This is a genomic window from Fodinibius salsisoli (assembly GCF_026229185.1).
Classification (GTDB): Bacteria; Bacteroidota; Rhodothermia; order Balneolales; family Balneolaceae; genus Fodinibius; species Fodinibius salsisoli.
This window is the reverse complement of the sequence record NZ_JAGGJA010000013.1, coordinates 1-57671: the sequence shown is the minus strand read 5'-3', so window position 1 is coordinate 57671 and position 57671 is coordinate 1. Positions and strand designations below refer to the sequence as shown.

At 45.4% G+C, this 57671-nt stretch carries 51 protein-coding genes (1 of these 51 running past the window's edge); 39 read left to right on the top strand and 12 right to left on the bottom strand.

Features of this window, described 5'->3' with window-relative positions:
• Positions 1-197: the 5' end (the start) of a peptide MFS transporter gene (locus J6I44_RS16430; protein ID WP_265767246.1), read on the bottom strand. The gene continues 1498 nt to the left of window position 1, outside the view; the window shows 197 of its 1695 coding nt (coding positions 1-197); the start codon lies at positions 195-197; its stop codon lies off the left edge, out of view.
• 225 nt (positions 198-422) lie between these two features.
• Between J6I44_RS16430 and hutU the strand changes: the two genes are divergently transcribed.
• The 6 genes from hutU (at position 423) to J6I44_RS16400 (ending at position 5659) form a co-directional block, all read left to right on the top strand.
• On the top strand, positions 423-2093 hold the full coding sequence (gene hutU, locus J6I44_RS16425) for a urocanate hydratase (RefSeq protein ID WP_265767245.1): 1671 nt from the start codon (positions 423-425) through the stop codon (positions 2091-2093).
• Between the two features lie 96 nt (positions 2094-2189).
• Positions 2190-2837, top strand: coding sequence for a transposase (locus J6I44_RS16420; protein ID WP_265767244.1), 648 nt, complete (start codon positions 2190-2192; stop codon positions 2835-2837).
• A gap of 637 nt (positions 2838-3474) precedes the next feature.
• Positions 3475-3888, top strand: coding sequence for a DUF1841 family protein (locus tag J6I44_RS16415; protein WP_265767243.1), 414 nt, complete (start codon positions 3475-3477; stop codon positions 3886-3888).
• A gap of 283 nt (positions 3889-4171) precedes the next feature.
• Positions 4172-4663, top strand: coding sequence for a nuclear transport factor 2 family protein (locus J6I44_RS16410; RefSeq protein ID WP_265767242.1), 492 nt, complete (start codon positions 4172-4174; stop codon positions 4661-4663).
• 8 nt (positions 4664-4671) lie between these two features.
• Positions 4672-5142: a DUF456 domain-containing protein gene (locus J6I44_RS16405; RefSeq protein WP_265767241.1), complete on the top strand. Its 471-nt coding sequence runs from the start codon at positions 4672-4674 to the stop codon at positions 5140-5142.
• A gap of 25 nt (positions 5143-5167) precedes the next feature.
• Positions 5168-5659 (top strand): VOC family protein, encoded by a 492-nt coding sequence (locus J6I44_RS16400; RefSeq protein WP_265767240.1) that lies wholly within the window; start codon positions 5168-5170, stop codon positions 5657-5659.
• 21 nt (positions 5660-5680) lie between these two features.
• On the opposite strand, the gene J6I44_RS16395 is transcribed toward J6I44_RS16400, so the two are convergent.
• The 3 genes from J6I44_RS16395 to J6I44_RS16385 form a co-directional block, all read right to left on the bottom strand.
• Entirely contained in the window at positions 5681-6346 is a 666-nt protein-coding gene (locus tag J6I44_RS16395; RefSeq protein ID WP_265767239.1) for a class I SAM-dependent methyltransferase, read from the bottom strand.
• Between the two features lie 141 nt (positions 6347-6487).
• Positions 6488-7153, bottom strand: coding sequence for an HAD-IB family phosphatase (locus tag J6I44_RS16390; protein ID WP_265767238.1), 666 nt, complete (start codon positions 7151-7153; stop codon positions 6488-6490).
• A gap of 115 nt (positions 7154-7268) precedes the next feature.
• Positions 7269-8207, bottom strand: coding sequence for an NADP-dependent oxidoreductase (locus tag J6I44_RS16385; RefSeq protein ID WP_265767237.1), 939 nt, complete (start codon positions 8205-8207; stop codon positions 7269-7271).
• Positions 8208-8347: 140 nt separating this feature from the next.
• Here J6I44_RS16385 and hutH point away from each other — a divergent pair, with 140 nt between their 5' ends.
• The 6 genes from hutH to J6I44_RS16355 all read left to right on the top strand — a co-directional run bounded on the left by hutH (position 8348) and on the right by J6I44_RS16355 (position 13523).
• Positions 8348-9844: a histidine ammonia-lyase gene (gene hutH / locus J6I44_RS16380; RefSeq protein ID WP_265767236.1), complete on the top strand. Its 1497-nt coding sequence runs from the start codon at positions 8348-8350 to the stop codon at positions 9842-9844.
• 81 nt (positions 9845-9925) lie between these two features.
• Positions 9926-10357, top strand: coding sequence for a VOC family protein (locus J6I44_RS16375; protein WP_265767235.1), 432 nt, complete (start codon positions 9926-9928; stop codon positions 10355-10357).
• 57 nt (positions 10358-10414) lie between these two features.
• Positions 10415-10780 carry an endonuclease domain-containing protein gene (locus J6I44_RS16370; protein WP_265767234.1) on the top strand — a complete coding sequence of 122 codons (366 nt, stop codon included), beginning with the start codon at positions 10415-10417 and terminating at the stop codon, positions 10778-10780.
• A gap of 44 nt (positions 10781-10824) precedes the next feature.
• Positions 10825-12039: an imidazolonepropionase gene (gene hutI / locus J6I44_RS16365; RefSeq protein WP_265767233.1), complete on the top strand. Its 1215-nt coding sequence runs from the start codon at positions 10825-10827 to the stop codon at positions 12037-12039.
• Positions 12040-12103: 64 nt separating this feature from the next.
• Positions 12104-12499: a VOC family protein gene (locus tag J6I44_RS16360; protein ID WP_265767232.1), complete on the top strand. Its 396-nt coding sequence runs from the start codon at positions 12104-12106 to the stop codon at positions 12497-12499.
• Between the two features lie 103 nt (positions 12500-12602).
• A complete protein-coding gene (locus tag J6I44_RS16355) occupies positions 12603-13523 on the top strand; it encodes a formimidoylglutamase (protein WP_265767231.1) in 921 nt (306 codons plus the stop codon).
• Positions 13524-13608: 85 nt separating this feature from the next.
• Here J6I44_RS16355 and J6I44_RS16350 read toward each other — a convergent pair whose 3' ends face one another.
• Complete coding sequence (locus tag J6I44_RS16350) at positions 13609-14772, bottom strand: Mrp/NBP35 family ATP-binding protein (RefSeq protein ID WP_265767230.1); 1164 nt, start codon at positions 14770-14772, stop codon at positions 13609-13611.
• A gap of 276 nt (positions 14773-15048) precedes the next feature.
• Here J6I44_RS16350 and gcvT point away from each other — a divergent pair, with 276 nt between their 5' ends.
• The 15 genes from gcvT to J6I44_RS16275 all read left to right on the top strand — a co-directional run bounded on the left by gcvT (position 15049) and on the right by J6I44_RS16275 (position 32847).
• Positions 15049-16146 (top strand): glycine cleavage system aminomethyltransferase GcvT, encoded by a 1098-nt coding sequence (gcvT, locus tag J6I44_RS16345; protein WP_434084237.1) that lies wholly within the window; start codon positions 15049-15051, stop codon positions 16144-16146.
• 45 nt (positions 16147-16191) lie between these two features.
• Positions 16192-16932, top strand: coding sequence for a 2-phosphosulfolactate phosphatase (locus J6I44_RS16340; protein ID WP_265767228.1), 741 nt, complete (start codon positions 16192-16194; stop codon positions 16930-16932).
• Positions 16916-19465 carry a DNA translocase FtsK 4TM domain-containing protein gene (locus J6I44_RS16335; RefSeq protein WP_265767227.1) on the top strand — a complete coding sequence of 850 codons (2550 nt, stop codon included), beginning with the start codon at positions 16916-16918 and terminating at the stop codon, positions 19463-19465. The genes J6I44_RS16340 and J6I44_RS16335 overlap by 17 nt, the downstream gene beginning before the upstream one ends.
• Positions 19440-20075 (top strand): LolA family protein, encoded by a 636-nt coding sequence (locus tag J6I44_RS16330; RefSeq protein ID WP_265767226.1) that lies wholly within the window; start codon positions 19440-19442, stop codon positions 20073-20075. The genes J6I44_RS16335 and J6I44_RS16330 overlap by 26 nt, the downstream gene beginning before the upstream one ends.
• A 55-nt stretch (positions 20076-20130) precedes the next feature.
• Positions 20131-21162 (top strand): lysylphosphatidylglycerol synthase transmembrane domain-containing protein, encoded by a 1032-nt coding sequence (locus J6I44_RS16325; RefSeq protein ID WP_265767225.1) that lies wholly within the window; start codon positions 20131-20133, stop codon positions 21160-21162.
• A gap of 148 nt (positions 21163-21310) precedes the next feature.
• Positions 21311-23014 carry a TonB-dependent receptor gene (locus tag J6I44_RS16320; RefSeq protein ID WP_265767224.1) on the top strand — a complete coding sequence of 568 codons (1704 nt, stop codon included), beginning with the start codon at positions 21311-21313 and terminating at the stop codon, positions 23012-23014.
• 12 nt (positions 23015-23026) lie between these two features.
• Positions 23027-23218, top strand: a complete 192-nt coding sequence (locus tag J6I44_RS16315) for an HU family DNA-binding protein (RefSeq protein ID WP_265767223.1) — start codon at positions 23027-23029, stop codon at positions 23216-23218.
• A gap of 6 nt (positions 23219-23224) precedes the next feature.
• Positions 23225-24349, top strand: a complete 1125-nt coding sequence (locus J6I44_RS16310; RefSeq protein WP_265767222.1) for an SPOR domain-containing protein — start codon at positions 23225-23227, stop codon at positions 24347-24349.
• A gap of 30 nt (positions 24350-24379) precedes the next feature.
• Entirely contained in the window at positions 24380-25129 is a 750-nt protein-coding gene (locus J6I44_RS16305) for a MotA/TolQ/ExbB proton channel family protein (RefSeq protein WP_265767221.1), read from the top strand.
• Between the two features lie 2 nt (positions 25130-25131).
• Positions 25132-25542, top strand: coding sequence for an ExbD/TolR family protein (locus J6I44_RS16300; RefSeq protein WP_265767220.1), 411 nt, complete (start codon positions 25132-25134; stop codon positions 25540-25542).
• 7 nt (positions 25543-25549) lie between these two features.
• Complete coding sequence (locus J6I44_RS16295) at positions 25550-26371, top strand: TonB family protein (RefSeq protein WP_265767219.1); 822 nt, start codon at positions 25550-25552, stop codon at positions 26369-26371.
• A 172-nt stretch (positions 26372-26543) separates the two neighbouring features.
• Complete coding sequence (locus J6I44_RS16290) at positions 26544-29258, top strand: TonB-dependent receptor (protein ID WP_265767218.1); 2715 nt, start codon at positions 26544-26546, stop codon at positions 29256-29258.
• A gap of 244 nt (positions 29259-29502) precedes the next feature.
• Entirely contained in the window at positions 29503-30576 is a 1074-nt protein-coding gene (locus J6I44_RS16285; RefSeq protein WP_265767217.1) for an NHL repeat-containing protein, read from the top strand.
• A 680-nt stretch (positions 30577-31256) separates the two neighbouring features.
• Entirely contained in the window at positions 31257-31679 is a 423-nt protein-coding gene (locus J6I44_RS16280; protein WP_265767216.1) for a hypothetical protein, read from the top strand.
• Positions 31680-31836: 157 nt separating this feature from the next.
• Entirely contained in the window at positions 31837-32847 is a 1011-nt protein-coding gene (locus tag J6I44_RS16275) for a hypothetical protein (protein WP_265767215.1), read from the top strand.
• A gap of 135 nt (positions 32848-32982) precedes the next feature.
• Here the strand turns inward: J6I44_RS16275 and J6I44_RS16270 are convergent, their stop codons facing one another.
• Positions 32983-34149, bottom strand: coding sequence for a Gfo/Idh/MocA family protein (locus J6I44_RS16270; RefSeq protein WP_265767214.1), 1167 nt, complete (start codon positions 34147-34149; stop codon positions 32983-32985).
• 303 nt (positions 34150-34452) lie between these two features.
• On the opposite strand from J6I44_RS16270, the gene J6I44_RS16265 reads away from it, so the two are divergent.
• On the top strand, positions 34453-36444 hold the full coding sequence (locus tag J6I44_RS16265; protein ID WP_265767213.1) for a heavy metal translocating P-type ATPase: 1992 nt from the start codon (positions 34453-34455) through the stop codon (positions 36442-36444).
• Positions 36445-36586: 142 nt separating this feature from the next.
• The gene (locus J6I44_RS16260) at positions 36587-37375 is read left to right on the top strand and encodes a hypothetical protein (RefSeq protein WP_265767212.1); all 789 of its coding nucleotides are present in this window, start codon (positions 36587-36589) and stop codon (positions 37373-37375) included.
• 20 nt (positions 37376-37395) lie between these two features.
• On the opposite strand, the gene J6I44_RS16255 is transcribed toward J6I44_RS16260, so the two are convergent.
• Positions 37396-37878: an OsmC family protein gene (locus tag J6I44_RS16255; protein WP_265767211.1), complete on the bottom strand. Its 483-nt coding sequence runs from the start codon at positions 37876-37878 to the stop codon at positions 37396-37398.
• Between the two features lie 228 nt (positions 37879-38106).
• Here J6I44_RS16255 and cfa point away from each other — a divergent pair, with 228 nt between their 5' ends.
• Together cfa and ppdK are read left to right on the top strand one after the other, a co-directional pair.
• On the top strand, positions 38107-39195 hold the full coding sequence (cfa, locus tag J6I44_RS16250; protein ID WP_265767210.1) for a cyclopropane fatty acyl phospholipid synthase: 1089 nt from the start codon (positions 38107-38109) through the stop codon (positions 39193-39195).
• Between the two features lie 141 nt (positions 39196-39336).
• On the top strand, positions 39337-41994 hold the full coding sequence (gene ppdK, locus J6I44_RS16245) for a pyruvate, phosphate dikinase (RefSeq protein WP_265767209.1): 2658 nt from the start codon (positions 39337-39339) through the stop codon (positions 41992-41994).
• Between the two features lie 81 nt (positions 41995-42075).
• Here the strand turns inward: ppdK and J6I44_RS16240 are convergent, their stop codons facing one another.
• Together J6I44_RS16240 and J6I44_RS16235 are read right to left on the bottom strand one after the other, a co-directional pair.
• A complete protein-coding gene (locus J6I44_RS16240) occupies positions 42076-42642 on the bottom strand; it encodes an AraC family transcriptional regulator (RefSeq protein ID WP_265767208.1) in 567 nt (188 codons plus the stop codon).
• A gap of 66 nt (positions 42643-42708) precedes the next feature.
• Positions 42709-43560 carry a sterol desaturase family protein gene (locus J6I44_RS16235; RefSeq protein WP_265767207.1) on the bottom strand — a complete coding sequence of 284 codons (852 nt, stop codon included), beginning with the start codon at positions 43558-43560 and terminating at the stop codon, positions 42709-42711.
• A 465-nt stretch (positions 43561-44025) separates the two neighbouring features.
• Here J6I44_RS16235 and J6I44_RS16230 point away from each other — a divergent pair, with 465 nt between their 5' ends.
• On the top strand, positions 44026-46056 hold the full coding sequence (locus tag J6I44_RS16230) for an alpha/beta hydrolase family protein (RefSeq protein ID WP_265767206.1): 2031 nt from the start codon (positions 44026-44028) through the stop codon (positions 46054-46056).
• Between the two features lie 147 nt (positions 46057-46203).
• Positions 46204-46770, top strand: a complete 567-nt coding sequence (locus J6I44_RS16225) for a hypothetical protein (RefSeq protein WP_265767205.1) — start codon at positions 46204-46206, stop codon at positions 46768-46770.
• 56 nt (positions 46771-46826) lie between these two features.
• Here J6I44_RS16225 and J6I44_RS16220 read toward each other — a convergent pair whose 3' ends face one another.
• Entirely contained in the window at positions 46827-47387 is a 561-nt protein-coding gene (locus tag J6I44_RS16220; protein WP_265767204.1) for a plastocyanin/azurin family copper-binding protein, read from the bottom strand.
• Positions 47388-47600: 213 nt separating this feature from the next.
• A complete protein-coding gene (locus J6I44_RS16215; RefSeq protein ID WP_265767203.1) occupies positions 47601-48575 on the bottom strand; it encodes a DUF4097 family beta strand repeat-containing protein in 975 nt (324 codons plus the stop codon).
• Between the two features lie 161 nt (positions 48576-48736).
• Here J6I44_RS16215 and J6I44_RS16210 point away from each other — a divergent pair, with 161 nt between their 5' ends.
• Positions 48737-49588 (top strand): proline dehydrogenase family protein, encoded by an 852-nt coding sequence (locus J6I44_RS16210; protein WP_265767202.1) that lies wholly within the window; start codon positions 48737-48739, stop codon positions 49586-49588.
• Positions 49589-49676: 88 nt separating this feature from the next.
• Here the strand turns inward: J6I44_RS16210 and J6I44_RS16205 are convergent, their stop codons facing one another.
• Positions 49677-51149, bottom strand: a complete 1473-nt coding sequence (locus J6I44_RS16205; RefSeq protein ID WP_265767201.1) for a hypothetical protein — start codon at positions 51147-51149, stop codon at positions 49677-49679.
• A 308-nt stretch (positions 51150-51457) separates the two neighbouring features.
• On the opposite strand from J6I44_RS16205, the gene J6I44_RS16200 reads away from it, so the two are divergent.
• From J6I44_RS16200 to J6I44_RS16180, 5 genes are all read left to right on the top strand, one after another.
• Positions 51458-51847: a DoxX family protein gene (locus J6I44_RS16200; protein ID WP_265767200.1), complete on the top strand. Its 390-nt coding sequence runs from the start codon at positions 51458-51460 to the stop codon at positions 51845-51847.
• Between the two features lie 66 nt (positions 51848-51913).
• A complete protein-coding gene (locus J6I44_RS16195) occupies positions 51914-54064 on the top strand; it encodes a hypothetical protein (RefSeq protein WP_265767199.1) in 2151 nt (716 codons plus the stop codon).
• Between the two features lie 58 nt (positions 54065-54122).
• Entirely contained in the window at positions 54123-54551 is a 429-nt protein-coding gene (locus J6I44_RS16190) for a YciI family protein (protein WP_265767198.1), read from the top strand.
• A gap of 21 nt (positions 54552-54572) precedes the next feature.
• On the top strand, positions 54573-55241 hold the full coding sequence (locus J6I44_RS16185; RefSeq protein ID WP_265767197.1) for a nitroreductase family protein: 669 nt from the start codon (positions 54573-54575) through the stop codon (positions 55239-55241).
• A 504-nt stretch (positions 55242-55745) separates the two neighbouring features.
• On the top strand, positions 55746-57206 hold the full coding sequence (locus J6I44_RS16180) for an OmpA family protein (RefSeq protein ID WP_265767196.1): 1461 nt from the start codon (positions 55746-55748) through the stop codon (positions 57204-57206).
• Positions 57207-57671: the final 465 nt, after the last annotated feature.

Here is a 57671-nt window from a genome sequence, read left to right as displayed (position 1 = left end):
TTACCCACATCGAGACCTAAGCCTGGGTTACCTCCAGTGGCTTCAGCTGTCATAAAAAGCACCAGCAAGGCACGCATGCCGTAATAGCTGAAACGTTCCCAGAATTCCGTAAAAAATAAGGTAGATAATCCCCGGGGATGTCCAAAAAAGTCGCGTTTTTGAGAATCATCCATTACACCAGACTGTCCCTTTGCCATATATATTCTTCGATTAGTTAGAGGTGTGATTCGGCAAAATATAGCTAATTATGCCTGTCTATGATAATGAAACGCCTGTAGGGAAGCAACTTTCCGTACTGTGTAGAGCGTATGGGGTACCTGTTCAACCGCTGATTTTGCGGTCAGATGGCTTGACAAAGTTAATACGCAATAAAGATTTAATTTTTTACCTTATTTAAGAACCAGAAATAAAGGCTATGGATTATGAGTACAGCAAAGGGCGTCGTTAAGAACATTAAGGCACCAACCGGAACGCAAATAAGCTGCAGGGGCTGGCATCAGGAGGCCGCCCTGCGCATGCTGATGAATAACCTCGATCCCGATGTGGCTGAAAAGCCCGACGAGCTCATTGTGTATGGCGGTGGAGGTAAGGCTGCGCGCAATTGGGAGAGCTATCACAAAATTGTGGAGACGCTGCAACGCCTGGAAAATGACGAAACCCTGCTGGTGCAGAGCGGTAAGCCGGTAGGGGTATTTCGGACCCATGAAGAAGCCCCGCGTGTACTTATTGCCAATGCGCACCTGGTGCCGAAGTGGGCCAATTGGGAAGAATTTCGTCGCCTCGATAAAATGGGGCTCACCATGTACGGACAGATGACCGCTGGTTCGTGGATCTACATCGGCACGCAGGGCATTCTGCAGGGCACCTATGAGACTTTTGCCGAATGTGCCCGGCAGAAATTTGAGGGCACGCTGAAAGGTCAGCTGGTCGTAACGGCCGGACTTGGAGGGATGGGGGGGGCGCAACCGTTGGCTGCCACTATGAACGGGGCGGCGTTTATCGGCATCGAAGTGGACGAAAGCCGCATCGACCGGCGCGTGGAAACGGGCTATTGTGATATTAAATGTACGAACCTGGATGAAGCCCTCGACAAAGCACTGGATGCTAAAGAGAAAGGTAAGCCGTTATCGATTGGCTTGCTGGGGAATGTAGCTGAGCTGCTGCCAAAGATGCTCGACAGGGGCGTGATCCCGGATGTGTTGACGGATCAGACCTCTGCCCACGATCTGCAGTTGGGATATATTCCGGCGGGTTACACGCTGGATGAAGCTAAGCAGAAAAGAGAATCGGAACCTGAAGGATATCAGTCTGATGTGCTCGATTCAATGGTCATCCACGTAGAAACTATGCTGAAGATGCAGGAGGAAGGCGCTGTCACCTTCGATTATGGCAATAACCTGCGGGGACAAGTAGCCGATCATCGGGGGATGGAAGAGGCGTTTAATTTTCCCGGATTTGTGCCCGCCTTTATTCGTCCACTCTTTTGCCGCGGATCGGGTCCGTTTCGATGGGCCGCCCTCTCCGGCAATCCAGAGGACATCTATACCACCGACCAGGCTGTACTGGAGGCCTTTCCCGAGAAAGAATCGCTGCACCGGTGGATCCACAAAGCGCAAGAACAAGTGCAGTTCCAGGGTCTGCCGTCGCGTATCTGCTGGCTGGAGTACGGGGAGCGCGCCGAGATGGGTGCTAAATTCAACTGGCTGGTCAAAGAGGGAAAAGTAGATGCTCCGCTGGTTATCGGTCGCGATCACATGGATACGGGCTCGGTGGCTTCGCCCAACCGGGAGACGGAAGGCATGAAAGACGGCTCCGATGCCATTGCCGACTGGCCATTGCTTAACGCGATGTTGAATACGGCCAGTGGGGCCAGCTGGGTTTCCCTGCATCACGGCGGAGGGGTCGGGATCGGCTATTCCATTCATGCAGGTATGGTCTGTGTAGCGGATGGCACGGAGATGGCCGATGAGCGACTGGAGCGCGTATTGACGAATGATCCCGGCAGCGGTGTAATGCGTCACGCGGATGCTGGCTATGACGAAGCGATCAAAACAGCCCAAGAGCGCGGTGTAGATCTGCCAATGGTAGAATAATGGAGTTAAATGGTGTCGTGTAAGCCGGGCATCCTGCCCGGCACTGAGCTTAAGTTTAATAAAGAAAACGACGGGCAAGATGTCCGTCCTGCATTTATGTCTTTTTATAAACGAAAACTACCGCACTGGCAGCCAGAAGGAGGAGAGCATTTTATAACTATTAGATTAAAAGGATCATTGCCAGGGAGTGCTATCAATAGATTGAAAAACCTCCGAAGACAATTAAATAATGCTGATGATGAAATTAATGAAGGATTAGAAGTTCTTATCCAGCGAAAGATATTTAAAAAGTACGAAGAGTTTTTAGATGAGGGGGTAACAGGACCAACTTGGCTTAGGAGAAAAAATATAGCTGCTATTGTTCGAGACAGCCTGCATTTTTATGATAGTCAAGCGTATGATCTTTATGCATATTGTCTTATGCCGAATCATGTCCACGTTGCATTTAAACATCTTGATATACAGAAAGAACCGGATGAATCAAGAAATGATTACCCCATCACAAAAATAATGCAGAGTATAAAGTCATATTCGGCGTTAAAGTGCAATAAAATTTTAAACAGGAAGGGAACCTTCTGGCAGCCGGAAAGCTACGACCGGGTAATCAGAGATTATGAAGAGCTTGAAAATACCATTCGTTATATTTTGAATAATCCCGTTAAAGCAGGTTTAGTACAAAAATGGGAACGGTGGCCACATAACTATTGTAAATCTGAATTCATAAAAATGTTTAAAACGACGTAGGCCGGACATCCTGTCCGACCTACAAAAACGACGGAGGGGGTTGGTATGAAGACCTTTTCGATAGCGCTAAAATAGGTTTAACATGGTTTAAAGCCGATGATATAGTTCAAGAAGCCCTTCATCATGCAGTAGTGATAAGAAAGAGTATGATTTATATGCGAATTGCATAATGCCTAATCATGTGCATTTAATTTTTAAGCATCTAATAAATGATGAAAAAAGGAAAAGCCTATTACGGATGTCATGCGTAACTTAAACGATATACGGCTCGCAAATGCAATAAACTCTTGGGTCGGTCAGGGGCTTTCTGGCAGTCGGAAAGTTATGGTCATATCATCCAAGATTCGGATGAGCTGGGGAATACTATTCGCTATACGCTGAGTAATCCGGTGAAAGCTAAATTAGTAGATTATTGGGAGGAATGGTTATATACTTACTGTAGATCAGAATTTAGAGAAAGCCTAATGTAGGTTAGACATCTTGTCCGACCACAGTTCCAACAGACGGGCAGGATGCCTGTCTTACTTTAAGGAGGGTGCTAATGAGTAATTCAAATAACAGCAACGATGACCAAAGGCGATCTCGGATACTGGAATATTGTGAAGTTTGATATGGCGGGATTCGTCCTGTAAAAAATGTGAGCAACGTTAATCCTAATATAGCCATCATGATTACCTCCTATAATCCCCTTCAACCTCCTGATCCTGAGGAATGGATCGCTCTTGATGAGTCCGAACGAATTGAGCTGGTGCTGGCGTATCATACCCAGTCCGAAAGCGATATACCCAACGTTTACCTCCACTCTACCATACATGCAGTGGTCGAATATCAGATAGCCGAGGGAGAAAAGTATCCCGTTAAAGAAACGCTGGAACGGCTAATGCAAGAAGGATTAGATCGGCATGAGGCAATACATGCTATAGGCAGCATATTGATAAAATACCTTTGGGAAGTGGGATCTGAAACGAACGATGCTGGAGATTTCACCAATGATTATTTTGAAGAAGTGAGTCAACTTACGGCTCAAAAATGGTTTGATGAATTTGGCTGAGAGGCATAGCTGAAGGCAAGTTTAAGGAGGGAAAATCCTGTGAAAGCAGGCTTTGTATCTAAATGGGAAGGTTGGTCGTATAGTTAATGCAAGACTGAATTCCTGAAAAATTTGTAACTACGTAAAAGGGCAGCTTGCTCGTCCACCGAAAGGATAATTTGTAATGCTCATCCGTCCGACCGCTGATTTTGTGGTCAGACGGATTAAGATACCCATCGGACGGCAAAACCAGCCGTCTGAGGGGTTTCATGAAGCCCTATGAAACTAAAAATTTATCAAAAATATGACAGCAAAATTTTACCCAACAGCATTTATTATTCTGTTGCTTACTGCAGTAGCAATCCCTGTACATGGACAAGAAACCAATCCGGAAGAGGCCGTTCTAAATGTGGTCCAGACCCTCTTTGATGCGATGGACGGGGCCGATTCGGCGAAAGCAGCCTCAGTTTTTGCCCATGGAGGTCATACGTTCCGCGTGAGTGAGAGTGGAGATATTTCGCTAAGCGACAATGAGGCTTTTGTGCAGGCCATCGGTAATTTTAAGCAAGAAGTAGTGGAGCGCATGTGGGATACAGAGGTTTTGGTAGACCAAAATATTGCCATGGCCTGGATGTCTTACGATCTACACGCCAATGGAAAATTCTCTCACTGCGGAACGAACCTCGTTTCGCTTATCAAAACCGCGGAAGGGTGGAAAATTTCAGATATTACCTATAATGTAAAGCGAGAAGAGTGCGAGGAAAGTCCGCTCGGCCCGTTAACCGATAATCAATAGAACCTGTTATGGAAACACTGCTCATTATTATAAGTGGTTTATGTATTGTTGCCGGTTTTTTGGGCTCCTTTATCCCCATACTGCCGGGTACGCCCATTACTTACTGTGGACTGTTGGTACTTCAGTTGGCTTCTCAGCCTTTTACGACCACCTTTCTTGTCGTTTGGGCACTGATAGTCGCTGCAATCATGGTGCTGGACAATATAATCCCCGCTTATGGAACCAAAAAGCTAGGGGGCTCGGCTTATGGTGTTTGGGGAAGTATCATCGGAATGATTATCGGTATCTTCTTTTTCCCGCCTTTCGGGATGATTGTCGGTCCACTGGTTGGTGCTTTTGTAGGCGAACTTATTGGCGGACAATCATCAGACCGGGCCTTTAAATCAGCTTTGGGTTCCTTTGCCGGGCTGTTGACAAATACCGTAATCAAAGTCATTGCCAGTGGTATTATGGCCTATTACTTTATAATAAGTTTGTAAACAAACAGATTTAGTAGGGATATCTATGAATAGTAATTATACCACTCCCGCAGAAACGCGTATAGGGCATGTCCACTTGAAGGTAGCTGATTTGGATCGGGCACTGGCTTTTTATTGTGATTTGTTGGGTTTTGAGCTGACCACCACTTACGGTGAAAATGCGGCCTTTATCTCGGCGGGCGGTTACCATCATCATATTGGGCTAAATACCTGGCACAGTAAAGGCGGGACGCCTCCGCCTCACAACAGCACAGGATTATACCATACAGCCATTTTGTATCCCACACGAAAAGATTTGGCTAAGATACTGCAGCGGCTGAAGGATGAAAATTATCCAATAACAGGAGCCAGCGATCACGGGGTATCCGAAGCTATTTACCTGGATGACCCCGATGGCAACGGGGTAGAGCTTTATCGCGACCGTCCCAGGGAGGAGTGGGATTATAGTGAAGATGGATCCATTAAGATGGTGACGCAGCCGCTGGATCTTCAGGATTTACTGAGTGAGCTGAAGTAAAACCGCGAACTTGGTTAAAGACTACTGAGTGTCTTCTTTTTGGAAAATGACCACCCGGTCAGCGGTATAGATGATCGAGGCCTCCCAATGATTGGCAATCCAACGGAAGGTCTGTTGAGTATAGAACGTAACGTGTGTTTCATCCAGGCGGTAATGCCAATCAGCAAAGAAAGCTTCATCATCCTTTGCTCGTTTAGTCATAATGCCCAAATAGCCCCCCGGACGCAGGCAAGACCATAGCTGTTGGAACTCTTTGCCCGGCTCATGCAAATGTTCAACTACTTCCGTAGCGGTGATAAAATCATAGGTTTCTTCAAAAACTTCGGGATGATCCGCATAAAAGGGATCATAAATATTCATCTGGTGGCCCTGTTCTTCAAACATAATATTGAGAGTTGGGCCAGGACCCGATCCGAAATCGAGCCCTTTGCTTTGGGGTTCCAGAAGCTCAGAAAGAGGATTGCTCAACTGGCTCAAAAAGTTTCGATAGCCTTCATCTTTCGGATCATTTTCGTGCGTTTCGTAGCGCTCAAATTCTTCCTTGGGGCTGGGTCGGTCTTTGGGGAGAACGAAGATTAATCGACATCGCCGGCACTGAAAGTATTTGCTGGCATAATGTTCAGAAGTATCTTCGTAAAAGAGTTGAACGTTGGGATAGTTACATAAAATGCAGGATGATATGGACATGCCTATTGAAACGAATATTCCGGTTACGTTATATCAAAGATACAAATTACGGTTTAAGGTATAGATATAATAACCGTTTCCTCCGTAGGTGTAGTGTTGTAATATTTTTGAATCAGCTATTTCATCCACCGAAAAGGTTTTTTATGTCTGTTTAGCAAACAGCACTTCATCTAAAGAAGGAACAACAAATGTTGCTTCTTCCACAACGTTGTCGCGGCTTACATTTTCGGTAAAAGCAAAAAACTTTTCAGCAAGACCGGCTTGCTTTATTTCGAAGTCGGTATAACCGTCGCCAATGACAAGAATATCTCCGGTAAGGCCCAGCTCTTCAACGACTTTTATTTTCCCTCCATCACCTGCGAGAGGATTTTGTTGGTCCGCACCGGTAATGTTTCCATCCCCATCAAATTCAAAGGTGTTGGCCAAGACATGATCTTCAGCAATACCAAAATCAGCGACAACCGGCACGATGAATTCTTTAAATCCACTTGAAATGATATAAATGGAGTCGGAATGCTCTTGAATAAAGTCTCGATTCCGTTCAAAGGAAGGTGAAATGTTGGATTTTAGAAGAGGGATAAGTGCTTGCAGATGCGATCTATTTGCTTCTAATACCGCTAATCTTCTCTTGAGAGAATCGGTGAATGAAATATCTCCATTCATACCCAAATCCGTGATATCAGCTATTTGTTGTACTTTCTCTTCTTTATCAGCTCGGCCATCTAAGGATAGGGTTGCCAATAAATCTAATGATTCAACACTTACAAAGGTACTGTCAAAGTCGATTATAAATTTTTGATTATTCATCAAACTGTGTGTTAGAGCAACGATGCTTCGATGATACTGCTCCGAGGGTCGGGATTGTAATTAAGAATGGAGAAGTAAAGGTTTATTTCAGGTATTTGCAAAACCCATTTGGGGGCTATGGGATGATGATTGTTTTTCCTTTAGTATGTCGTTGCTCGATATTTTGAAGCGCCTGGGGCGTTTCATCCAGCGAATAGGTCTTGCTGATATGAATATCCAGCTTATCGGCATCGACCAGGTCGGCCAACGTATCCAGTTGGGAGCTGTTAGGCTCTACAAACACATATTCAAAGTCGATATCCGGATCGAGGTTTTCGCCGGTATTGAGGATGGAAACCAATTTACCATCGTTTTTCAGGGCTGAGAGGCTTTGCTGCATCGATTCGCCACTGCTGCAGTCGAAAATGAGGTCCACACCTTCAGGAGCTATATCCAGAGTGGCTTCTCCGATATGTTCGCTATGATAATCAATGGTGGCATCGGCTCCCAGCTGTTTCATGTAGTCATGGTTGGATTGGCTGGCAACTCCAATAACTTCAGCACCCTCTGTTTTGGCCAGCTGGATGGCAAAGCTGCCGACCCCTCCCGATGCACCCAAAATGAGAATAGTTTCTTCAGCTTCAAGGCGCCCGGCATCGAAGATAGACTGGTAGGCTGTAAGTCCGGTTAAGGGGATAGCCCCGGCTTCGGTTGCGGGTATAGATTGTGGTTGTTTGGCCAGATAGCTTTCGGGGATAACCACATATTCCGCAAAGGTGCCCCACTGCACGACCGGCCGGCGGGCATATCCAAAAACGGCGTCTCCGACCTCGAACCGGCGGGCTGAAAAACCACGTTCTTCAATGACACCGGCCATATCCCAGCCCGGAATGATGGGGAATGTATGTGGAAGTCTGCCCTGCAGGTGTCCGCGTTGCACGGCTGCATCCACGGGATTCACCCCGGCTGCTTCTATGCGTACCAAGACTTCACCCTCTCCGACTTCAGGCGGATCTATATCGCCCACTTTGACTTGCTCGGGATCTCCAAAACTATCGTACAATGCTGCTTTCATAATAAGAATCGATTTATTTTTAGAGTAGATTGTTTAACGGTGGAGCGAAAGATTGCGTTCCGCCTTTGGGTAACAGAAAGCGTGAGGTTGGGCAACTGGATCTATTCCCCTATCTTTCTTAAAAAGAAAAGACCGATTCCATGATTCATCTTTCCAGTCTGTATCCTGATCTTAAACAGAGTATTGCCTCATTGAAAGAGGATAAATCTCCGATTAAAAAAGCCCGGGCAATCGTTGAGGAGGCTCTTGGTAGCGATGAGCCCATGTACGGCATCAATACGGGTTTTGGCGCGTTGGCCAATAAGCGGGTGAAGGGAGAGCAGCTTAAGCAGCTCCAGCGAAACCTGATTCTTTCGCATTCCGTAGGCGTAGGCGAGCTGATCCCCAAAGATATTTCTCGGCTTATGTTGCAGCTCAAAATTCACTCCCTGGGATTGGGAAATTCAGGAATTTCCGAGGAAACCTTTGACCGGCTGATCTACTTCTCTGATCACGATCTTATCCCCGCGATGCCGGAAAAGGGAAGTGTGGGTGCATCCGGAGACCTGGCTCCACTGGCGCACATGGCTCTGCCGCTGTTGGGTTACGGTTTGTTCTGGAATAACGAGGGTACGGATACCATTCCTGCTCAAAAAGTGTTGGATCAGCATGATTTGGATCCTATTGACCTGCAGGCAAAGGATGGATTGTCTCTCATTAATGGTACGCAGCTGATGAGCGCCTACGGAGCATATGTGCTGGAGAAAGCACTGAGCCTGATGAAAGCAGCGGATCTGATTGCAGCCATGAGCCTGGAAGCACTGCAGGGCAGTATCAAACCATTTGATCGGCGGATTCATGAAATACGTCCCCACATGGGCCAGCAGGAAGTGGCAAGAAATGTACGTGAATTACTGGTGGAGAGCGAAATTTTAGAGTCTCATCGCCACTGCGGGAAGGTGCAAGACCCCTACTGCCTGCGATGCGTGCCGCAAGTGCATGGAGCCAGTCGCGATGGCCTGCGCTACAGCCGACAAGTTATAGAAACCGAGCTGAATTCCGTCACGGATAATCCATTAGTTTTTGAAAATGGGGATATTATAAGCGGAGGTAATTTTCATGGTCAGCCGTTGGCCCTGGCCTTGGATCACGCCAAAATTGCCCTGGCCGAATTTGCCAGTATCTCCGAACGACGCACCTACCTGTTACTGGAAGGGCACGATGGACTGCCCGAACTGTTGATGGAAGAGACGGGTATCAATTCAGGTTTTATGATCCCGCAATACACCTCGGCCTCACTGGTTTCCGAAAACAAAGTGCTGTGTCATCCTTCTTCCGTTGATTCCATTCCAACCAGCCTGGGGCAAGAAGATCATGTGAGTATGGGAAGCATCAGCGCCTTGAAGTTACTGGAGGTCTATCAGAACGTGGAGCAGGTGCTGGCCATTGAATTATTTTCGGCGGCCCAGGCACTGGACTTCCGTAAGCCGCTAAAGCCGGGCAAAGGTGTGGATGTAGCTCACAATTTTGTACGGGATGCCATTCCACATGCCACGACCGATCATTATTTTAAGGATGAGATCAATAAAGCAGTGGAGTTATTACAGGATCGAAGTATGGTGGCCGCAGTAGAAAATAAGCTGGTTGAGATGGTGTAGGCTATCAAAATATATGTAGAGACGCATCGCATGCGTCCCTTTTGGGTGAATGCCGATATTTAATTTATAACTAGCATAAGGATGAAGAGAATGGAACAGCGACTGACACTGATAACAATAGGAGTAAGTAATATTAAAAAGATGCGACAGTTTTACGAGAATGTTTTTGGCTGGCAAGCTACTGAAAACAGCAATGATAACATTACCTTCTTCCAGCTTAATGGCATCCAGTTGGCATTATTTGGAAAAGAAGACCTTGCTGAAGATGCACAGGTAAGGGCAGATGGTACGGTCTTTAAGCCTTTCACCCTGGCTCATAACCTGCAATCCGAAGAGGAGGTGGATACTCTTTTTGAAAACCTGGTACAAAAGGGGGCGTCTGTTGCCAAAAAACCTGAAAAAACGCCGTGGGGCGGGTATAGCGGCTATATTGCGGACCCGGAAGAGAATCTGTGGGAAATTGCCTACAATCCTTATATGGAGTATGATGAGAAGGGAAATGTGATAGGGTAAATTATACCCACCCCATCCCCTCCCTATAAACAGGGAGGGGCTAATTAAGAGTCTGTTATGACAAAGTGGAGCAAAATTCGAGATCTCGCACGTCGGCTGAGAAAACATCAGACTGATGCTGAGAAGAAGCTATGGCAACAACTTCGGAGGAAGCAACTATATGGATATAAATTTTTAAGACAACATCCAATAGTATACAATAAAAAGAAGGGGCAACGATTTTTCTTTATCGCTGATTTTTATTGTGCAGAAGCGGAATTGGTTATTGAATTGGACGGGCAAATTCATGATTACCAAAAGGAGTATGATTATAATCGGGATCTTGTTTTACAGGAATTAGGATTAGAAGTTTTGCGATTACGCAATGAAGAGCTGCAGAATATGGATGATGTAAAGCAGAAAATTTTAAATAGTTTAAAATAAGAGATCCCTCCCTATGCATAGGGAGGGAAACAGGGAGGGTAAATATGCCTGTTCTAAAAAACATTGGATATTTGGCAACGTGCAAAGATGAAGGGAGGCAGGAAGATATCTATCCCATAACAGATGCAGCCATAGCCTGGAAGGATGGTACGATCGAATGGGTCGGCCAAGAAATCGATTTGCCAGAAAAATATAATAATGAGTCCGCCCATGATGCTGGTGGTAAGATGGTCATCCCGGGACTGGTAGATTGCCACACCCACCTGGCGTTTGGGGGGGGGCGCTCCGATGAGTTTGCAATGCGGGTTAGTGGTAAGAGCTACCTGGAAATTGCAAAAGCCGGGGGTGGAATTCTTTCAACCGTCAAGGCCACCAGAGAAGCTTCCGAAGATGCGCTTTATGAGAGAGCATCAGGCTTTTTAGAAGAAATGATTCGGCTGGGAGTTACAACCGTTGAATGTAAAAGCGGCTACGGACTGTCGCTCCAAGAGGAGTTGAAGCTACTGCGTGTATATAAGCGGCTGGATCAACACTATACGGTCAATGTTATCCCGACTTTTTTAGGCGCCCATACCATTCCACCGGAATTTAAGGACGACCGGAAGGGATATATTGATCTGGTGATTGAAGAGATGATTCCCGCTGTTGCCGAAGAAAAGCTTGCCAATTTTTGTGATGTATTTACCGAAGAATCAGCCTTTTCAATTGAGGAGTCGCGCCGCATCCTGGTAGCAGCCCAGACTTATGGGCTTCATTCAAAGCTGCATGCCGATCAGTTGACTTCTTGCGGAGGAGCTGAACTTGCTGCTGAACTGGAAGCCGCCAGTGCCGATCATTTAGAAAAAATTTCGGATGCAGGAATTGAAGCTATGGCAGCAGCGGGTGTGGTTGGCGTTACATTGCCATTAGCTTCGCTATATACGCAAGAGCAGCCGCTGGACTGCCGGCGTTTAATTGGAGGAGGGGTAGAAGTAGCAGTAGCGACTGATTTCAACCCTGGTTCGGCCCCAAGCTATAGTTTGCCACTGGCCATGATGTTAAGCTGTAACCAGGGACGGATGACGCCGGCGCAGGTGCTAAAAGGGGCTACGCTGATTGCCGCTAAAGCCATCCACCGACATCGCGCAGTGGGTTCCATCGAAGAGGGTAAGTCAGCTGATTTTGCCGTGATTGATGCGCCAGACCCGGACTTCTGGATGTATCACTACAAGGGGAATGCCTGTACTGATATTTTTATTAAGGGAGAAAAAAGAAAATAGCAGCTTATTACTTTTTACCGTACTATTCTTATTCAACCTTAACAAATAAAAGGGAGGGTTCGTTATGGAAACAACCGTAAAAGAAAGAAAAAATGCAGTAGCTTGGTTTGAAATTCCTGTTAAAAAGTTAAAGAGGGCCAAGAAATTTTATCAGCGCATATTAGATATCGAAATGGCTGATATGGATATGGGTGATGAACTGAAAATGAGCATGTTTCCTACCGCTGAGATGGGCGTCAGTGGTGCACTCTGTGAACATAAAGAGTTCTACAAGCCGAGCAAAAAAGGTGCGCTTATTTATTTGAATGCAAACCCGGATCTCCAGTCGGCCTTAGATGAAGTAAAGGATGCTGGCGGAGAGATATTTCAGCCTAAAACCAAAATTACCGATGAATACGGCTTTATGGCCATCATTGAGGATACGGAAGGAAATCGTGTAGCATTGCATTCGGAACACTAAGAATTAATGAAGTCTTAAAGATGTCATGAGGGGAGAAAGGGTTGAGAAATCAATCCTTTTTCCATTTTTTTAAGCGGTTTAATGATAATTAACTACCTGTTTTATGTTGAATCCGCCGACTATTGCTGCCCCAAAAACCGATAAAGACGATCCAAGGCTTGGAGGGTGGTTGCGTTCGGAGGTTGAAAATCCCAAAGTCGTAATCATTGGGTTTCCTTCTGATGAAGGGGTTAGGCGTAATGGCGGTAGAGTGGGAGCAGCCCAGGCTCCGGATGAAATCCGTAAAGCACTTTACCACATGACGCCTGATGCCGAAGAGACGAAGCTTTTTACCCAGTTACTTGAGCATGCAATGGATATTGGTAATGTGCAGGTGAAGGGTGAACTCGCTGACGATCAAGAGGCTTTGGCAGATATTACAGCTTCTTACGTGGAACAGGGAACGATACCGATTATACTGGGTGGTGGACACGAAACAGCCTACGGACATTTCCTTGGGTATGCCAAAGCAGAATTAGAAACCGCAATTTTTAACCTGGATGCCCACACCGATGTGCGTCCACTGAAGGATGGCAAACCTCACTCTGGCTCTCCTTTCCGCCAGGCGTTGAAGTATCCGGATGGCTGGGCGGAGAGCTACCTGGTGGCCGGCTTGCAACCGCATGTCGTGGCCAAGGCCCATGTCGAGTTTATTCAGAAAGAGGGAGGGAGTGTCTTGTTTCGGGATGAAACCAATATCACCTCAATTTCGGGTTTCTTTCACCAGCACAGTAGCGATCGGCTAATGGTCACCTTTGATATGGATGTGGTTGATCAGTCACAGGCACCCGGAGTAAGTGCGCCCTGTACCAATGGGTTGCCCGTCGACCTTTGGCTTACAGCCGCCTACCTGGCGGGGAGAAATGAGCAGGTCACCTCTTTTGACCTCTCAGAGTTTAATCCCAAATACGATCGCGATGGCCAGACCGCTAAGCTGGCTGCACTCACCATATGGCACTTTTTACTTGGGCTAAGCCAAAGATAATAGAATGCAGATTACACTGTTTTAGCGGGTTTTTGCAGATATAATATCGGTGAATATCTGCTCGACCTGCTTCATCCGTGTTGTATCATGGCTTAATCTTAATGTCAATTTTTTCCGTAGGATCCTGTTGTTGATTTCTGATAGCCATCTGCTGCATCACATTATTGGATATCTCAACAAAGGCCTGGGCCGATTTTGATTCCAGTCCTTCTTGCAATACGATGGGCTTGCCTTCATCACCACTTTCACGGACGGCCTGTTCCAGGGGAACTTCTCCAAGGAAGTTGGTACCCATCCGTTCAGCAAGCTTGCGAACCCCATGCTTGCCAAAAATATGGTACTTTTTATCCGGCATATCTTCCGGCACAAAATAGGCCATATTTTCAATCATACCCAGCACCGGCACATTTACCTTCTTAAACATGGCAACGCCTTTTCGGGCGTCATCGAGAGCCACGGTTTGAGGCGTAGAGACAATGACGGCCCCGGTAAGAGGTACGGTTTGTACCAGCGTCAGCTGTATATCGCCGGTCCCGGGAGGAAGATCGAGCACCAAGTAATCCAGCTCGCCCCATTCCACTTCTTCCATAAATTGCTTAACGGCACTGGTGACCATCGGTCCACGCCAGATCATCGCTTGGTCGGGATCAACGAGCAGGCCCATGGAGAGGAAGCGGATACCGTGTTTCTTTAGAGGTACGAGTTGCTTTTGGGTCGTAATATTAGGCCGCTCGTGAGCATCCATCATGGTAGGAATGCTTGGCCCGTAAATATCCGTATCCAGCAGGCCTACTTTGGCACCACTGCGGGCCAATCCACAGGCCAGGTTGACTGCTACCGTAGATTTTCCCACGCCGCCTTTTCCAGAAGCGACGGCAATAATGTTTTTAACGCCGGAAAGCAGTTCGCCATCCTCCTCTTTATCACGCTCCTGTTCCTTCTTGTTGCGATGACCTTGTCCGGGAAACTCCCCTTTATCTTCCTTATTTCGGAATTTGGATATGTTTACCGCAGTATTGATATCGAGTATCGCATCTTTATCCACAAAATTACGTATCGCTTCTTCGCACTTTTCTTTGAGGGCGGTTTCCAGCGACACATTTTTTTCAGGTAAATCAATGGTGAATGTAATGAACGAATCCTGTACAATCAGGTCTTCAATCATATCCAGCGTAACGAGATCTTTGCCCATCTCGGGGTGCATTACGTGGGTCAGGGCCGTACGGACTTGCTGCTTGTTAATCGGCATTGGAAAATAAATCTTCAGTTAATGCTAAAAACATTTAGTCTGGGAAGATAAGGATTTAATTCCAGATGCTAAACGTCTATTAGTTAAAGAAATCATTCTTCATTCTATTCAGAAATACGTATTTTGGCAACTTGATTCAAAGATACAGGGTTCAGATCTTTAAACAGCTTTGTAGAGGTTCTTATTTCCTGTATCCCGCATTGAGATGGCGCAGAAGCAGTATCATCAGAAGATCAAATCTCAAATAATCATCGATTAAACAAAAAGTAACGAATGTTGAAGCGAACCCCTTTTTATAATCTCCACGAACAGGCCGGAGCAAAACTGATTGATTTCGGGGGCTTTGAAATGCCCGTACAGTACGATAGTATTCGTAAAGAGCATAAAGCTGTGCGCAATGGAGTGGGCATGTTTGATGTTTCCCATATGGGCGAATTTTATGTGACGGGAGATGAGGCACTGGACTTGGTTCAACATGTGACGATCAATGATGCATCGAAACTGAAGCCAGGCAAGGCTCAGTATTCGGCTATGTGTTATGAAGACGGTGGTATCGTTGACGATCTGCTGGTGTACATGCTGGATGAAAACGAATATATCCTGGTCGTAAATGCTTCCAATATTGGTAAAGATTTTGAATGGATTGATCAAAACAATTCGTTTGATGCGGAGCTTACGGACCTTTCTGGCGATACTTGTCTGCTTGCCGTGCAGGGACCTAAGGCGGTAGAAACCCTTCAAAAATTGACGGATACGGATTTATCCACCATTAAATTCTATACTTTTGAACTGGGATCACTGGCCGGCTTTGACGATATTACGATTTCAGCTACCGGCTATACCGGAGAAAAAGGATTTGAGCTCTATTTCAATAAAGATCATGTAGACCCGGAAGCAATTTGGAAGGCCATCATGGAAGCAGGTGCGGAATTTGGTATTGAACCCTGTGGACTGGGTGCCCGTGATACGCTGCGCCTGGAAATGGGCTTTGCCTTGTATGGCAACGATATTACAAAAGAAACCCATCCACTGGAAGCACGTATGGGCTGGCTCACCAAGCTGGATAAAGGAGCCTTTATTGGACGCGATGCGCTCATGGAAGCCAAAGACGAGGGCATAAGTCGACAGTTGGTTGGATTTACTATTGAAGAAAAACGTTCGATTCCTCGCTCCGGATACACTATTTTTGATAGTGAAGATAATGAAATTGGTTTTGTAACCAGTGGATCTCGTTCTATTACATTGGGTGACAACATTGGGATGGGATATGTGAGCAAAGAGTTTACCAAAGATGGCAGCAAAATTTTCGTGGAAATCCGAAACAAAAAGGCTGAAGCCACTGTTCACAAACCTCCATTTGTAGAAAAAAAGTAGATAAATCGCCCAAAAGCAGATAAATTTTTTAACTGAAGACGATTGATGAATAACAAGTTAGACGTATTTATTTCCTCGCAATCCTTTCAAGAGGAAGATCTTAGAGATAGGACCGTAGTGGTGCTTGATGTACTGCGCGCCAGCTCGACCATAGTTACGGCATTGCATAATGGGGCCAAAGGAGTGATCCCGGTAGGAGATATGGGCGATGCCAGCAAGATATCACAGAATCTCGACTCCCCTCACTACCTGTTAAGCGGTGAAAAGGATGGAGTTAAGATTGAAGGCTACGACCTTGGTAATTCTCCACTTGACTATACCACTGAAAAGGTTGAAAGCAAGACCATCATTTTTAATACCACCAACGGTACCAAAGCTATCAAACGATCGGGGTTAGCGACCGAAGTGGTTATTGGTTCTTTTCTGAATTTAAACACCATTGTAGAGTACCTGCAGTCTATCGAAAATGATATTACTCTGGTGTGCGCCGGCTGGAGAGGCAGGCTGGCCCTTGAGGATCTACTTTGTGCTGGCAATATTATTGCTGAGCTTGTAAATGGTACATTGCCGGAATATGTGCAAGATGGAGCCAAAGTAGCTTTTGGTCTTTATGAAAAAATTGGTGATGATATAGAAGATGCAATAAGAAACTCAAATTATGCTATCCGTTTAAAGGATATTGTGAGTGAAGATGATTTGAGGTATTGTTGTAAGCGTAATGAGCTAAAAGTTCTTCCTGTAATGAAAGAAGGAATTATTTCAGATTTCCATGGCGAAAAAGAATAGCTCGGGAAATTTTTTGGGAGGTCTCACGGAATCCCGAAAAATGGAAATAATCGGTATTTTAATTATGGCCGTTGGTGGTCTGATTGGGCTAAGTATACTGAGTTACCACGCTTCCGATTATAACCTTATTCAATCCCTTTCTGCTGAAAGTTTGCTTAGCATTGACAGAGGCCCCGCCTTGCGCATCCAGAATGGGCTGGGCGTTGTAGGTGCGTACCTGTCACATTTTTTCGTTTACAGGTTATTCGGATATATAAGTCTCCTCATTCCGATAGTTATACTATTTTACGGATGGTTTATTTTTCGCAATAGAGAAACAGGGCAGCTGCTTTGGCCTACTGCTTATGCCATCTGGAGCATGGTCTTGATTTCTTCTATCCTGGGGTGGTTTAATAATGAATATGATTGGTATTCATCCGTATGGAGTGGTTCAGCAGGTATTGCCACGGCGCGTGTGCTTCAAAATATTACGGGTATCGGATCCATTATTATTTTGGGTGTGCTGTTGGTTACTACGGTCCTGGCCCTGCTGGATCGAGATCTGCAAACAACGGTGGATACCATTAAGGGTTGGATGGCCGATATCAAAACGTCATTTGCTGAATGGCAGGAAGAGCGGCGCGATAAGAAAGCGGCCCGCCAGCAGCAGAGAGAGGCTGAAGCTGAACAGAAAGAAGCCGAAGCCCAACAGAAAAAAGTAGCGCAGCGACAGAAGGCCGAGCAACAGATGCGCAGCCAATCCTCAGTGGAAAAGAAGAAGCCCCGCACTCAGAATAATCAGCCACAGGAGCCTGAACCTAAAGAACGAACCATAGATGAAATTGTAGAACAGTCGCAGGAGCAGGATCGTGAGCGATTGCGTAAACAAAAAGAGGAAGTACAGTCGCTGGACCAGCGTCCACGTGCGGATGTTGAAAAGAAAAAGATTGCCGAAGAGGAAGACGATGTCGACATTTCTGTTTATGTGGGAGAAGGCGATGAAGAGGCCGACGCCAAAGAGCTTGACCGGCAAAATAAGGACAAAGCGAAAGAGGTTCCCAAAGTAAAATATAAGTTCCCTACGATAGATCTGCTCGACTCTCCACCCAATGAGGGTAATGAGGTTGACCTTGAAGAAATTAAGGAGAATAAGCGCATTATTCTCGATAAGCTTAAGCGGCACAAGATTGAGATTCGAAGCATTAATGCCATTGTGGGGCCTACGGTAACACTTTATGAATTGGATCCTGCTCCTGACGTCAAGATTAGTAAGATTGAGAGCTATGCCAATGACTTAAAGATGGCAACAGCTGCAAAAGGATTGCGTATTATGGCTCCCATCCCCGGCCGTTCAGCGGTAGGTATTGAAGTGCCTAACGGGGCTCGCGAAACCGTGTTTATCAAGTCGGTGCTCAATACCAAGAAATTTGTAGAAAGCGACTTCGAGCTGCCGCTGGCCTTTGGAAAAACCATTGAGAATGAAGTCTTCATGGTCGACCTCACCAAGATGCCGCACTTGCTGATCGCTGGGGCAACGGGATCCGGTAAAACGGTAGGTATGAATACCATCATTACCTGTCTGCTGTATAAATGTCATCCGGATGATCTTAAGTTTGTGATGATTGATCCCAAGAAAATTGAGCTCTCGTTGTATCAAAAAATTGAAGAGCACTTTTTGGCCACCCTTCCCAATGCGGAAGAGCCGATCATAACGGATACCACCGAGGCGCAAGAAACACTGGAAAGCCTGACGATGGAGATGGACGAACGGTACGATCTCCTTAAAGACGGCATGGTCCGCGATATACGAGCTTATAACGAAAAATTTGACAATGGAGAGCTGGATGAAGAAGAGGGGCATAGACATTTGCCCTATATCGTGGTGCTTATTGATGAGCTGGCTGACCTGATGATGACGGCCGGGAAGCAGATTGAAGAGCCTATCGCCCGGCTGGCGCAGTTGGCACGGGCCGTTGGGATCCACTTGGTAGTAGCTACGCAGCGCCCCTCTGTAAACGTTATTACCGGTACTATTAAGGCTAACTTTCCCGGAAGAATTGCGTATCAGGTGGCATCAAAAGTGGACTCGCGAACCATCCTGGATACCGGTGGAGCCGACCAGCTTATTGGTCGTGGTGACATGCTGTTTACCAACGGCGGGGGTATGACACGTATCCAAAACGCCTTCGTCTCGACCAAAGAGGTCGAAGAGATTACAGAATTTATTGGTCATCAGCGCGGATATAATAAAAAGTACGAGTTACCAGTTAATGAAGATGAATCCGCAAGTAGCGGCATTCCCGATCCACTGGATGATATTGACGAGCTTTTTGAAGCTGCAGCCAAAGTAATTGTACTGCACCAGCAAGGGTCGGTGTCTCTGCTTCAGCGTAAGCTGAAAATAGGCTATAACCGGGCCGGTCGTATTATTGACCAACTATTTAATGCCGGGGTTGTTGGGCCTTATCAGGGCAGCACGGCGCGTGATGTGCTGGTAGATGATGAAGAAGAATTAGAGCAACTATTAGATGAATTGGACGAATTTAGTCGCTAAGGTCGCACAAATTTTTATAGGAGGAGTGCTTTTTGTGGGACTTTCAACCCCCCTTTATGCACAGGAGAATCCATTTGAAGAACTAAAAGAGCGATTTGAATCCGGAGAGGTTTTTTCGGCCGATTTTCGTCATCAATCCATAGATTCCTATACCCGGGATACAGTGGCCAGCAACGGCTGGATTTGGGTCGGGGAGACACAATATAAGGTTCGAACCGATCAGCAATCCGTGGTGGTCAATGGCAAAACTTCCATGGTATATGATAATAATCGCAATCGAGTGATTATCAGCAAGTATGAGCCTTCGGAAGACGATTTTGCACCTTCCAGGATCTTGAATGGCATCGATTCAACCTATACGGTGACTACCGAAGAGTGGCGCGATGATCAATATTATATTCGATTGGCCTCAGAAGACCCTTTTGCCATTTATAAAGAAGTAGAAATCTATCTTTCGAAGCAGTTAACACCTCAGAAAATAAGGGCCGTAGATCCCGTGGATAATGTAATTACGACCCGGTTTTCCGACGGAGAATTTATGGCCACCGAAGCTAAAACCTTTCTATTGGATTACCCCGATGGTGCCAAAGTCGTTGATATGCGGAATTAAAAGCCTGATGGTATGAAAAATTTGAAAGTAGGAACAGATTGGCTAACCCTCTGTTATGTTTAAACGGTTTTTGAAAATTAGTCTTGCCTTATTATTGGGAGGGGTGTTTCTCTGGTTGGCCTTTCGCAATGTGCGCCTGCAAGAAGTGTGGGAATATGCTCAGGATATTCAGTTTGGGTGGATCCTTCCCTTTGCTATATCCGCATTTTGCAGCCATATTTTTAGAGCTTTACGCTGGCGTTTACTCATTGAACATGACAAGAAGAATCTCGACAGGGTTACCCTTTTTTCAGGAGTATTGGTGGGGTATTTGATGAATCTCGTAGGGCCGCGTTTGGGCGAGGTTTCCAGACCGATGTATGTAGCCAAAAAGGAAGACTTAAGTACCTCTAAGCTGATGGGGACCATTGTGCTGGAACGTATATTCGATATCCTGGTTATGGTTTTTCTGATGGGTGTGGTATCCGTCTACCTGATTTCGGATTTAAGCTTGTTAAAGCAAATATTTGGGGATGAGACCATTGCCTTCTTGACCAATGAATCCAGCCTCCTAACCTACGGTTGGGCGCTTTTATTTTTATTGTTGATCGTAGCTATAGGTTACCTGTTATTTCGTTTTGTTCTGTACCTGGGCACAAAGTTCGAGGTACTGCAAGGCTGGATAGATCGGGCAAAAGGAGCCTTGGTGATGTTTAAAGACGGTGTTTTATCGGCGCGGAAGGTAGAGCGCTGGTGGTTGTTCCTCTTTTACACTCTCATGATATGGTTCTGCTACACGCTTATGACCTATATTCCGTTCTGGATGTTTGACATGCAGGCAACCTATGACCTGGATATGCTGGATGCGCTGGTCATTACTGTAATTTCAGCTATTGGAATTGCCATTCCTTCACCGGGCGGACTGGGTACCTATCACTATTTTGTAAAGCAATCGCTTCTGGTATTATATGCTGTACCGGGTGTTACCGGTATTGCTTATGCTACCGTTACCCATGCCAGTATGGTTATATTCGTAGCAAGTATTACTCCTTTTGTACTATTTATTGATAAAATGCGTTCAACTAAAGCAGGCAAGCCCGTTGTGTGATACAATCAGAAATCAGATAAATGTGTATTTCTCGAAACAGAACTCCCTAAAGCAGGTATAAGAAAAGGGCAATTAAGCATTAATCGTTGCTAAAAAATTATTACATTAAAATGATTTTCACTGGCACATAGTCTTTACCAAACGATCCATGAAACGTATTTTAACTATTGTTTTTTTGTCGGTAATAACAGCATTGGTTGCATCTCCATTGGCTGCGCAAAATCAGCAAGGAGATGATGATTCTATGCTGCCGGAAATAGATCCACAGGATATTGAAATACGCAGCCAGTTTAAGGCTCGGTTTCCGGGGTTGCGCCGTCAGCCCATTTTAGGGTTTGAACCGGCTTCTCGTATCTATAAAGTTGATCCCGATCGTAAACCTTATATTGAGAGTCAGGAAGAGGCCGTAGCCAATTTATCGGTTAGTGAACTCTCGCGGCCCAACCCGCCACAATACAACCCATTATATTATTCGGAAGAGATTAATGCCTTTGCTCGTGCGGGAGTCGGAAGTTTTATAAGTCCGGAGGTCCAATTTTGGGGTGTGACAAGGCCCAGCGATAAAAGCTATATCGGGGGTGATCTCGATTTCTCCTCATCAGATGGACATCTGGAAAACCAAGCCAGCAGTTTTCGTTTTTTAACGGCCAACGGAGAATTCGCAGCCAAAGTAGATGATCAGACACGTCTTGGCTTTAACCTGGGCCTGCAGAATAGCTTTAACAGTATGTATGGCCTAAATAGTTCGTTGGATGTTCCCGATAATCCTCGCAAAGAGTACGGTGGATTTAATTTGGGAGTAGAAGTAGAAAGGCTTAAAAACGGCGTTGAAGGCTGGAAGGTACAGGCCAGTGCTCGTTATTATCAGGCTGAGCTGATGGGGGGAGAACTTTCAGGTAAAACCGAAGAAGCAGTGTACAGTGGTTTGTTGGTAAAACAGTGGGCCGGTTCTAATCCTCAGGAGACCTTTAGCGCCAAGTTAGGGGGAACGTTTGGAGATTACAGCACCAGCCTTGTCGCTGATCAGTGGATGACAGGCCATGCGGGGGTCGTTTATGATCGTTTAATTGGATATGAAACAGACCTGCTGGTGGATGCCAGCGTCTACTACGGCTCCGATGCATTCGAGGATAAGGTTTACTTTGCCCCCAAAGTGCGAATAAAGCAACCGTTGGCTGAAGCCTTCATTTTAACGGCCCGGGCCGGCGCTAAGCCCTATGTAAAAACGGAAGAAGAGCTGCATACAGCTAACCGATTTTTAACCACGTTTATGAATGCCTCCCGGCATACCTACCAGATGTATGGGGCAGCAGATGTAGAAATTAAGATAACGGATGTAGGATCTTTAAACGGGGGAATCCGTTATGAAGACATTTCTAATCATCCGATTTTTGAACGCCGAGAGCTATCTCCGGGATCCGATGATCGTCTGTACTATTCGGTACGCTATGCAGATATCACCAAGGCGGAGATATACGCAGGGGCCTCTCATCAGATTGTTCCTGAAAGATTTTGGTTGAACGGCAAGATTTATGCCCAATCGGTGGAAGATAAAGATGGAGATCGGATTCCTTTTACTGAGCAATATGGGTTGAAATCTGGTTTTGGTCTGCGTTTGTTCAGTCATGCAACCGTTGAAGGTTGGGCAGACTATACGGGCAACAGAAAAAATGACCAGGGACAGAATATGGAAGATTATTTGCTCGTAGGGGGAAAGTTGGATGTTTCCATAACGGATAACATCGGCGTATATGGAAAAGTGGTAAACTTGCTGGATCAAGAGTACCAGGACTGGGAGGGGTACACGGAGCGGCCTCTCCAAATCTTCGGTGGAATAACTCTTAAATTATAATACATTGGGACGATGGACGAGGAGTTTCTGAAAGCCTTTGCAGAAGTTGTGCGAGAACAGGTAGTGTGTAAAAATAAAATAGAGATTGATGGAATAGGATCATTCTATGTGGAGCATCAAAAGCAGTTCCAGAAACAATATGATAACGGGCGGGTTGTAATGATGCCCCCCAAAGATGAAATTCGGTTTATCCCTGAAGAATAAACAAACATGACCATCGACAACGAACAATTAATCTCTTTGCTCGCTGAGCGTACCGGTTTCGATCAGGGGCGTATCGATGAACAGTTTGCAGAACTGATCGATCGAATCCAGCAGGCCGAAACGGAAGAGGACTCACTGCACCTTAAGGGTTTCGGGACGTTCGAATTTATCAATGACCGGTTAGAGTTTAAGCCTGCTGATGTTCTGCAGGTTGAGGTTAATAATAAATATACCGGCATGAAGCCTATTGAGTTGATCGGTGCCTTCAAAGAGCCCGGTGGCGGAGATGTTCCAATTGCTGATTTCCGGAATGAGGAAGAAGTGCTGGATTATAAAGATCTGCCCGAAGAACAGCAGATAGAAAAAACAGAACCGGAGGTTGAAGAGGAAAAACAGCCGGAGGTAACGGCAGAGGTTCAAACAGAGGCCAGCGTTCCGGAAGCAGAACAATCGAAAGAAGGCCATGCAGAGCAGGAGCAACAGGCGCCGGCTTTAGCAGGCGAAGCATCCACAGACGCAGATGAAACGGATGAGTCGCTGCAAAAAGATCCATTAGGTAAAGCAATTTTAATATTAGCGGTTATCGTCGCTTTAGCAGTAGCCGGGTGGATGGCCTATGATCTGGGACTTTTTGGAAGTAGTACTGAAAATGATACGCCCCAGGAGCCAGTGGAGGAACAAACGGAAGCACTGGATCCGTCGGCGCCGCCCCAATCCACCGAACAAGATCAATCCCCTGCTGATAACCCGGAAGCGGAGCAGGAGCAAGGTCAGGGAAGTGCCCTGGACGCCTCAGCAAATCCGACTACTTCCGGAGCAGTAAACAATGAATCCCCACCGTCCACCGTTGAAGATACGCCTTATGGCTTATACGGCGAGTTCAATCAGAATATAAACACGGGTTATTTTACTATTGTGGTTCATTCGTTGCAGACTATGGATCTGGCTGAAGAGAAAAAACAAGGATTGGCAAGTGAAGGCTTTAGAACAAAAATCAATGAAGCATCGGTGGATGGCCAAACCTATTTTAGGGTGGGGATTGGACAGTTTCTCCGGGTTCAGGATGCCGCAGAGGCCGTACAAGAATTACCCGAACCGTATAAAAGCAATAACTTTATCAACCGCTTTTAACAATATACACCAACATAGATAATCAATTTTATGCAAGCTTTACTTTTATTTTGGATACAGATGCAACCCGATACTACGGGAATGGATACGTCTGCCGTAGCTGATAGCCTGAGCTTGGCGGCACAGCAAGAGAATATGTCAATGTTTGAGCTCTTGGCTGAAGGTGGAGTATTGATGATTCCCCTGTTTATCCTGTCTATCGTGGCCATCTTTGTGATCGCCGAACGCTGGCGCTCTCTGAATAACTCGCGCATCGAAGTTGATGGCTTTTTGCGCACGGTAGAAGGCATGCTTAAGGATGGAGACCGCCAACGGGCCTTAACTTACTGCGACGGAATCGACAAGCCATTGGCGCGCATTCTTAAGGCGGGTATTCGTAGACTTGGACGGTCGATCCGTGATATTGAAGATGCCATCAGCAACGCCGGTAAGAAAGAAATTTATCACCTTGAAAAGCGAATGAATTGGCTGGCTACCATCGCCGGTGTGGCCCCGCTGATCGGTTTTACCGGTACGGTTACGGGTATGATTGAAGCCTTTATGGATATTCAGTCGCTGCAGGGTAATGTAAATCCAAGTGTATTGGCCGGCGGTATTTGGGAAGCATTGATTACTACGGCTACCGGCCTGATTGTAGGTATTATTGCCTATGGGTTTTATAACTTCCTGTTGGGTAAAATAAATCGAACGGTTCATGAGTTAGAAAATGCTTCGGCCGATTTTATCGACCTGTTGCAGTCGCCATCCCGTAAAAAGGAAAAAGAAGCACAGAAGGTGTAAGCATGAATTTTAGAAAAGATGAAGATAAAATGGAGCCGTTGACGCTGTTTTCACAGTCGTCATTGACGGATATTGTACTACTGCTGTTAATTTTCTTTCTTCTGACGTCTTCTTTCGTCACTAACTTCGGAATTAAAGTGAATATTCCGAATGCAGAAACAGGAGCTCAGACGGACTCTCAATTTATCAATGTAGCAGTTACTAAAGAAGGTGAGTTCTACGTGAATGGCGAAATGACACAGATGGGGCAATTGACCACCGCTTTACGGGATGCAAAAACTGAAAACCCTGATGGCACCCTGGTATTACGAGCCGATAAAGATGCTATTGTAGATAATGCTGTACGGGTCATGAATGTGGCCAAAGCCCTGGAGCTAAATATTGTCATGGCCACCGAACAAAACTCACAATAAGTTACCCATGGAATTACCAAAATTACATGAAGAAGATCGCTTCGCCCTGATAGTTACGGGAGGGGTGCATGTAGTGCTGGTGATTGTTTTCCTTTTATATACTTTTACCATTCAAACCAAAGCGCGGCCTTCTTTCATTAATGTCCAGTTTGGAGAGCTCCAGTCGGGGAGTCCCGCCGAGTTTGCCGAGCAAAAAAATGAAGAAGTAGCCACACAGCCTGATCCTTCAGACGTGGAGCCTGAGAATCCGGATCCCGAACAACCCGAGCCGGTGGAAGAGCAGCAGGAGACAACCGATGAGGTAGCCAAACAGGTAGATTTGGCGGACCAGAAAGAGCAGGTTAAGGAAGAGGCAGTCAAAACCCCCGAGACGGACAAAGTAGATCCGGAGAAAAAAGAAGCGGCTGAAGAACAAACAGAAGTGACTGTTCCGCCTAAGACCGAGCAGGATGAAGTACAGCAGGAAGGCGCCGAAACCAGCGGAGACGTGCAAGGAAATACGGGCTCGCTGGAAGCCGACCAGGGTACGGGCAATGAGCAGGAGAAGTCAGCGCCCTATGAACTGCAGTGGGAGGGCGACATTGAGCGATCTCCTATGGTTCAACCTCTTCCCGATAATACCACTGATTCTGAGGCGACCATTACTATTCGGTTTGAAGTGAAGCCCAATGGCACTCTTGGGCGCGTTATCCCGCTCAAGAAAATGAATCCGGAATTAGAGCGCGAAGTGATGCAAACCCTACGCAGCTGGCGCTTTTCCCGATTACCCTCTGGTGTGCCCCAAGAGTCTCAGTGGGGGACCATCACCTTTCGATTCGTACTGGAATAGTGCAGAAAACCCTTTCTTAACAATTTCCTTACATAGTAGTGATAGAAGCATAACCTTTTCCCAATATTTAGGACAAGTCCATCATGTAATATCCGCCAGTTAAACAATAAGTAAAACTGGATATAATTAGATGGTAAAAAGGATACGACTACTGGGACTTGTATGTATATTCATGGGAATTACAACCATTGCTTTTGGCCAGGGACACTCTCTGATGGGTGAGGTTGAAAGTGAACGCACGGGCGAAAAATTGCCGGGCGCAAACATAAAAATAAAAGGCACATCGCTGGGCACGGTTACGGACAACAGCGGTGCATTCTTCTTCGACAACTTATCTGAAGGAGATTATGTACTTGTCGTTAGTTATTTAGGCTTTGAGACCCAAGAAGTAGAAGTTGAGATAGCCGATGACGGCACCGAGGAAGTTGAAGTTGAGCTGGAAGATAACTTCCTGGAAATGGAAGGAATTATGGTTCAGGGCGTTCGGCAGGGACAGGCCCGGGCGCTTAATGAGCAGAGGGAAGCCCTCAACATTAAAAATGTGATTGACGCTGAGCTTATCTCGACCTTCCCTGATCCGAATGTAGGCGAATCGCTTAAACGGATTCCGGGCATCAACATCCAGAGCGACCAGGGAGAGGCCCGGTACATCCAGATTAGGGGGACCAGTCCGAATCTTAGCAATATCAGTATCAACGGCGAAAAGATAGCGGCCCCGGAAGGCGACGGGCGATCCATCGCACTGGATATGATTCCCTCCGACGTGCTCGCCAGTATCGAGGTGTCCAAAGCTATTACTCCGGATATGGATGGCGATGCCATTGGCGGTACCGTCAACCTGGAAACAAAGTCAGCGGTCACCAAAGACCGGGTGTTGAACCTTACGCTCAACGGAGGTTATCACAATAACGTGAGTGACCTCTCGCCCGTGGGCGGACGTGCTTCATTGAACTACGGCCAGCGCCTGGGCGAAGAAGGGAAATTCGGGTATATGATCGGAGCTAATTACAACAAGTTTTCGCTTGGTTCCGACAATAACGAGATGGCCTACGATGAAGGTACCCTCGAAGAGATGGAGTTGCGCGACTATGAGCTGACGCGCGAGCGGTTTGGGACTACTGCCAATTTTGATTACCAGTTTAACCGAAAGTCGCAACTCTATCTGAATACCAGTTTCAACTATTTTGCTGATCAGGAATACCGCCGGCTGTTGGGCCTCGCAACGGATGAGGCCGTACGGGAATTCAAGGATCGACTGGAGAAACAGAAAATATTTAGTACTTCTTTGGGAGGCGAACATGGACTTTCCAATGGGTTTAGGGTCGACTACAGCGCTTCTTACTCCTACTCTGATCAACACACACCGGAGGATCGCGAAATTATTTATGCCCAAGCCTATGAAGATGCAGCGGGAGAAGACCTCGAATTCGTTGGTTTTGATCGCAGTAACGTAGATTATCCGCAGTTTTCTTTAACACCCGATGCGCCTTCTGGGGCCGGAATCTACAACTACGGTACTTATGAATTTGATGAATTTGTCGACGGGGCAGAACTCACCAAAGATCGCCATGTTACAGCACGGCTGAACCTCAGTAAAGAAATTGCTTGGTCGGATAACTTTTCGGGGATCTTCAAAGTGGGTGGACTTGGTCGTTTTAAAAGTAAAGACCGGGCGCTGACCGAAGATGTGTATGGATACAATGGAGATACCACTTATGAAGGGTTAATTAGTGACTTTCGGGATGATGACTATCTATCCGGCCATTATGCCAATGGTGTGGGGCTTTTCCCGGGAACCGATAGCATGCGGGATCTTTTTGAGAATAATTCCGCTGATTTTGAAAGAGATGAGCAGGAATCCACAGAGGCATCCAATGCAGAGGACTATGATGCAACCGAAGATACCTATGCCGGCTATGTGATGACGGACCTGCAATGGGGAAATTTGGGAACCATTCTGGGCGTCCGCTATGAGCATTTACGAACGGAATATGAAGGCAATACCGTAGAGTATGATCAGAACGAAGAGCTGGTGCAGCCCATCCCTACAGTCTCCGATATAAATACCTTCGATTTTATTCTTCCGATGGTGCACTTGAAGTATAACGTCCGTGATAATGCTAATCTGCGGTTAGCCTGGACCAATACATATGCCAAACCCAATTATTTTGACTTGGTTCCGTATAGTATCATCTCACGTCCGGATGAAGAGATCGAGCTGGGTAATCCCGGTCTGGAGCCCGCCCGATCGATGAACCTGGATTTAATGGCAGAATATTACTTTAGTAGCATCGGGGTGATCTCTGCAGGTGTTTTCTACAAGAACATCCAGGACTTTATTTACACAGCTAACTTTGAATATGATGATGCACCGTATTCAGGTTATGAAGCTACGCAGCCTATCAATGGTGATGAAGCAGACTTGGCTGGTTTTGAGGTGGCACTGCAGCGGCAACTGACTTTTCTGCCCGGCTTTGCCAGTGGATTCGGCATTTACGCCAACTACACCTACACCTGGTCGGATGCTCAGTTGACCACCGAAGGAGAGACCGCCCGATCGGTATCACTGCCCGGACAAGCCGCTGATGTAGCAAATGTTGCCTTGTCCTATCAGAAGTATGGCTTTAGCGGTCGCATATCGCTGAACTACAGTGGTGAATTTGTGGAAGAAATCCGGGAGAACAGCGCTGATGATCGTTACTACGACAAGCATACCCAGATCGACATTTCACTCAGTCAGCAGGTAACCCCGGGTATCAGGATTTTTGCTGATATGGTAAACCTGACCAACGAGCCTCTCCGTTACTACAATGGCACTCCTACTCGTCCAGAACAGCAAGAGTTCTATTCCTTCCAGGTTAAGGGAGGCGTAAAGCTCAGCTTGTAGAAGCGTAATTTTATTAATGAGTGTTCAAATTCTGTCTCAGACAGGAGTCTTGTTTATGGCAACAAGTACGAGCGGTCACTGGCGCTATGGCGGAATTCATTTATAATAAAACATGACTTCGACTTCACTCCACTACGTTTCGTTGCGCTCAATCTGACGTCAGTCTGAGCGCAATGAGTCCCCGAGTATTCGGGGTGAATGTAGTCGAAGAGTGAATCATCGATTTTTCAAAAGTCTCAATAAAATGACTATAATTTTACAAAAACCCTTTTTAGCAGTAATTGTAGCTATCTTATTAATAGGATCTGGAAAAATTTTAAAAGCCCAGGAACCGGCTGTGCTGGAAGAAGCCTTTCATACCGAAAGGGATGAGGGCCAGAATGTAGATAGTCCTGCAGTATGGCATGGACCGGATGGCCAGCACTGGCTGCTGGCAACGGCGAAGGAAGGCGATACCATCATCGCTTTTGATGCTACCGACGGCTCGCTTATTAAACAGTTTGGAGGCAGTGGAAGCGATGCCGGTGAGTTTGAACGACCGAATGGAATTGCAGTCGTCGATGACTTGCTATTGGTCGTTGAGCGTGATAACCAGCGCATCCAGGTGCTGAAGTTGCCTCAATTTCAAGCGGTGGGATTTTTAACGCACGAAGACCTCCGCCTACCATATGGATTGACGGTGGATCGAACCGGGGAGGAAACCTATGAGCTATTTGTGACTGACAACTATAACCCTGCGCTGGAAGGATATCCACCCGAAGACGAACTGGACGAGCGTATCCATCATTTTCGATTTTCGTTAACCGCGGATACACTTCAGAGTGAGCATCTCAACCTGTTTGGAGATATTTCCGGAGAAGGGGTTCTGCGAAAAGTAGAATCTATATGGTCAGACCGTACTCATAATCGATTGATGATAGCCGACGAAGCCTACTCCGAACGATCGATAAAAATTTATGATCTCAAGGGAAACTTCACGGGTCAAACGATACCTAAAATATATTTCGAAAGCGAACCGGAAGGTATCGCTCTATACAGCTGCAACGATGGATCCGGTTACTGGATTATCACCGATCAGCACGAAAGTGAAGCAAATAAATTCCAAGTATTTAATCGCGAGACCCTGCAGCATATTGGAACCTTTAAAGGAGCTATCACCCGAAATACTGATGGTATCTGGCTCACTCAGCAGTCTTTGGGTCCCTTTGAGGAAGGCGCTTTTTATCCCGTCCATGACGATGGAAGTGTTACCGCCATTGGATGGTCAAAGATAGCAGATGCACTGGATTTGTCTTTGAGGTGTACTACGGAGAAGTAATAAAAAGCACGTTTACCGGTTGGAGGATTATTGGAGGCAGTCAATCTCCCTAAATCCCTCTTCTCCAAGAGGGACTTTTGATGACAGCTCCTCAAGAAATGTACAGTTCCTATCTTCAGTAACGGGTTCCTCCTTGGAGAAGGAGGTCAGGAGGATTGAATAGTTAAGAGCTATGTCTTAGAATTTGTTTTCCCTAGACCACCGGTCTGTTGATAGCAGGCCGGTGGTATTTTTATGAGCTTTTCATTGGATTAAGAGAAGTCGCCTCTTCTGGTTATAGCGTTTTTTACCCTATCTTTTTTTAAATCTGATCAATTGTTTTTTATCTCAGCCTAAAAACTGAAAAGAACCCACCTTAAGTGTTGAAGGAAAATGCCAGGAGTTGGTGTTCTCTATTAAGTGGAGTCTATTGACTAATCAGAATTTATTCCACATGATTTCTTCTTCATGATAAAGCTAAGGTTTTGATACGAAAAATGGAGGTTGAAAAACCATTGGACAGTCTATTATAGAATATATCATTGTCTATGATGGAATTTTAAAGATTTATGAATCAATATATAAGATTGAGGTATTTATTTTGGATACGTCATGCCATCAAACTAAATGGCAGGCAGGTACACTTTAAGGTGTATTATATTAATTAAACCTTAAATAAATCATTCAAAATTAGAGGAGCTATGAATATTTCTGAAGAACAGATCAAAAAGTTCAAGTCTAACACACAAATCGATGAGCCTATTGAATCGTTGCTTGAAGATAGTTTAGTAGTGGGGCAACCCCATGAAGATCACAATATTGCACCTTTAGCAAATACAAAGGATTGCCAACAATTTGGCTTTGACATTAAAGTACTTAAAATTAGTGGTACCATTTGTAAGAGCGGAATGCTGGAGGTTAAGGGATCGGTCTTTGGTGTGCAATTCGGTGATACCAAAGTAGACCTTTCGAAAGGTGAATTTTGTCAAAATCCAAGTGTAGGTAGTATTGTCAGTTTGAAATATTGCTTTTCCCTGAAGGGTGGTTGTCTTCACACACGAGGCGAGCTTGACGGATGGGGAATCGGAGATAATAAATGGAACAAAACCCTCCTTTGCTTCTGAGAAACTATTGCCAATCGATTTGAACAGTTGCAGAACCATATACCACGCTCAATTGGTAAGCAGATACATCAAAGAGGTGCAAAGCTCGAGGTTTGACTTTTTGGGGTTTCTGAGTGTTGGGAAAATTTTAATTCGTTAACAAAGTAAATAGAAAAGTATGTCATCTAAAAACAATTTAAGTGTAGTACCACCAGGGTGGGAAGGCGGATTTGCTGAATCAAACTCCGATTTTGCTTATCCAAATCCCGATCTAAGTTCATTGCCTATGTTATGTAACATGGCTAATATTAATCTACTACAACGCCAGCAGGCAGTAAAGTGGCCCGAGTTCAGTTGGCTAACGAATAAGGGGCATGCTGATCCCGGGAGATGTTTCCAAATGTTTGCTCCGAATATTTCCAGGATTGGTTATAACAATCGCGGACGAGTATATTCAATCATATGTCCACAGCAGGGGGTATGGATTGATGACAAAGTCTGTCTTAATGCAGAAATTACCGTTACGGGCCAACGAGGATGGGTTAAGGAGCCCAAAGGAAAGCTTGCAGCAGACATGACCGTTGAAGGAAAAATCTGGTTTAGTCCCAAACAGGGAACGGTAGGCCAGCTAATTTGGCCCCTTCTTGAAAAAAGTTATCATGATTTTCCCTTGGATAAAGCACATGCGATTAAGGTTAAGACCCATCATTTGGGAGACCCTGATCGACCTATTTTTCCTGTCCGGGATGGTGAGACTTCGAGGTTCGAGAGCCCAGAATTCGCCCGCCATGAGGATGAAGCTTACACGGTGGGCAATGTGGAAGTCGAGATTGGAGAAGTCAAAAAAACCTATGATCCTGTTGTTGATGAGTTTAACAAAATCATTATGACAGGATTCAACCTGGCCTCTGGTAATATGTTACAGTATGGCAATATATTGTCTTGGAATGTTTGGTTTGCAGAGCCTCAACTGGTTAACAGAGAGGAATGGAGGACACATGCCGAGCGATGGCGAAAATCCATTGATGCCCACCATGGGTATCCGGATGGACCGGGAACAAAGGCAAAATACTTCGATGGAACTCCTTTTAATGCCAAGCAACATGCTTTAGACGAAGCTATAGCAGACATTATTTCATATCTCGAAAAGCATTTTGGAGATTTAAGTAATTATTTGAAATGTCTGTAGGCTAAATTAGTTTTCACGGATGTAGCCCCTCTTCCAGTCGTTTATTGGTTGAGGGGTTTCCTATATGACAGGCCTACCACAAAGAGTTTTGAACAATTCAGCCTATACCATCTAAGCCGAGGCTAAAAAGATAAATTAATCTGTTACAGGATCAAGAAAGTTGCTGTCTTTGTCAAAGTTGAGCATGATTTCGTTGCCCGTTTCGGCCGATTTATAAATAGCCTCCATGGTAATCATATCGCGCTTGCCCATCTCTCCGGGCACGATGCTGGGTTCATCCTCCAAAATACAGCGGGCAAAGTCATCCATCTGCAGCGCCTGTTGGTTAACTTGCGGAAAATCCATTGGGCCTTTGCTGGTTTCACCCTGAATGCCTCCATAGCTGTATGCCGGACTCAGTTCGGCCCAACCCTCGCTTGCTTCTACGCGAAAATTATTGCCGCCTTCCTCATAGCTTGATCGTCCGTGCAGTGTTACATCATCCGGGAAGTTGAGATCCCACTCGATAGTCCCTTCCACATCCGTAAAACTCTCTGTGTCTTGGGTTTTATCCCAGGCCATGACCGAAGTGGGAAGATGCCCATAAGTATAGATACCGGCTTGAATTACATAAATGCCTACATCCATCAATGGGCCACCGCCGGCCAGCTCTTGATCGCGCCGCCATGCCGTAGGGTCATTAAGAGGAAAGCTGTGTTCACCACTCATTTGTTGCACCGGGCCAAATACTTCATTCTGTCCAGCGTGCATCATATGCTGGTTGTAGGGCTCAAAATGCAGGCGGTAACCAATAGAGAGTTTGCGTTTTGCTTGCCTGCAGGCCTCAAGCATCCGCTGGCTGTCCTCGACGGAAGTTGCCATGGGTTTTTCACATATCACATGTTTGTCGGCTTCTGCGGCTCTAATGGTGTACTCGGCATGCATACTGTTGGGCAGCACTACGTAGATAATGTCGATATCGTCATTATCAGCTATCTGGTCATAGGTCTCGTAGTTGTAAATATTTTCTTCGGGGATGTCATATTTATCGGCCCAAATTTTTTCTTTCTCAGGGGTGCCGGTAACAATACCTGATAGTTTGCAAAGCTTCGTTTCTTGTAAGGCGGGAGCCAATTGTCCGGAAGCATAGCCTCCCAGGCCAACCAGGGCGATACCCAGCTTTTCATCATCGGGAAGCTCCGATAAACCGGCGCGAGATAAGAAGTTATTGACTTTGGTTAACATATGAAGACCGGGGGTAGCGGCAATAGATCCAAATCCTAATGAAAGGTGAGCAAGAAAATCGCGTCGTGTATAGCCCATAATAATAGTTGATTAAAGAAATTAACATAATACCCATACTTTACCGATGACTCTGATTTATGCTAAAATTTTTATTTAACAGTTGCAAAGAAATGTCAGGCAATTTATAGCGGTATTCCAGAGCCTCTGGGTTGACGTCCGTTATTTTGATATAAGGTACAAAATAAGTGATACCTCTACGCTTCTTTACTTCCTCCAGGCAGTAGGCCAACACAATTCTGCACAAGAATTACATAAATCTGTAAGTCTGTCTGTTGCCGCCTGTTTATCTTATGTATCAGAAATTGTGATTCAACGAATAGAATGTTGGACATAAAAGAAAAACTTAGTACCAGTAAAAAACGTATGACCCTGTTTTTTAAAAAATATAAAGAAGTTATTAGCAGTAGTGTATTACTTGCGGTAGGTCTAATTGCTGAATTTGTATTGGCCCTTTCCGGTTATATTTATTTGCCGCTATACATACTTTCTTACTTAGTAGTTGGTGGACCTGTATGGGTTAAGGCTTTCAAATCCATAGCTAAGGGCACTATTTTCAGTGAATTTCTGCTAATGGGTATTGCCACGGTCGGGGCCTTTGCCATTGGGGAATATGCTGAAGGGGTAGCTGTTATGCTCTTCTATATGATTGGGGAACATGTGCAGCACGGGGCGGTGCATCGCGCCAAACATTCCATTCGGGAGTTGATTAACCAGCAGCCTGATATAGCAACTGTTGAGCGGTCGGGGTCTACCGAAGAGGTGCATCCTTCTGAGGTAGCAATGAAAGAGATAATTCAAGTGAAGCCGGGTGAAAAAGTACCACTGGACGGTCTCTTGCTTACCGATAAGGCTTCGTTCAATACGGCTGCCCTGACCGGTGAGTCTAAGCCCATGAGTCGGGAGTCTGGGGAAGAAGTATGGGCAGGATCTATCAACCAGGATACCCCTGTGCGTATTAGAGTGACGAGTGACTTCCAGGATACAAAACTCTCCTCCATCCTGGAGATGGTACAAGAGGCCTCGCAACGCAAGGCACCAACCCAGCGTTTTATAGCCCGCTTCGCTGCGGTTTACACCCCGATTGTTGTTTGGCTGGCCGTGGCCCTGACCTTTATGCCGTACCTGCTCGTTGAGAACTATATTTTTCAGGATTGGTTTTACCGGGCACTTATTTTTCTTGTAGTATCATGTCCCTGTGGCTTGGTAATTTCTATTCCGCTCGGATACTTTGGGGGTATTGGTGCCGCCTCACAAAACGGTATCCTGCTTAAAGGATCTGACTTTTTGGATCAACTGCGGAAAATGGACACTCTTTTTGTTGATAAGACCGGTACGCTTACAAAAGGAAATTTTGAGGTGCAGGATATTAACTCTTTGAATGGTTTCAGTAAGGATGAATTACTGACGTTGGCTGCTTCGCTGGAACAGCAGTCCACCCATCCGGTGGCAAAGGCCATCCTAAGTGCTACCAACGGCCAAATATTAAAGACGGTTCATGATCAGCAAGAGGTATCCGGCAAGGGGGTAAAAGGCATTGTTGATCAGCAAGAAATAGTGGTGGGCAACCGGGGCTTTTTACTACAGCATGGTATCCAGCTTGATGAAAATTCTTTTGCTGAGCCTCATACCTTTATCCATGTGGCAGTAGACCGAACGCATGCCGGAACCATCAGTATTGCAGACCAAATTAAACCGGATAGCAAGCAAGCCGTGGCAAAGCTTAAGGAGCAGGGTATTGGTCAGATTGCCATGCTGTCGGGCGATAACCAGAGAGTAGTGGATTATATAGCCAGTGAACTGGGGCTCGATGAAGCGTATGGCGACCTATTGCCGGATGAAAAATACCGAAGGGTAGAACGAGCGCTGGCCAGCTCCGGAACGGTCGGCTTTGTGGGTGATGGTATCAATGATGCACCGGTCATCACTTTGGCAGATGTAGGACTTGCCATGGGCGGCATTGGTTCGGATGCTACCATTGAAACCGCAGATGTGGTCATTCAGACCGACCAACCCTCCAAAATACCACTAGCCGTTGATATTGCACATTTTACGCATCGTATTGTATGGCAGAATATTGTGATAGCGCTGGGCATTAAGGTAGGCATTATGGCATTGGCTGTGATGGGCTATGCTTCGATGTGGGCGGCTATTTTTGCGGATGTGGGAGTGGCCCTCATTGCCATTGGTAATGCCGTGCGCGTACAGCACAGGTTTTCAGACTCTACGTTTTCAGAAATGATGACCTCCACGGAGATTGAATCGAGCACTGATGACCAGGAAGCACAACCTTGCTGCGATTCGTGCAGTGTGTGAGCAGTCCTGAATCTAAAGCGTGGCGTTACTGAAGTCCAAGTCCTTTAGCTAAATAATGCAATTAATTTCTATTTAGAGTGTTTTTTTCTAAAATTTTGTGTTAATTGCTTACACATACTCATAAAGTCACCGGAGGATGCCTATGAAGACGTTTACTCTTTTGCTCGTCCTGCTCACCATAACTACGACTGCAGCCTTTTCTCAAAACGGTCAGGATACCTATAAAAAATTCGATTATATCCGTGTTGATAAGGAGCAGCTTTCAACATTTATGAACCTTGTGAAAGAAAACCTGGCTTCTGCCTACCAGAAGTTGGCTGATAACGGAGAGATTAAAGATTGGACACTTTACCATGCTGAATATCCGGGTGGAGAAGAGAATCATTATAATTTTGTCAGTATTGTCACCGCTTCTGACCTTGCATCCTTCGAAAATATCTTTTCATCTGTGACATCCATTGATTACTTCCCTCCGGAAGCGCAGTCAGAGAATATGCCTACGGTTGAAAACTCGGTTGTCAAAACGGAATTGTGGAAGTTAGAGAATGCCATCATGGATTCTACGGGTGACACGCCCAGCAAGTATATGATTATGGATTATATGAAGGTAACACCGGGTAAAAACCCTGATTACCTGATGTTGGAAGAAGAAGTGGCCAAGCCGATCCATGAAGGGAGAATTGATAAAGAGAAGATGAACAGCTGGCAAGTATATTCGCTACTCACACCCGGGGGTACCGAATATGGATATAACTTTGCTACCGGCAATTACTACGAGAAGCTTGAACACCTGGAGTATGGGTTTAATGACGCGATTATCAACCAATCCATGGGTACGAATGTTAACATACCGGAGCTGTTCAATACGATCTATTCTACGCGAGATCATGTTAAATCGGAACTCTGGAGGTTAGTTGCCCATACTGAATAAAGGGGCGGGTAAACGGGTTTTTATCCAGCCGAAATGGTCTCCATTGTTGGCTTGATTTGGATTTCGGTATGTACGGAATTGGCGATGAAGCACTGTTCATGAGCTTCATGATGCATGTCCATATTCTCTTTAATGCCGGGAGCTGAATCCTTAAGGTAGGTAACTTCTGGATGTAAGGTTACCTGTGTGATCGCCAACCGATCGGAGTCATTTTTTGCCATTAATCCTTCGGCCTTATCCTGGTAGCGGTCAATGATAAAACCATGCTTCGCCGCTATGGATAGAAACCACAGCATATGACAGCTGGATAATGAGGCAATAAATGCCTCTTCCGGGTCAACGGCAGCGGGATCCGATAGCGGAACCGGAACCACTTCGGGTGAGGAAGAGGCTTTCACGATCTCGCCGCCATCAAAGTGCCACTCATGCGAACGCTTGTAACGATTGTCGGTAAAGGTTGCACCATTTCTTTGCCAGCGTATGGTAGAATTATAATGGGCCATTTTATTTTGGGCTAAATTAAATTTTTTCCAAGATAAGCCGAGCTTGGGAAAAATGCAGTGCATATCTTTATTTGTCCAATAGCGGAAATATCCATAAGCATGTAGGACCATAAAAAGGTGATTCTTTTGTTGCCAGTGGTTGATTCCACTACCGGTATTCGTTAATCTTAGAAAGAGGGAAGGGGACATCCAATGGTCAAGAAAAATTGTTTTGAGAGGGAAGGTCATATGAAGAAGCTGAAACAAAAAGTGCAGGATTATTTGGCAATAGCCGACATCCAGATTGATGGAGATCGGCCTTGGGATATGCAAGTCTATAACGACCATCTGTATGATCGCATCCTAAGAGAAGGATCCATCGGGCTGGGAGAAGCATATATGGATCGTTGGTGGAATGCCGAAGCTCTTGATACCTTTTTCTGTCACATTCTGAAAGCCAGGTTGGATCAGCGTACATCTCGGTTATGGCAGCGTATTTGGTTGCTGATTGCCTCAACGCTCCAGAACCGCCAGTCAAAAAAGAGGGCTTGCCAGGTGGGACGTCATCATTATGATACCGGTAACGACCTTTTTAAAGCTATGCTCGATAAGCGAATGGTTTATACCTGTGGCTATTGGTTGGAGGGTGCCCAGACGCTGGAAGAAGCTCAAGAGAAAAAACTGGATATGGTCTGCCGACGCCTGGAATTGGAACCGGGGGACCGCGTTCTTGATATCGGTTGTGGGTGGGGAAGCTTCGCACAGTATGCGGCCCAGGAATATGAAGCCGAAGTTGTTGGCATTACCATATCCAAAGAACAGATGGAATGGGCTAAGCAGCGCTGCGAGGGACTTCCGGTCGAAATTCGTCTTCAGGATTACCGGAGTATCGACGAGCCTTTTGACCACGTGGTATCCTTAGGGATGTTTGAGCATGTAGGGGTAAAAAACTACCGAACCTATATGCAAACCGTGGCCCGATGCCTGTCGCGCGGTGGTACATTTGTATTGCATACCATTGGCGGCAACAGGTCCGTTAGAAATACAGATCCGTGGATTGAAAAATATATCTTCCCAAACTCTATGATTCCTTCGGTTCATCAAATAGGACGGGCCATAGGAGAGTTATTTGTATTGCAAGAGTGGCAAAACTTTGGAGATCATTATGACCGGACACTTATGGCTTGGCATGACAACTTTCAGCAGCATTGGGCTGAGTTAAAGCAACGATATTCTAATCGCTTTTACAGGATGTGGACCTATTACCTGATGTGCAGTGCCGGGAGTTTTAGGGCCGGCAAAAACCATCAGTGGCACATCGTGCTACAGCGTAAATAAGAGATGAAGGTTCGATAAGTACTTTAGCCTGCTTAGCAATGCTGCGATGTAATTTATCACAGAGGTGAACAAAGTTAGGTCCTTTGCTGTTATCATACTAACCGTAATCAGTGATTTAAAATCCGGTGCGAGGGGGAGTTTATGGAAGCTGATAAATATGTTTATTCATTCGGCGCAGGAGCTGCAGAAGGCAATAAAACGATGAAAGATTTGTTGGGTGGCAAGGGAGCCAACCTTGCGGAGATGAGTGCTATAGGACTGCCCATCCCTCCCGGATTTACGATTTCGGCAGAAGTTTGCCAGTACTATAACCAACATGAGAAGGAGTGGCCTGACGGGGTTAAGGAACAGGTTGAACAAAATATTGCGCAACTGGAAGAGCTCATGGGACTCAAATTTGGTGATACGGATGATCCCCTGCTCGTTTCCGTTCGCTCTGGGGCAGCGGTATCAATGCCGGGAATGATGGATACCGTTCTGAATCTGGGGCTCAATGATCGCTCGGTGCAAGGCCTTGCTCAAAAGACTGGTAATGAGCGTTTTGCTTACGACTGTTATCGCCGGTTTATTGATATGTTTGGTAATGTAGTTATGAGTATAGGCCATGAACTGTTCGAAGAAGTTTTGCAGGAGCTTAAAGATGAACAAAACGTTAAGTTGGATACGGAGCTTGAAGTTCCAGAGCTCAAAGAGCTGGTGGCCCGCTACAAAACTGTGTACAGGAATCATACGGGCCATGAGTTTCCCCAAGAGCCCAAAGATCAGCTTCGTCATGCTATCAACGCGGTGCTGGGTTCCTGGAATACACAGCGAGCCCAGACATATCGGAAAATTAACCGGATAACGGGTCTGCTGGGGACGGCCGCAAATGTGCAGGTGATGGTCTTTGGTAATATGGGGGCAGAGTCTGCTACAGGGGTCTGTTTTACACGTAATCCTGCGGATGGAACCAATGAACTGTACGGAGAATTTTTGGTAAATGCCCAGGGAGAAGACGTGGTAGCCGGAATACGAACGCCCCGGAATATCAGCGAGCTCAAAGACGATATGCCCAAAAGCTACCAAGAGCTGCTTAATGTTACCCGTCAACTGGAGGAACATTACCACGATATGCAGGATATTGAATTTACCATCCAGGAGGGTAAACTATATATTCTGCAAACCCGCAATGGCAAGCGGACCGGGGCGGCTGCCGTTAAGATTGCCGTAGATATGGTGGAAGAGCAGCTTATCGCCAAGGAAAAGGCAGTCTTGAACCTGGTTGAACCAACGCATTTGGATCAGCTCCTGCATCCGCAGCTAAATCAATCGGAGTACAGCGACGGTGAAATTCTTGGTGAAGGGCTACCGGCCTCGCCTGGAGCAGCAGTGGGTAAAGTCGTTTTCAGTTCCGAAAAAGCTGAGGAGGAGCACAAAAAGGGAGAGCCCGTAATTTTAGTCCGTGTAGAAACCAGTCCCGAAGATGTAGGCGGTATGTCGGCAGCCGAAGGCATATTAACCTCCCGAGGCGGTATGACCAGCCATGCTGCAGTGGTGGCCCGTGGATGGGGAAAGCCTTGTGTTGCCGGCTGTACGGATATTGCCATTGATTATGAAGCCCTGTTGTTTACCAGTGACGGTAATACTATTAAAGAGGGAGACTGGATTTCCATTGATGGGGCTAAGGGCATTGTTATTAAAGGCAAAAAGGAGGTGGAAGAGCCTTCCTTTGGCAGCAGCTATTATACGTTTATGGGCTGGGTGGATGAGCTCCGGGATATGGAGGTACGGACGAATGCCGATACTCCGGATGATGCGGTCCGGGCCCTGGAATTCGGGGCCCAGGGTATCGGGCTCGCTCGAACCGAACATATGTTCTTCGGAGAGGAGCGAGTTACAGCTATGCGCCGAATGATTCTATCCGAAAATAAAGATGAAAGAGCAAAAGCCCTTGAAGAACTGCTGCCGTATCAAAAGCAGGACTTTATGGACATTTTTGAAGCCATGGAGGGGCGCCCGGTGACTATTCGGCTGCTTGATCCACCGTTGCATGAGTTTTTGCCTGATGAGGAAGAAGGGGTAAGAGCTCTGGCCGGGGAATTGGGTATATCTTTTCAAAACCTGAAACAGAAGATACGAGTACTAAAGGAATTTAATCCCATGTTGGGGCACCGGGGATGTCGACTGGGAATCACCCATCCTGAGATAACCGAAATGCAGACGCATGCTGTACTGTCAGCTGCGGTTCACCTCAAAAAAGATGGGCGGGAGGTGAAGCCTGAAATTATGGTTCCACTGGTGGGAACCTCCGAAGAGTTTATGCATCAACATGAGGTAATAGACCGAGTGGCTGCCAAGGTGTTTAATAACGAAGGGGAAGCGATAGCATATAAAGTGGGCACGATGATTGAGATTCCACGGGCGGCCATTGTAGCTGATAAAATTGCAGCAGAGGCTGATTTTTTCTCCTTTGGAACCAATGACCTCACGCAGATGACCTTTGGGTATAGCCGGGATGATGCTGGTAAATTCTTAGAAAGTTATCAGGAAAAAGGAATATTAAAAGCAGACCCTTTCCAGATTCTGGATGAAGAAGGAGTTGGTGCGCTGGTGAAAATGGCTACTGAAAAAGGGCGCACTGTTAAAAAAGATCTAAAAATAGGGATCTGTGGCGAGCACGGGGGAGATCCTGCCAGTGTTCGGTTTTGTTATCAACTGGGACTCAACTATGTGTCATGCTCACCTTATCGAGTACCGGTGGCGCGACTGGCGGCCGCCCAGGCCCGGCTGCAATCGCAAGACAATGTTCGGCAAAAATAGCATAGCATTGTTTAGGGCCTTTGTAAAACTGGGCTTATCACATTTTCGGGGACGGTGTGGTTTGGCAAAGGCTCCTATAAGTCAAAGCTGGTCTATGGAGATCCGTTTATTTTCCTTGATTTCTTTGAAGTGGGAGGGGGCAAGGCCGGTCTCTTTTTTAAACTGGCGCGAAAAATGCTGCTGACTGCTATAGCCCAACAGGTAGGCAATTTCAGTCAGGTTCTGTTCGCCATAGACAATCAATTCTTTAGCGCGTTCAATCTTTTGCAGGATGTAATACCGTTCAATCGATTTGCCCTCCACGCTTGAGAACAGTCGACTAAGTTGCTGGTAGTCTTTGTGGACATGCTCGGAGAGGTAGTCGGAAAGGTTGCCTTCCAAATCTTTATCCCCCCGCACTTGGCGGATAATAAGTTGCTTGATCTGCTCTACGATGCGGCCGCCCTGATCGTTTATTAAATCAAACCCATTGCTTCGAATTACGTTAAGCAATCGTTCGTATTCTTCGGTGTCCAGAGGGTGTGAAAGGGTCAGTTCACCAAGCTCAATGTGCTGTACTTCGAAATTTGCTTCTCTAAGCTTTTCTTCCAGCACTTCGGCACAATGGCTGCAAACCATATTTTTTATGTGAAAATGTTGTTGGTCCATAAATTAAAATATAGGGGTTTTAGCAGAGAAGTGTGGTAGCTTTGAAAAAATTATATTGGCCAGTAGCTACAATTCTTGATTCGACTCTTCTGGAGGTCGGCGAGTACCTTTTCTAAAGGGCATCGTAAATAATCCCTGCACTTTGTGGTCTTCGGGCGTATCAAATTCATCAAGTCCAATGCGTAAGCTAGAAAGGGGATCATGTAGCCGGAATGTTTGGCACAGTCGATCCCAGAAAGAAAAAAGAGAACTGTAGTTAGAGTCTGTTTCAGGTTGCCAGCGAGAGTGGTGCACTTTGTGCATGGCCGGGGTTACGATGATTGTCCGCAGCACTTTATCCACGTTGGGCGGCAGTGCGATATTTGCATGATGTAGTTGAACGACGGCAAACATCAGCGTTTCGTATAGCAAAAGTTCCCAAAGGTAAATGCCGGTAAGTAGCAGCACGCCGATACGTAGTAGAGAAGAGAAGACGATTTCCCCGGTATGGAAGCGGCTTGCGGTGGTAACATCCATATTGGGGTCGGCATGGTGTACGCGGTGAAAACGCCAGAGAAAAGGAATTTTATGATTGATAAGATGCCAGAGGTACATCCAGAGATCCATGAGCAGGACGGCACCCACTGTGTGCCCCCATGCCGGCAATCCGGCTATCGCTAACCAGTTAAGAAGGCCAAATTGGTTTTGGTAGGCCCAGTTAGAAGCCCATAGCCAGGTGCCTACAAAGAAAACAGAAATAAGTAAGGCATTGGTGAGGCCCAGCGCCATATTGGCCGCCAAATGTTTTCCCTTTTTTCGTATTGACCCCTTAAAAAAATCAAAAAAAGGATGGGCCTGCTCAAGCAGCATTAAGAGAATAAGGCCGATGGCTGCTGCAGCTACCTGCGTCTGTTCCATTACGTTGATTAATGCCTGCATTCACTTTGATATTAAAAAATAACTAATCTCTATTCATGCCATATCACACAACAAAGTAACGAAAAAAACTCACTCTTCGTTTTTTTGACAAATAAGTTGATATCAAAAAAAGCTCGTAAGGCAACCGTTCATCCGTAAACAATTAGAATATTTAAAAGACGTAAATAGATTCGCGTATTTCAGGCATCTGATTATTTTACATTACTTTTAACGCGTTTAGCGGTTAAAATTATGTTTCAACCAAGTAGTGGTTCGGTTCTACGTATGATTTCAGGCTAAAGGTAGTGCTGTCATCCCCCTATTCACGGAAAAATACCGTGAATTTCCCCCTTCGAAGGGGTGTATAGACCGGGGATGAGCCCTTCCTAAATACAGCCTAAATCTGTAGAATCGAGCTTCTCTCTGTTTTTCCAGCCGCTAAACGCGTTACATTTAATCAATGATCGGGATCAAAATAATAATGCTATGTATAAACAACTGTCATTTTTCCTTCTTTTTGTTATTGGGAGCTTAGTTATTCAAAAGGCCCACGCCCAGCCGGATACTCAGTTTAAATTGGAAAATGTATTCGATTTGGAATATGTCTCTGATCCGCAAATATCGCCCGGGGGACAATGGGTTGTATATCAGCGTAATTCGATGGACATCATGGAAGATCGTGAGCACTCTAACCTTTGGCTGATTGACACAGATGGAAGTCGTCACCGGCCGCTTACATCCATGAATAATAATGTGTATTCGCCGCGGTGGTCGCCCAGTGGAGATCGGTTGCTTTATGTATCCACAGAAAGTGGCTCCAGCGAGTTGTACATCCGCTGGATGGATACCGGGGAAAGTGCTAAGATAACCAATTTGACGGGATCGCCGGGTAATCTGTCGTGGTCTCCCGATGGCAAAAAGATAGCCTTCACCATGTTTGTCCCGCAAGAAGAAGCTCCAATGGTATCCCTTCCCGGTCGGCCGGAAGGCGCCGAGTGGGCCGAGCCTGCCAACGTGATTGATGATCTTCAGTATCGGCGCGATGGAGCCTCGGGGTTTGTAAAAGAAGGCTATCGTCATGTTTTTACCATCCCGGCGGAAGGGGGAACGCCGCGCCAAATAACATCGGGAGATTTTAACCACAGTGATCCCGCCTGGATGAGAGACAACGAGCACTTGGTTTTGACATCCAACCGCAAGGAAGATTGGGAATATAAGGCCAGCGATACCGAGCTGTACAAAGTGTCGCTCGAAGATGGAGATCTGACAAAAATAACCGATCGAAGGGGCCCCGATTCCAGCCCGGTGGTTTCGCCTGGTGGCGATCAGGTTGCGTACCTTGGCTATGACGATAACCTGGATGGCTACCAAATTACCAATGCGTATGTAATAAATGTAGATGGCACAGGCAAGAGCGTATTAACAGCCGGTTTTGATCGAAGTGTTGGCAACATTCAATGGGGACAAGGTGGAGAAGGGCTCTATCTTCAATATGACGATGAGGGAAATGGAAAAGTAGGATATGTATCGCTGGATGGCAATCTACAAAAAATAGCAGATAATCTTGGGGGAACTTCATTGGGACGACCGTACGGAGGAGGGGCGTTCAGCGCCTCATCCGATGGGTTGGTTACCTACACCTACGCCACCCCTAAACATCCGGCGGATGTAGCTCTCATAGAAGATGGAGAGCCTATGCAACGGTTGACAAATGTAAATGAGGATTTATTAGGGCATAAGACCCTTGGCGAGGTAGAAGAAATTTGGTATGAATCCTCCTTTGACGGCCAGAAAGTTCAGGGCTGGATCATCAAACCACCCAATTTTGATCCTCAGAAAAAGTACCCCTTAATTTTAGAGATTCACGGGGGACCATTTGCCAATTATGGGGATCGATTTACAGCCGAACTTCAGCTTATGGCTGCTGCCGGCTATGTGGTGCTCTATACCAATCCCCGGGGCAGTACCAGTTATGGCAAGGCCTTTGGCAACTATATCCACCATAATTACCCCAGCGAGGATTATGACGACCTGATGTCTGGTGTGGATGCGGTTATTGATCGTGGCTATATCGATGCCGACAGCCTTTATATTACCGGAGGAAGTGGAGGTGGAGTGTTGACCGCATGGAGTATTGGTAAAACGGATCGATTTAATGCTGCCGTTGTAGCAAAGCCGGTGATCAACTGGTATAGTTTTGTACTCACCTCTGACGGGGCCCCTTTCTTTTATAAATACTGGTTCCCGGGCCTGCCATGGAACAACCGTGATCATTATATGGATCGATCTCCTATATCGTTGGTTGGTAATGTGACCACTCCAACGATGTTACTCACCGGTGAAGAAGACTATCGAACGCCTATGTCGGAGACCGAGCAATATTATACTGCTTTACAGCTACAGAAAGTAGAGTCGGTGATGGTTCGTATCCCAGGCTCCGGACACGGTATTACCAGCCGCCCCAGCAACCTGATGAGTAAGGTAGCGCATATTTTAGCTTGGTTTGATAACCATTAGGTTTTGTAATTGTAAATTATAATGGCTGAGAATGGAAAAGATAGTCGAAATTTGTATGTTGAAGTCGAATTTTAGCTTAAAATGAGATCAATGCGACAGCAAACTTTTTTAGGGATAACCATTTTTGTAATAGCTACACTAAATTCTTTGAATTGTAAAGTAATGGCCCAGGAACAGCAAATACGTACGCCGGAAGAACAGATCATAGCCGCTGTCCGGGCCGCACCGGAAGCGTTCCGTGCCGAGGCAACCGTATTGGGATATAAGGCAGACACAGTCCTGACCACCTTACGTGAAGGAACAAGTACGTTGGTCTGTTTGGCTGATGATCCCCGTAGTCCTGATTTTCATGTAGCCTGCTATCATAAAGACTTAGAGCCTTTTATGAAAAGAGGGCGTGAACTGAAGGCTAAAGGTATGTCGCGAAAAGAGGTCGACCTGATCCGTCGCTCGGAAATTAAGTCTGGTGAACTGCCGATGCCGGAAAAGCCAATGGCCCTTTATTCCTTATCCGGAAATGAAGAGGCCTTCGACTATGAAAAGAAGGAAGTCAATGAAGCGTCTCCACGATATGTCATTTACATCCCCTACGCTACGGAGGCTACCTCCGGCTTATCCAAAAGTCCCGCCAGTGAGGGGGCGCCATGGATTATGGAGCCGGGCACGCCCTGGGCCCACATCATGGTACTGACGGGCCGAGAAATAGAACAGTAAATACAAAAGGCGACTGATTGCTCAGTCGCCTTTCGGATATAATAAAACGGAAGTTGTTATCCTTCTACTTTAAGGATTCCTTTCATGCCACCTACGAAGTGTCCCGGAAAGGTGCAGAGGTAATCGTACTCACCTGCTTCTTCAGGAACCGTAAAGGTTACTTCAGTAGTTTCTCCACCACCAGCTAAGCCTGTCTGGGCAACGATTTGGTCTTGCATATCTGATGGAACATAATCATTGTCTTTTGCTTTCATAGCAGCCGTAGCAAATGCTTTAGTGTCTGCATTTAAGGTAAGGAGCAGCCAGTTGTGCGACATCGCTGTGGCTGGCAGCTTACTTTGGGTCGTCAACTTAATATGAATTTCTTCTCCAGGCTTTGCTGTAATAGTCTCAAGCTGCAAGAGTCCATCCTGACCTATTTTATCGCCAACCGTAATGCCGTCGCTGTTTGCTGTTACAGCAAATTTCATCTGGTCGAGCCCTACAACCTCAATGGTTCTTGGCTCGCTACGTGTTTGATCAGTAGAACCAGCTTGTTCATTGCTTTCGGAGCCACCGCCACCACAGCCGATAAATAAAATCAGGGAAAGGGCGGCCAAAATGTTTAACATTTTCATAATAAAGGGAATATTTTATTTAGAGGTTAATAAGTTAATAGATTAATAAGGCTATTTAATACCTGATATTGATTTTTAATATAAGGGATCAAATAGCTCAATAACTTTAAGAAGCTTAAATATAAGAGTTATTAACCAGAAATTAGCATTATGAAAATGACTTTATTTTATATAATAAACTCGGTTTTATCTGCTGTCCTGACTTTGCTACGGTTATTTGAAAGCCAGCGATACCGTACCGCCTGATGTTCGAGCAGAAACAGAGGGGCCTCCGCCATTTATTTGCCCTTCAATTTCGTTACGTTCAGCCTTTCCGGAGAAATTTTGCAGGTTTGAGCTCACGAAGCTTCCTTTAAGGTCGAGGTTCAATCCTATATTCGTAGGAACGGTAATATTAATATTACCACCACTTGTCTTCAGGTCTACAAACTCCCCAATCGTAATGAGGTCGGCCTCAATACTACCACCGCTGGTCTTGGCTTCAACAGTGCCGGCTACATTTTCGAGGCTTATATGCCCGCCACTGGTTTTGAATGTAAGATTACCTTCAGAATTTTCTGCGTCAATATGTCCACCACTTGTGCGGGCATTGAGGTTAGCTTGAACATCTGAGACTGTAATATGTCCACCGGAAGTACGTGCATTAACGGTGCCGGTGAGTGTGCCTAACTCCAGGTGTCCGCCGCTGGTTTTAATTAGTTGGTTACCGGAGAGGCCCCGAACCTCAATATGTCCACCACTGGTATTTAAATCCGTATCGATACTTTTGGGGGTATAGATAACAAATGAAATGGAAGGTTTGTCTTTGCTTCCAAACCAGTTCCAGCCGTTGCCTTCCCGTTTGGCAATAGCTCGAATCGATTGCCCTGACTGGGAGATATCAATATGCCAATCGCTAAGGTCGGTATCAGCTGGTGTTAAAACTTTACCATTTTTGCGCACATACATCTCTACCTCCACCGTATTGGAAGAAGAGCCGGTGACCGTTATATGCCCTCCGGAAGTCTGGACATCCAGTGTTCCTTTTCCTGACAAAGTAAAGGATTCAACCCGATAAGGGGAATCTTGTATCGTGCGTTCATGTCCGTTTGCCGTGGCTTTACTTGGTACAATAAGGATAGCAGTAATAACAAGTGAAAGAAAAAAGGCCAAGGCAACTCTAAATAGATAATTTGTTCGTGTATACATAACAGAACCCAGGTTAAATTATTTGGTTGATGTTTTTTTAGTACGACTATTTTTGTTAAAGGTTACATATGGGTGAAAACTAAACGTAGAGTCTGAGTAGGAGAGATGCTTTCAATTTCTTATTTTTGGGCACCTCAGAAATAAGAGAATAACAAGTATTCATGAAGTTACCCTTTATTTTAGCAAAGCGGTTCGTTGCTGGCGAATCGTTTCAGGAAACCATCCCAAAAGTAGAACAGCTCAATCAAAAAGATATTCACATTACGCTCGACCTCCTCGGCGAAAATGTGGACGATCGGGAGATGGCCGATGATACGGTTGCAAGCTATATCAAATTGTTGAAAAATATCAGTTCTGCTGGCCTCGATAGCACAATTTCCATTAAGCTTACGATGCTGGGCTTGGATATTGATGAAAGTTACTGCCGCGATAACTTGTTTAAGCTGCTGGATGTGGCTCGAGAACACAACCAGTTTGTCCGTATTGATATGGAAGGCTCGGACTATACCCAGCAAACGATCGACCTTTTCAAAGAAGCCTTCAGGGAGTATGGGAAGCATGTGGGAATTGTAATTCAAGCTTATCTGCACAGAACCAAAGACGATATTGCCGAATTAGCTGATCTGGGAGCAGACGTGAGACTGTGCAAAGGGGCCTATAATGAGCCTGAACATATTGCTTTGCAGAATATGGCTGCAATACGACAAGCATTTAAAGAATATGCGAAAGTACTGCTTGAAAAAACATCCTATCCCCGCATAGCCACTCACGATGATGAGCTGGTTGACTGGGTAAAAAAGTATGCCTCCGAGCATCAGGTTGACCAGTCGCGTTTTGAGTTTCAAATGCTGTATGGTCTGCGGCAAAATACCATGGAAGAGCTGGCCGACCAGGGGTATAATACCCGTATTTATGTACCCTTCGGAACCATGTGGTTTCCTTACTTTAAGCGTAGGTTAATGGAGCGTAAAGAAAATATTTGGTTTGTGCTTTCTACCCTGTTTAAAAAATAGCGTCCAAAAGATTAGTGTGGAAAGCAATAGCTAATTGATTTTAGAATACCCGCAGATGCCTAAACACCGGCGGGTATAATCGTTTTTGCTAATTTTCTTCCAGGTAAGCTTTCAAGCCGGTCGTATCTATATTACCCTGAATGGACCAGGCAAAATCTAATTTCAGCTGTCCCTCAAAAATGGTGTCGCTGAGACTTACATATGAATCCCCTACATAAGGGGTTCCTGAATTTGAACCGGATCCAAGGCTATCGGGATTGATTGTTGCCATAGCATGACAACTCATACAGTTGGTTCGTACCCCGGCAGAAGTGGATATCGAGTTCCCGGCAGAAGTATTGATAACACTTATCTTGTCATTAAAAACATTGGGGCCAAACCCGGACTCTAGATAAGGATTGAAGGCATAATTTGGAGTGCCGGTAACGTTTTCTCCACTGTAAGGCTCCTGTGGATTGACCATATAGTAAGCGGTTGACATAGCGTAGTGAGATGCAGCACGGCTTAAAGCGTCCATAGGCCTTTGGTCTGCAATGGTTTTTGAACTGGGTGCTAATGGTTTGTTGGCATCCGGAGCCCACCAGAATGTCTGCCAGGTCCATCGTTTATTTTCTTTGGTCGTCACATGCATTCCTACCAATATGACTACATCTCCGGGCTTTGCCGTCATACGGTTGGAGGCATTTTCGCTAAACTCTTTATTAAAATAATGAGCATCCTCTTTATTCATTTTGTAATGAATAAAGTCATTCAAATTATAGGTGGTCGAGTCTGTTGGTGCAGGAGGGGTATTACTATCCGGATAGATGGCCCGACTGCCATTCCCGTTACTTTGGTTTGTAATGTCAATGTATACAGACGAATGCCAGTCTTTTTCTGGGAATCCCGCGAGTGAGTCAATAGGTCCTGGCCAGACAGAGATAGCAAATTTAGTCTGATCGCCGGAAGAGGATACTGGCAACACCTTAAATACGGGTTTTATGGTAATAGCATCATTGGGGAAATCTGGAATACTGTTTCGGCCTTCCTCAGCATAACCCAACAAGGTAGTGGCTAAAAAAATCTTTTCCTCAATAGCATAATTGGAGGCTGCAGGACTATATGCAACGGATTCATGGATGCTGTCATTAACAGTAGAAACGAAGTGGGTGAACTGGTTAGGCTTGTTAAGGTTTGCCCTGTTTGATCGTTTTATGGGTTGGTTTTTCAGGGAGTCAATCATTTCCTCAGGAGTAAGCCATGTTTCATATACCAATAGCGTTTTTTCCCCAACCTTTTGGTTCGTAGGAGCTGTGAGTCCCGCCCAGATACCCCAGCCGTGTTTGTATATATTTATGGAATCATCCTCAGCGATCCATTGATTGAGGAGGGTAGAATCCATAGGAAATTCAAATCCTGGAATATTCAAGCTGGGAAAATCTACCGGTGTAACCTTATCATATTCAAAAGTCAGCTCGGAAGAAGTGGGCTTATCCCCCAAAGGTTCCTCATTGCCTGAACTACAAGCAATAAGTGCAAAGAACAGTAATAGTACTGGTAAATTAGAAATGTATTTTCTCATTGGAATAGGGATTTTAAGATTTGTACCCGACTATTAAGATGGTATTTACTTTATGAGCATATATTGCAATGCAATTTAATTTTATGAATATTACATGGTAAATAAAAGTATTTTATTATATATAGTGTTGATCTATATTTTTATGTTATTTTCAAAATTATAAGTTCCAGAATTATATTTTCTCTTCTACGTAGAAAAGAGACATTCAGGGAAACTAGTAATACTCAATCTTGTAGGTTTGAGTTGATAAGCTTGTTTGCCATACTACAGTATCGGTAAATGCAATCTTGATCCTTGAAACATACTCCATGATACAATTCCTGACCTCCCCTTCTACAAGCCAATACCTGGTTGGCATTATCTTTATGATGATGGGAATTCTGCATTTTTTAAAACCGGGCGTATTTGCAGCCATAATTCCAGATTTTATCCCATGGCACAAAGCGATGGTTTACATCAGCGGAGTGGCAGAGATTGCCGGAGGGCTCGGCGTCTTGCTACCTCCTTATAGGGCGATGGCAGCATGGGGACTCCTGTTATTATTGCTAGCAGTTTTCCCGGCGAATATCAATATGGCAGTTCAGGCAATTCAAAAAACAGGACTTCTTTCTTGGTATGCTGCTCTTACAATTCTTCGGCTTCCGTTACAGTTTGTATTGATGTATTGGGTTTACTGGGCGTGTTTACTACAAACTTAAGAACGCATTTGGCCGCTGCTAAATTTGCTATTTGCCTTTTCCCCGTCAGCTGTTACTTTTCGGATCATGTTGCAAAATGCATCTTTCCATACGTATCAAATTCCACTTTTAGCCTTGCTGGTAGGCACAGGGATGCTCTTTATCCCGTTATTGGGAAATTTTCATATTGAATCAGCGATGCTGGCTTCACTGATAGGCTGTTTCTGGGCGGGACTCAAAGCATGTAATGGTGATCAATCTCGGCATGATTTTTTCGAAGCCTTAACTATATTGGGTTATCTGTATGTAGCAGCCGTTCCTCTTTTGGTTTATGCCCTGTTGAGCGGATGCTTGTCTATCCATGGGTTGGCATTTTGGATACTGTTCCCCTCAGGCAGTGTCTATTTTGGATATGCTCTTGGCCGTCTTATTCGAAAATGGAATATCCCGTATACCAAAACTTTAACAGTGGGATTTTTGCTGACTATCGCCATTGGGATATTACTATTCGAGCTGTTCGCTTATCCACAGGTCTATTTTTTCAATCATGTATGGGGAGGTTGGCCGGGACCGATCTATGATGAAACCATTACCGTTAATATAGGGACCGTCTTTTTCCGTTCTATTACTTTATTCTGGATTTTATTGCTATGGCATATACCTGCTATCAATAAGCAGCGATTTGCTGTATGGTTAGTTGCTTTTTCATCGATCGCCCTTGGGATCAGTTACACGCAGCTGGCTGAGATGGGAGTTGTATCCCCGCCGTCATACCTGCAGTCTGTGCTTGGGGGGCATAAAGAGACGGCTCATTTCAATATTTATTATGACCATCAGTATTACAGCGAGGCAGAGATCCAGCTGTTAGCACAAGAACATGAATTCTACTTTCGGCAGATCAGTAATAAGCTCGAACTATCTCTGCCGAAAGCGGATCAAAAGATTAAAAGTTACTTGTATGCAAATCCCTGGCAAAAGAAAAAGCTGGTGGGGGCCAAGTTTACCAGTTATGTGCCCGTTTGGCTGGGGCAGGATCAGCTGCATATTGCTAAGCAGCAAATTGGAAGTAGTCTTAAACACGAACTGGTACATGTTCTAAGTAAACAGTTTGGTAACAGACTTTTGAATGCCAGCTGGAGTATTGGCCTGATCGAGGGGGTAGCTGTGGCGGTAGCAGGAGGATCTTCGTCTACAACAACCATCGATCAAATTGTTGCCTCCGAAAGGCCGTATCCTAATGCTCGTGAGTTACGCTCTTCTTTTTCTCCCTTGGGGTTTTATGGTGGGCGCTCGGGAGTCAATTATACCACCGGCGGCTCCTTTGTACAGTATCTGATAAATAATTATCCAGTTGAATATTTGAAAGAAGCCTATCGTACAGGCCGTATTGGGCAAGCCTACCCGCAGGAATGGCCACAGTTAGTCCAGGGTTGGCACCGGCACCTGGATTCCATATCTGTAGATTCGGTGGATCAACGTATTGCCCGTCGTATATTTGCTATTCCCTCGCTCTTTGAGCAGCCATGTCCCCATGTAGTTTCCGATTTTGCAGCCGCATGGGACAGCTACCAGTATTACCAAGCTACGGATGACACAGCGAAAGCCTTACAGGCATTGGATAAGGTATTAATGGTATCCGATAGCCTGCCGCCTATAAAGGCCGAATGGAGCTACCGTCACTTAGTGGCTGGTCATGGGTCAAAGGTCCGTGCAAGAGCCTCTCTGGCAGACACCACTGTTGATCTGCAACTATTGTATGCCGATGCATTCAAAGAGAATGGACAAGCGTTACAGGCCGAGAACCACATGGAAAGGGCACAGGTTCTTTTTAATGAGCATCCGGATTTGCTCATAAAGCCGGCCCTGGATACCCGGTTGGACTCTGAGCAATGGCAGATTTATCGTCAATTGACCTATCAACAGCAGTTACCTGACTCAGCGACATTTGAAAAAGCCATGTATCGCACGAAAATCCGTAGTATTAAGAAAGCTATTGACGAAGAAGAGTGGCAAACCGTAATACGATATGGAAGACAGCTTTTGGAAGAACCCATACAGGTAACCTATTTTGATGAGCTTTTACAGCTGGTACAGTATCTTGGATTTCGGGAAAAGTATGAGCTGGCCGAGCAATGGATAAACAAGCTAAGCAGGTTATCTTTGCGCGATCGATACCAACAGAGACTACAGCAAGAAAGAAAATGGCTGAATTTCTTGGAGTCAACTGGAAAGAATTGAAAAATTGTTAAGTTAGATTCCAATAGATTGTTACGAAAAATTAAATTAACAGAAGATTATGAAAAAAATAATGATGTGCAGTGTTGGGCTGTTGATTTCAGTGTCCGCCTGGGCCCAGGAGGTTGATAGCAGTAAGGCCACGGTCCCTGAGACCTTTGAGATGGAGTCGGGAGATACGACCTACGTGATGCAGAAGTATTTTATGGTTTTCCTAAAACGCGGGCCAGAGCGGAGTCAGGATGAGCAGGAGGCTGCAACAATCCAAAAAAAGCACCTGGCTTATTTGAATAAAATGTATGAAATGGGAAAAACAAGTATCACAGGTCCTTTTGGTGATGATGGTGAAATTCGTGGAATAGTTATCTATAATACGGCCACAAAAGAAGAAGCCTTGAAGCTGGCCAAACAGGATCCGGCGGTGCAAGCGGGCCGTCTTGAAGTGGAGATCCATCCGTTTTGGTCTGCTAAAGGCTCAACCTTAAGATGATTTCCTTTTAGTAAAGTTAGTATGAGCCACAAAGAGTTTGTTCCGTATTCTGGTTACGAAAGGTATCCCGTGGATGAAATGCGTCAGCGGGCGCGTTCTTTTTATAAAAATATCAGAAAGCGGCGTACAGTCCGCGAATTTTCTGACAAACCGGTACCGCGTGAAATTATTGAAGACTGTTTGCTTGCTGCAGGAACAGCACCCAATGGCGCCAACAAGCAGCCCTGGCATTTTGTAGTTATAAGCGATTCTGAAGTAAAAAAACAAATTCGGGAGGCTGCTGAAGAAGAGGAGCAAAAATTTTATGAAGAACGTGCTACCGAAGAATGGCTGGAGGCCCTTGCTCCGCTTGGAACAGATGCTGAAAAGCCATTCCTTGAACAAGCTCCATATCTGATTGCCATTTTTTCTCAAAGTTATGCGATCGATGAAAATGGAAAAAAGGAAAAGCATTACTACGTCAAAGAGTCTGTCGGAATTGCCACTGGAATGCTTATTACAGCTATACATCATGCAGGATTGGCTTCGCTTACCCATACGCCAAGCCCCATGGGCTTTTTAAATGATATCTTAGGCCGCCCCAATAACGAACGGCCCTTTTTGTTGCTGGTGGTAGGTTATCCTGCAGAAGATGTACAGGTGCCAGATATTACGAAAAAAACACTCAGTGAAATAGCAACTTTTGTATAGAAAGACTTAGCAAACGCCGCTCTTTACATTATTTCATACAGGTTGAGAATAGCTCTTCCCTGCCCTTTTTCAATTCTTGAATTAAAAAAGAGACAGGCCACTATTTAAAGTGTGCAAATTAGCGTGTTTTGTTATAAATGATCAATGAAATTAATCTATAATGTTGAATGATAGGGGCTTATAGAGGCACAAATGCACCCAGAAGAAGGGTTATTCTATCAAAGTTCGCTCATTAGAAAAATTTAAAAATGGAAAATAAATTATTATTTAGAATAAATTCACCCTCTTTCCGTCGGTATAAAATAGCTCTAAGTTCATAAAAATTAGTCATTTAGATGTTTGTACTGGGGAGGTTGAAGGTTTTTTAAAAAAATGTTGTTAATATTTAGAAAAAATAGGGAACTTAAGCACCGTATTGAGCTTTTAATAAACGTTACAACGTTAAAATTACATAAATAAAATCAGGCGTTGGCCTGAATCATAAATCAATATTAAGGAGGTTTTATGTTAAAGAAGCTACTTTTAGCCGCAACTATGTTGTGCCTGTTTGTGCCTGCGATGCAAGCCCAAACGGATCTCAACCGGACGTGGTTAAGCATCCATGTTGGGCATAACGAATACGATGGTGATCTCGGCAACGAGATGCTGGAGTATGAGCTCAAATCAGACTGGGCTGGAGGTATTGGGTTTCACCAGTATTTAAGTCCATCTTTTGATTTTGATGCTGTACTGACCTATGGATACCTGGATTATAAAAATGGAGAAGATGGAACTGTTGATCCAAACCCTGTTAAAGCAAATAACAGCTTTGGAACAAAGTATCTGAATGCCAATTTAATGCTACGTTATAAGCTGGCCAATGGATATATCTTTGGTCAGAATGCTGCATTGCAGCCATTTCTGGCAGCTGGTGTTGGCGTTACTCCCTACTTTGGAGGTAGCGATAATATCTATTTTGGAGAATCAGGTAATGATATTGAAAGCCGAGTAGGATTTGGAGTTCCTCTTGCGGCTGGATTCGATATCCCTCTATCAAAAAAGACCAAAATTATTTTAAAGGCTACCTACAACCGTACATTTGTTGACGGCTTTGATGGGCAAGCTGAGGGTCTTGGAAGATCAAGTGGTGGTATCGATAGCAACATCGATAACAAAGACCATGATGATTTCTTAGTTACATCTGTTGGGTTTAAATTCAACGTAGGTGGTGCTAAAGATACTGATGGTGATGGCATTATAGATAGCGAAGATGCATGTCCTGAAGAAGTAGGCACCGAAGCAAATAACGGTTGTCCTGATACAGACCGTGATGGTATTATCGATAAGGAAGACGATTGTCCAGAAGTTGCTGGCGAAGCTGAATTTAATGGCTGCCCAGATTCTGATGGAGACGGCATTATCGATAGTGAAGATGCATGTCCAGAAGTTGCTGGCGAAGCTGAATTTGACGGCTGCCCAGATAGTGATGGAGACGGCATTGTTGACAGCGAAGATGCATGTCCAGAAGTTGCTGGCGAAGCTGAATTTGACGGCTGCCCGGATACTGACGGAGACGGCATTGTTGACAGCGAAGATGAATGTCCAGAAGTTGCCGGAACCGAAGCAAATAACGGTTGTCCTCAGGTAGACTTCGACTTTGCTGATGTTAACTTTGGTTTTGATCAGTCCATTGTTGAAGATGAGTTCAAGGCAGATCTCGATCGATTGGCTGAAGAACTGATGGACGATACTAACTTGCAGGTAACCTTAACGGGTCATGCTGACCGTATCGGTACTGAGCAGTATAACCTGCGTCTGTCGCAGCGTCGTGCTGAGTCTGTCAAGAACTACTTAGTCGGACAAGGTGTAAGCGCTGACCGTATCTTTACAAAAGGTGTCGGTGAAACCGAACCATTGATTCAAGATGCGGATACGCAAGAACGACGACAGAACCGTCGAGTTGTAATTGAAGTTTCGCGCATGTAACGTGCGAAAAGCTCAAGAACTGAAAAGGCCCCGCTTTCAACAGCGGGGCCTTTTTTTATTGGTAAGGAATTCTCTTTTTGCCTTACAAGCTATGGATTTATAGAACCGAGAACCTAGAGCCAAGGCTTATATAGCCAAATATAGAAGACACACCAGATAAGAATGATTATGGAATAAGGCCAGGTTGATAGCTTGGCCTATTTCATATTTAATGATAGGTTTGTCTACTGGCTAACGATCCTTTTATTTTTAAGCATAATGCTTATCCTCCTCAAAGTAATGGCGGAGTCTTATACTATTTGAGTGAAGCTATCAGTATTAGACAATAAAAGTTTATATGAACTTGCTACATTTTGGTGGACACCCAGTTAAGCCATAGATTGTCGCCGCAATTTATGACCAATACCTATTATGAGTAAAAGACGAACCTACAGCAAAGAATTTAAATTGGACGTGATCCAACAA

What these genes read in the sequence shown, in the direction of transcription:
- hutU (WP_265767245.1), top strand. Translation starts at nt 423, where the DNA reads ATGAGTACAGCAAAGGGCGTCGTTAAGAACATTAAGGCACCAACCGGA.
- J6I44_RS16420 (WP_265767244.1), top strand. Translation starts at nt 2,190, where the DNA reads ATGTCTTTTTATAAACGAAAACTACCGCACTGGCAGCCAGAAGGAGGA.
- J6I44_RS16410 (WP_265767242.1), top strand. Translation starts at nt 4,172, where the DNA reads ATGACAGCAAAATTTTACCCAACAGCATTTATTATTCTGTTGCTTACT.
- J6I44_RS16405 (WP_265767241.1), top strand. Translation starts at nt 4,672, where the DNA reads ATGGAAACACTGCTCATTATTATAAGTGGTTTATGTATTGTTGCCGGT.
- J6I44_RS16400 (WP_265767240.1), top strand. Translation starts at nt 5,168, where the DNA reads ATGAATAGTAATTATACCACTCCCGCAGAAACGCGTATAGGGCATGTC.
- J6I44_RS16395 (WP_265767239.1), bottom strand. Translation starts at nt 6,346, where the DNA reads ATGTCCATATCATCCTGCATTTTATGTAACTATCCCAACGTTCAACTC.
- J6I44_RS16390 (WP_265767238.1), bottom strand. Translation starts at nt 7,153, where the DNA reads ATGAATAATCAAAAATTTATAATCGACTTTGACAGTACCTTTGTAAGT.
- J6I44_RS16385 (WP_265767237.1), bottom strand. Translation starts at nt 8,207, where the DNA reads ATGAAAGCAGCATTGTACGATAGTTTTGGAGATCCCGAGCAAGTCAAA.
- hutH (WP_265767236.1), top strand. Translation starts at nt 8,348, where the DNA reads ATGATTCATCTTTCCAGTCTGTATCCTGATCTTAAACAGAGTATTGCC.
- J6I44_RS16375 (WP_265767235.1), top strand. Translation starts at nt 9,926, where the DNA reads ATGAAGAGAATGGAACAGCGACTGACACTGATAACAATAGGAGTAAGT.
- J6I44_RS16370 (WP_265767234.1), top strand. Translation starts at nt 10,415, where the DNA reads ATGACAAAGTGGAGCAAAATTCGAGATCTCGCACGTCGGCTGAGAAAA.
- hutI (WP_265767233.1), top strand. Translation starts at nt 10,825, where the DNA reads ATGCCTGTTCTAAAAAACATTGGATATTTGGCAACGTGCAAAGATGAA.
- J6I44_RS16360 (WP_265767232.1), top strand. Translation starts at nt 12,104, where the DNA reads ATGGAAACAACCGTAAAAGAAAGAAAAAATGCAGTAGCTTGGTTTGAA.
- J6I44_RS16355 (WP_265767231.1), top strand. Translation starts at nt 12,603, where the DNA reads ATGTTGAATCCGCCGACTATTGCTGCCCCAAAAACCGATAAAGACGAT.
- J6I44_RS16350 (WP_265767230.1), bottom strand. Translation starts at nt 14,772, where the DNA reads ATGCCGATTAACAAGCAGCAAGTCCGTACGGCCCTGACCCACGTAATG.
- J6I44_RS16340 (WP_265767228.1), top strand. Translation starts at nt 16,192, where the DNA reads ATGAATAACAAGTTAGACGTATTTATTTCCTCGCAATCCTTTCAAGAG.
- J6I44_RS16335 (WP_265767227.1), top strand. Translation starts at nt 16,916, where the DNA reads ATGGCGAAAAAGAATAGCTCGGGAAATTTTTTGGGAGGTCTCACGGAA.
- J6I44_RS16330 (WP_265767226.1), top strand. Translation starts at nt 19,440, where the DNA reads ATGAATTGGACGAATTTAGTCGCTAAGGTCGCACAAATTTTTATAGGA.
- J6I44_RS16325 (WP_265767225.1), top strand. Translation starts at nt 20,131, where the DNA reads ATGTTTAAACGGTTTTTGAAAATTAGTCTTGCCTTATTATTGGGAGGG.
- J6I44_RS16320 (WP_265767224.1), top strand. Translation starts at nt 21,311, where the DNA reads ATGAAACGTATTTTAACTATTGTTTTTTTGTCGGTAATAACAGCATTG.
- J6I44_RS16315 (WP_265767223.1), top strand. Translation starts at nt 23,027, where the DNA reads ATGGACGAGGAGTTTCTGAAAGCCTTTGCAGAAGTTGTGCGAGAACAG.
- J6I44_RS16310 (WP_265767222.1), top strand. Translation starts at nt 23,225, where the DNA reads ATGACCATCGACAACGAACAATTAATCTCTTTGCTCGCTGAGCGTACC.
- J6I44_RS16305 (WP_265767221.1), top strand. Translation starts at nt 24,380, where the DNA reads ATGCAAGCTTTACTTTTATTTTGGATACAGATGCAACCCGATACTACG.
- J6I44_RS16300 (WP_265767220.1), top strand. Translation starts at nt 25,132, where the DNA reads ATGAATTTTAGAAAAGATGAAGATAAAATGGAGCCGTTGACGCTGTTT.
- J6I44_RS16295 (WP_265767219.1), top strand. Translation starts at nt 25,550, where the DNA reads ATGGAATTACCAAAATTACATGAAGAAGATCGCTTCGCCCTGATAGTT.
- J6I44_RS16290 (WP_265767218.1), top strand. Translation starts at nt 26,544, where the DNA reads ATGGGAATTACAACCATTGCTTTTGGCCAGGGACACTCTCTGATGGGT.
- J6I44_RS16285 (WP_265767217.1), top strand. Translation starts at nt 29,503, where the DNA reads ATGACTATAATTTTACAAAAACCCTTTTTAGCAGTAATTGTAGCTATC.
- J6I44_RS16280 (WP_265767216.1), top strand. Translation starts at nt 31,257, where the DNA reads ATGAATATTTCTGAAGAACAGATCAAAAAGTTCAAGTCTAACACACAA.
- J6I44_RS16275 (WP_265767215.1), top strand. Translation starts at nt 31,837, where the DNA reads ATGTCATCTAAAAACAATTTAAGTGTAGTACCACCAGGGTGGGAAGGC.
- J6I44_RS16270 (WP_265767214.1), bottom strand. Translation starts at nt 34,149, where the DNA reads ATGGGCTATACACGACGCGATTTTCTTGCTCACCTTTCATTAGGATTT.
- J6I44_RS16265 (WP_265767213.1), top strand. Translation starts at nt 34,453, where the DNA reads ATGTTGGACATAAAAGAAAAACTTAGTACCAGTAAAAAACGTATGACC.
- J6I44_RS16260 (WP_265767212.1), top strand. Translation starts at nt 36,587, where the DNA reads ATGAAGACGTTTACTCTTTTGCTCGTCCTGCTCACCATAACTACGACT.
- J6I44_RS16255 (WP_265767211.1), bottom strand. Translation starts at nt 37,878, where the DNA reads ATGGCCCATTATAATTCTACCATACGCTGGCAAAGAAATGGTGCAACC.
- cfa (WP_265767210.1), top strand. Translation starts at nt 38,107, where the DNA reads ATGAAGAAGCTGAAACAAAAAGTGCAGGATTATTTGGCAATAGCCGAC.
- ppdK (WP_265767209.1), top strand. Translation starts at nt 39,337, where the DNA reads ATGGAAGCTGATAAATATGTTTATTCATTCGGCGCAGGAGCTGCAGAA.
- J6I44_RS16240 (WP_265767208.1), bottom strand. Translation starts at nt 42,642, where the DNA reads ATGGACCAACAACATTTTCACATAAAAAATATGGTTTGCAGCCATTGT.
- J6I44_RS16235 (WP_265767207.1), bottom strand. Translation starts at nt 43,560, where the DNA reads ATGCAGGCATTAATCAACGTAATGGAACAGACGCAGGTAGCTGCAGCA.
- J6I44_RS16230 (WP_265767206.1), top strand. Translation starts at nt 44,026, where the DNA reads ATGTATAAACAACTGTCATTTTTCCTTCTTTTTGTTATTGGGAGCTTA.
- J6I44_RS16220 (WP_265767204.1), bottom strand. Translation starts at nt 47,387, where the DNA reads ATGAAAATGTTAAACATTTTGGCCGCCCTTTCCCTGATTTTATTTATC.
- J6I44_RS16215 (WP_265767203.1), bottom strand. Translation starts at nt 48,575, where the DNA reads ATGTATACACGAACAAATTATCTATTTAGAGTTGCCTTGGCCTTTTTT.
- J6I44_RS16210 (WP_265767202.1), top strand. Translation starts at nt 48,737, where the DNA reads ATGAAGTTACCCTTTATTTTAGCAAAGCGGTTCGTTGCTGGCGAATCG.
- J6I44_RS16205 (WP_265767201.1), bottom strand. Translation starts at nt 51,149, where the DNA reads ATGAGAAAATACATTTCTAATTTACCAGTACTATTACTGTTCTTTGCA.
- J6I44_RS16200 (WP_265767200.1), top strand. Translation starts at nt 51,458, where the DNA reads ATGATACAATTCCTGACCTCCCCTTCTACAAGCCAATACCTGGTTGGC.
- J6I44_RS16195 (WP_265767199.1), top strand. Translation starts at nt 51,914, where the DNA reads ATGTTGCAAAATGCATCTTTCCATACGTATCAAATTCCACTTTTAGCC.
- J6I44_RS16190 (WP_265767198.1), top strand. Translation starts at nt 54,123, where the DNA reads ATGAAAAAAATAATGATGTGCAGTGTTGGGCTGTTGATTTCAGTGTCC.
- J6I44_RS16185 (WP_265767197.1), top strand. Translation starts at nt 54,573, where the DNA reads ATGAGCCACAAAGAGTTTGTTCCGTATTCTGGTTACGAAAGGTATCCC.
- J6I44_RS16180 (WP_265767196.1), top strand. Translation starts at nt 55,746, where the DNA reads ATGTTAAAGAAGCTACTTTTAGCCGCAACTATGTTGTGCCTGTTTGTG.